General features: G+C 32.5%; 48 protein-coding genes and 1 tRNA gene (1 of these 49 cut by a window edge). 12 read left to right on the top strand and 37 right to left on the bottom strand.

Features of this window, described 5'->3' with window-relative positions; all coding sequences use genetic code 11:
* Window positions 1-507: the 5' portion of an agmatinase gene (gene speB, locus ACP15M_RS08655; protein ID WP_425076796.1), read on the bottom strand. The gene continues 435 nt to the left of window position 1, outside the view; 507 of the gene's 942 nt are visible here — the first part of the coding sequence; its start codon is at window positions 505-507; its stop codon lies beyond the left edge, outside the window.
* Window positions 508-515: 8 nt separating this feature from the next.
* Window positions 516-1,964, bottom strand: coding sequence for an arginine decarboxylase (locus ACP15M_RS08650; RefSeq protein ID WP_425076795.1), 1,449 nt, complete (start codon window positions 1,962-1,964; stop codon window positions 516-518).
* 553 nt (window positions 1,965-2,517) lie between these two features.
* Here ACP15M_RS08650 and ACP15M_RS08645 point away from each other — a divergent pair.
* Both ACP15M_RS08645 and ACP15M_RS08640 read left to right on the top strand, forming a co-directional pair.
* Entirely contained in the window at window positions 2,518-2,937 is a 420-nt protein-coding gene (locus ACP15M_RS08645; RefSeq protein ID WP_425076794.1) for a carboxypeptidase-like regulatory domain-containing protein, read from the top strand.
* Window positions 2,938-2,963: 26 nt separating this feature from the next.
* On the top strand, window positions 2,964-3,962 hold the full coding sequence (locus ACP15M_RS08640; RefSeq protein ID WP_425076793.1) for a transglutaminase domain-containing protein: 999 nt from the start codon (window positions 2,964-2,966) through the stop codon (window positions 3,960-3,962).
* A gap of 179 nt (window positions 3,963-4,141) precedes the next feature.
* Here the strand turns inward: ACP15M_RS08640 and ACP15M_RS08635 are convergent, their stop codons facing one another.
* The 10 genes from ACP15M_RS08635 to ACP15M_RS08590 are packed head-to-tail and all read right to left on the bottom strand — an operon-like array spanning window position 4,142 to window position 12,760.
* On the bottom strand, window positions 4,142-5,002 hold the full coding sequence (locus ACP15M_RS08635; protein ID WP_425076792.1) for a pseudouridine synthase: 861 nt from the start codon (window positions 5,000-5,002) through the stop codon (window positions 4,142-4,144).
* A gap of 36 nt (window positions 5,003-5,038) precedes the next feature.
* Window positions 5,039-5,992, bottom strand: a complete 954-nt coding sequence (locus ACP15M_RS08630) for a carbon-nitrogen hydrolase family protein (protein WP_425076791.1) — start codon at window positions 5,990-5,992, stop codon at window positions 5,039-5,041.
* The gene (locus ACP15M_RS08625) at window positions 5,992-6,894 is read right to left on the bottom strand and encodes a geranylgeranylglycerol-phosphate geranylgeranyltransferase (protein WP_425076790.1); all 903 of its coding nucleotides are present in this window, start codon (window positions 6,892-6,894) and stop codon (window positions 5,992-5,994) included. Before ACP15M_RS08625 ends, ACP15M_RS08630 begins: the two co-directional genes overlap by 1 nt.
* A gap of 54 nt (window positions 6,895-6,948) precedes the next feature.
* Window positions 6,949-7,878, bottom strand: a complete 930-nt coding sequence (locus tag ACP15M_RS08620) for a mevalonate kinase family protein (RefSeq protein WP_425076789.1) — start codon at window positions 7,876-7,878, stop codon at window positions 6,949-6,951.
* Between the two features lie 28 nt (window positions 7,879-7,906).
* Window positions 7,907-8,266: a four helix bundle protein gene (locus ACP15M_RS08615; protein ID WP_425076788.1), complete on the bottom strand. Its 360-nt coding sequence runs from the start codon at window positions 8,264-8,266 to the stop codon at window positions 7,907-7,909.
* A gap of 16 nt (window positions 8,267-8,282) precedes the next feature.
* Window positions 8,283-9,380, bottom strand: a complete 1,098-nt coding sequence (locus ACP15M_RS08610; protein WP_425076787.1) for a diphosphomevalonate/mevalonate 3,5-bisphosphate decarboxylase family protein — start codon at window positions 9,378-9,380, stop codon at window positions 8,283-8,285.
* Window positions 9,381-9,423: 43 nt separating this feature from the next.
* Window positions 9,424-9,960, bottom strand: coding sequence for a DUF1697 domain-containing protein (locus ACP15M_RS08605; RefSeq protein WP_425076786.1), 537 nt, complete (start codon window positions 9,958-9,960; stop codon window positions 9,424-9,426).
* 12 nt (window positions 9,961-9,972) lie between these two features.
* Window positions 9,973-11,208 carry an NAD(P)/FAD-dependent oxidoreductase gene (locus ACP15M_RS08600; protein WP_425076785.1) on the bottom strand — a complete coding sequence of 412 codons (1,236 nt, stop codon included), beginning with the start codon at window positions 11,206-11,208 and terminating at the stop codon, window positions 9,973-9,975.
* Between the two features lie 2 nt (window positions 11,209-11,210).
* Window positions 11,211-11,900 carry a glycerophosphodiester phosphodiesterase gene (locus ACP15M_RS08595; protein WP_425076784.1) on the bottom strand — a complete coding sequence of 230 codons (690 nt, stop codon included), beginning with the start codon at window positions 11,898-11,900 and terminating at the stop codon, window positions 11,211-11,213.
* Window positions 11,900-12,760 carry an acyl-CoA thioesterase gene (locus ACP15M_RS08590; protein WP_425076783.1) on the bottom strand — a complete coding sequence of 287 codons (861 nt, stop codon included), beginning with the start codon at window positions 12,758-12,760 and terminating at the stop codon, window positions 11,900-11,902. Before ACP15M_RS08590 ends, ACP15M_RS08595 begins: the two co-directional genes overlap by 1 nt.
* Window positions 12,761-13,053: 293 nt before the next feature.
* On the opposite strand from ACP15M_RS08590, the gene ACP15M_RS08585 reads away from it, so the two are divergent.
* Window positions 13,054-13,863 (top strand): hypothetical protein, encoded by an 810-nt coding sequence (locus ACP15M_RS08585; protein WP_425076782.1) that lies wholly within the window; start codon window positions 13,054-13,056, stop codon window positions 13,861-13,863.
* A gap of 6 nt (window positions 13,864-13,869) precedes the next feature.
* Here the strand turns inward: ACP15M_RS08585 and ACP15M_RS08580 are convergent, their stop codons facing one another.
* From ACP15M_RS08580 to ACP15M_RS08565, 4 genes are all read right to left on the bottom strand, one after another.
* A complete protein-coding gene (locus ACP15M_RS08580) occupies window positions 13,870-17,556 on the bottom strand; it encodes a metallophosphoesterase (RefSeq protein WP_425076781.1) in 3,687 nt (1,228 codons plus the stop codon).
* An 80-nt stretch (window positions 17,557-17,636) separates the two neighbouring features.
* Window positions 17,637-19,199, bottom strand: coding sequence for a protein adenylyltransferase SelO (locus ACP15M_RS08575; protein WP_425076780.1), 1,563 nt, complete (start codon window positions 19,197-19,199; stop codon window positions 17,637-17,639).
* A complete protein-coding gene (locus ACP15M_RS08570; protein WP_425076779.1) occupies window positions 19,196-19,432 on the bottom strand; it encodes a glutaredoxin family protein in 237 nt (78 codons plus the stop codon). Before ACP15M_RS08570 ends, ACP15M_RS08575 begins: the two co-directional genes overlap by 4 nt.
* Window positions 19,433-19,456: 24 nt before the next feature.
* The gene (locus ACP15M_RS08565) at window positions 19,457-20,446 is read right to left on the bottom strand and encodes a bifunctional methionine sulfoxide reductase B/A protein (RefSeq protein ID WP_425076778.1); all 990 of its coding nucleotides are present in this window, start codon (window positions 20,444-20,446) and stop codon (window positions 19,457-19,459) included.
* A 187-nt stretch (window positions 20,447-20,633) separates the two neighbouring features.
* Between ACP15M_RS08565 and ACP15M_RS08560 the strand changes: the two genes are divergently transcribed.
* Window positions 20,634-21,833, top strand: coding sequence for a Pycsar system effector family protein (locus tag ACP15M_RS08560; RefSeq protein WP_425076777.1), 1,200 nt, complete (start codon window positions 20,634-20,636; stop codon window positions 21,831-21,833).
* Between the two features lie 4 nt (window positions 21,834-21,837).
* On the opposite strand, the gene ACP15M_RS08555 is transcribed toward ACP15M_RS08560, so the two are convergent.
* Together ACP15M_RS08555 and ACP15M_RS08550 are read right to left on the bottom strand one after the other, a co-directional pair.
* A complete protein-coding gene (locus ACP15M_RS08555) occupies window positions 21,838-24,213 on the bottom strand; it encodes a GAF domain-containing protein (RefSeq protein ID WP_425076776.1) in 2,376 nt (791 codons plus the stop codon).
* A 396-nt stretch (window positions 24,214-24,609) separates the two neighbouring features.
* Window positions 24,610-24,691: transfer RNA gene (locus ACP15M_RS08550), tRNA-Leu, on the bottom strand.
* Between the two features lie 119 nt (window positions 24,692-24,810).
* On the opposite strand from ACP15M_RS08550, the gene ACP15M_RS08545 reads away from it, so the two are divergent.
* Entirely contained in the window at window positions 24,811-26,199 is a 1,389-nt protein-coding gene (locus ACP15M_RS08545; RefSeq protein ID WP_425076775.1) for a dipeptidase, read from the top strand.
* Window positions 26,200-26,205: 6 nt separating this feature from the next.
* Here ACP15M_RS08545 and ACP15M_RS08540 read toward each other — a convergent pair whose 3' ends face one another.
* Window positions 26,206-27,603 carry a M28 family peptidase gene (locus ACP15M_RS08540; RefSeq protein WP_425076774.1) on the bottom strand — a complete coding sequence of 466 codons (1,398 nt, stop codon included), beginning with the start codon at window positions 27,601-27,603 and terminating at the stop codon, window positions 26,206-26,208.
* Between the two features lie 124 nt (window positions 27,604-27,727).
* On the opposite strand from ACP15M_RS08540, the gene ACP15M_RS08535 reads away from it, so the two are divergent.
* The 3 genes from ACP15M_RS08535 to ACP15M_RS08525 all read left to right on the top strand — a co-directional run bounded on the left by ACP15M_RS08535 (window position 27,728) and on the right by ACP15M_RS08525 (window position 31,513).
* Complete coding sequence (locus ACP15M_RS08535; RefSeq protein ID WP_425076773.1) at window positions 27,728-28,093, top strand: BlaI/MecI/CopY family transcriptional regulator; 366 nt, start codon at window positions 27,728-27,730, stop codon at window positions 28,091-28,093.
* A gap of 2 nt (window positions 28,094-28,095) precedes the next feature.
* Complete coding sequence (locus ACP15M_RS08530) at window positions 28,096-30,246, top strand: M56 family metallopeptidase (protein ID WP_425076772.1); 2,151 nt, start codon at window positions 28,096-28,098, stop codon at window positions 30,244-30,246.
* Between the two features lie 166 nt (window positions 30,247-30,412).
* Complete coding sequence (locus tag ACP15M_RS08525) at window positions 30,413-31,513, top strand: DUF4407 domain-containing protein (protein WP_425076771.1); 1,101 nt, start codon at window positions 30,413-30,415, stop codon at window positions 31,511-31,513.
* A gap of 4 nt (window positions 31,514-31,517) precedes the next feature.
* On the opposite strand, the gene ACP15M_RS08520 is transcribed toward ACP15M_RS08525, so the two are convergent.
* From ACP15M_RS08520 to ACP15M_RS08490, 7 genes are all read right to left on the bottom strand, one after another.
* Complete coding sequence (locus ACP15M_RS08520) at window positions 31,518-31,808, bottom strand: STAS domain-containing protein (RefSeq protein ID WP_425076770.1); 291 nt, start codon at window positions 31,806-31,808, stop codon at window positions 31,518-31,520.
* A 186-nt stretch (window positions 31,809-31,994) separates the two neighbouring features.
* Window positions 31,995-33,728, bottom strand: coding sequence for a DUF885 domain-containing protein (locus ACP15M_RS08515; RefSeq protein ID WP_425076769.1), 1,734 nt, complete (start codon window positions 33,726-33,728; stop codon window positions 31,995-31,997).
* A 4-nt stretch (window positions 33,729-33,732) separates the two neighbouring features.
* Complete coding sequence (locus ACP15M_RS08510; protein ID WP_425076768.1) at window positions 33,733-33,999, bottom strand: DUF1272 domain-containing protein; 267 nt, start codon at window positions 33,997-33,999, stop codon at window positions 33,733-33,735.
* Window positions 34,000-34,001: 2 nt separating this feature from the next.
* On the bottom strand, window positions 34,002-34,580 hold the full coding sequence (locus ACP15M_RS08505) for a PhnA domain-containing protein (protein ID WP_425076767.1): 579 nt from the start codon (window positions 34,578-34,580) through the stop codon (window positions 34,002-34,004).
* Window positions 34,581-34,663: 83 nt separating this feature from the next.
* On the bottom strand, window positions 34,664-35,644 hold the full coding sequence (locus tag ACP15M_RS08500; RefSeq protein WP_425076766.1) for a type I phosphomannose isomerase catalytic subunit: 981 nt from the start codon (window positions 35,642-35,644) through the stop codon (window positions 34,664-34,666).
* Window positions 35,645-35,666: 22 nt separating this feature from the next.
* A complete protein-coding gene (locus ACP15M_RS08495) occupies window positions 35,667-36,116 on the bottom strand; it encodes a glycosyltransferase (protein ID WP_425076765.1) in 450 nt (149 codons plus the stop codon).
* 6 nt (window positions 36,117-36,122) lie between these two features.
* Window positions 36,123-37,316, bottom strand: a complete 1,194-nt coding sequence (locus ACP15M_RS08490) for a response regulator (RefSeq protein WP_425076764.1) — start codon at window positions 37,314-37,316, stop codon at window positions 36,123-36,125.
* 175 nt (window positions 37,317-37,491) lie between these two features.
* Between ACP15M_RS08490 and ACP15M_RS08485 the strand changes: the two genes are divergently transcribed.
* Genes ACP15M_RS08485 through ACP15M_RS08475 form a run of 3 tightly spaced genes read left to right on the top strand, consistent with a single transcriptional unit; the run spans window position 37,492 to window position 43,309 of the window.
* Entirely contained in the window at window positions 37,492-40,581 is a 3,090-nt protein-coding gene (locus ACP15M_RS08485; RefSeq protein WP_425076763.1) for a hypothetical protein, read from the top strand.
* Window positions 40,581-41,798: a hypothetical protein gene (locus ACP15M_RS08480; protein ID WP_425076762.1), complete on the top strand. Its 1,218-nt coding sequence runs from the start codon at window positions 40,581-40,583 to the stop codon at window positions 41,796-41,798. Before ACP15M_RS08485 ends, ACP15M_RS08480 begins: the two co-directional genes overlap by 1 nt.
* 17 nt (window positions 41,799-41,815) lie before the next feature.
* Complete coding sequence (locus ACP15M_RS08475; protein ID WP_425076761.1) at window positions 41,816-43,309, top strand: DUF4434 domain-containing protein; 1,494 nt, start codon at window positions 41,816-41,818, stop codon at window positions 43,307-43,309.
* On the opposite strand, the gene ACP15M_RS08470 is transcribed toward ACP15M_RS08475, so the two are convergent.
* The 3 genes from ACP15M_RS08470 to ACP15M_RS08460 all read right to left on the bottom strand — a co-directional run bounded on the left by ACP15M_RS08470 (window position 43,299) and on the right by ACP15M_RS08460 (window position 46,172).
* Window positions 43,299-44,519: a glycosyltransferase gene (locus ACP15M_RS08470; RefSeq protein ID WP_425076760.1), complete on the bottom strand. Its 1,221-nt coding sequence runs from the start codon at window positions 44,517-44,519 to the stop codon at window positions 43,299-43,301. The genes ACP15M_RS08475 and ACP15M_RS08470 overlap by 11 nt on opposite strands.
* Window positions 44,520-44,626: 107 nt before the next feature.
* A complete protein-coding gene (locus ACP15M_RS08465; RefSeq protein WP_425076759.1) occupies window positions 44,627-45,883 on the bottom strand; it encodes an oligosaccharide flippase family protein in 1,257 nt (418 codons plus the stop codon).
* Between the two features lie 10 nt (window positions 45,884-45,893).
* Entirely contained in the window at window positions 45,894-46,172 is a 279-nt protein-coding gene (locus tag ACP15M_RS08460; protein WP_425076758.1) for an STAS domain-containing protein, read from the bottom strand.
* Between the two features lie 154 nt (window positions 46,173-46,326).
* On the opposite strand from ACP15M_RS08460, the gene ACP15M_RS08455 reads away from it, so the two are divergent.
* Complete coding sequence (locus ACP15M_RS08455) at window positions 46,327-48,390, top strand: tetratricopeptide repeat protein (RefSeq protein WP_425076757.1); 2,064 nt, start codon at window positions 46,327-46,329, stop codon at window positions 48,388-48,390.
* A 689-nt stretch (window positions 48,391-49,079) separates the two neighbouring features.
* On the opposite strand, the gene ACP15M_RS08450 is transcribed toward ACP15M_RS08455, so the two are convergent.
* The 8 genes from ACP15M_RS08450 to ACP15M_RS08415 form a co-directional block, all read right to left on the bottom strand.
* Window positions 49,080-51,677, bottom strand: coding sequence for a DUF6923 family protein (locus ACP15M_RS08450; protein WP_425076756.1), 2,598 nt, complete (start codon window positions 51,675-51,677; stop codon window positions 49,080-49,082).
* Between the two features lie 116 nt (window positions 51,678-51,793).
* A complete protein-coding gene (locus ACP15M_RS08445; RefSeq protein WP_425076755.1) occupies window positions 51,794-52,501 on the bottom strand; it encodes a LytR/AlgR family response regulator transcription factor in 708 nt (235 codons plus the stop codon).
* 9 nt (window positions 52,502-52,510) lie between these two features.
* Window positions 52,511-52,828, bottom strand: a complete 318-nt coding sequence (locus tag ACP15M_RS08440; RefSeq protein ID WP_425076754.1) for an Hpt domain-containing protein — start codon at window positions 52,826-52,828, stop codon at window positions 52,511-52,513.
* A complete protein-coding gene (locus ACP15M_RS08435) occupies window positions 52,815-53,876 on the bottom strand; it encodes a sensor histidine kinase (protein ID WP_425076753.1) in 1,062 nt (353 codons plus the stop codon). The genes ACP15M_RS08440 and ACP15M_RS08435 overlap by 14 nt, the downstream gene beginning before the upstream one ends.
* Window positions 53,877-55,010, bottom strand: coding sequence for an FIST signal transduction protein (locus tag ACP15M_RS08430; RefSeq protein WP_425076752.1), 1,134 nt, complete (start codon window positions 55,008-55,010; stop codon window positions 53,877-53,879). It abuts the gene before it with no gap.
* Window position 55,011: 1 nt separating this feature from the next.
* Window positions 55,012-56,601 (bottom strand): PAS domain-containing sensor histidine kinase, encoded by a 1,590-nt coding sequence (locus ACP15M_RS08425; RefSeq protein ID WP_425076751.1) that lies wholly within the window; start codon window positions 56,599-56,601, stop codon window positions 55,012-55,014.
* 1 nt (window position 56,602) lies between these two features.
* Window positions 56,603-57,142 (bottom strand): heme NO-binding domain-containing protein, encoded by a 540-nt coding sequence (locus ACP15M_RS08420; RefSeq protein ID WP_425076750.1) that lies wholly within the window; start codon window positions 57,140-57,142, stop codon window positions 56,603-56,605.
* A gap of 93 nt (window positions 57,143-57,235) precedes the next feature.
* Window positions 57,236-57,646, bottom strand: a complete 411-nt coding sequence (locus tag ACP15M_RS08415; RefSeq protein WP_425076749.1) for a response regulator — start codon at window positions 57,644-57,646, stop codon at window positions 57,236-57,238.
* Window positions 57,647-57,671: the final 25 nt, after the last annotated feature.

Raw genomic sequence — 57,671 nt, 5'->3', positions numbered from 1 at the left:
ATCCATACTACGAATACCAACTTGAATTAAGTTAGTCGTCTGACTAGCTTCGTACAAAGCACATGCGTGATTACATTTACTACCTTGGTACGATTTACGTAAATCGGCATGAGCATCTAATTGTAGTACAGTAATGTTATCGAAACATTCATTGAAGGCTCTTATCGTTCCTATTGAAATGGAATGTTCTCCTCCAAAAGTAGTAACAAACTTGTTCTTTTTAATATAGCCTTTCACAGCCTGATGAACTGCTTCTACCATAGCTTCTGGTGAAGTGTTTTCGGTTACAGCATCTGCTAAAAACACACCTTGTTTATACACTTCAGTTTGTGTTTCAATATCATACAGTTCCATATTTTCAGAAGCTTCTAAAAACGCTTTAGGCCCTTTGTCTGCTCCTTTTTGCCAAGTACTTGTACCATCATAAGGCACTGGAATTAGCACAATTTTTGCATTGTCTAATTTAGAATATTGGTCTTCTATTCCTGCGTAAGTTTTTTTATTCATTGTGTTAATTATTGTAAGGATACTTCTAACTGTTCTGTTTTATTATTTAAATCTTGAATCGTTTTAGAGTAACCTAAAATATGAAGTAAGTCTTCACTTTTTTGTTGTTCACTAAATAGTTTTGTGGTGATATTTCCATTAGCATCCTTATCAATTAAAACATGTTTTGGTGAAGGAATCAAACAATGCTGCAAACCTCCAAATCCACCAATAGTTTCTTGATATGCTCCTGTATTGAAAAACCCTATATACAATGGCTTTTCTTTATTATACTTTGGAAGGTAAATAGCATTCATGTGTTGCTCACTGTTGTAATAATCATCGCTATCACAAGTTAAACCACCTAGAAGCACGCGTTCATAACTGTCATACCATCTATTAATTGGAAGCATAATAAAACGTTTATTAATTGCCCAAGTATCAGGAAGCGTTGTAATGAAAGAAGAGTTAATCATATTCCATTTTTCACGATCGTTTTGTTGCTTTTGGTATAATATTTCATAGATAGCTCCTCCACTTTCGCCAACTGTAAAACTGCCAAATTCTGTAAATATATTTGGCACATCAACACCTTCTTCCTCACAAACCAATTTTATCTGATTTACAATTTCATCTACCATATAAGCATAATCAAAATCGAATGCTAATGAGTTTTTAATTGGAAATCCGCCTCCAATATTCAAACTGTCTAATGAAGGACAAATCTTTTTTAAACTGGTATAAACTTTTAAACATTTAGTAAGTTCGTTCCAGTAATAAGCGTTATCACGAATTCCTGTATTGATAAAAAAGTGAAGCATTTTTAGGGCTACTTTTTCATTGTTTTGGATTTGATTTTTGTAAAACGGAACAATATTTTTATAACCTATTCCTAATCTTGAGGTATAGAATTCAAATTTTGGTTCTTCTTCAGACGCAATCCGAATTCCAACATTAAACTTTCTATTAATTTCTGCTGACAACAACTCTATTTCCTCGTAATTATCAATAATTGGAATTGCATTTTTATGTCCATCATTAATTAATCTAGCTATATTAGTAACATATTGCGCACGTTTAAATCCGTTACTAATTACGAACGTTTCATTTGTAATTTTTCCATCAGCTTTTAAAGCTTCAACAATATCGATATCAAAGGCTGATGATGTTTCAATATGAATATCGTTCTTTAATGCTTCATCTAAAACATGTTTAAAGTGAGCGCTCTTCGTACAATAACAATAATTGTATTTGCCTTTGTAATTGTGCTTTTCTATGGCATTTGCAAACCAATGCTTTGCACGATTGATGTTATTAGAAATTTGCGGTAAATATGTAAACTTCAATGGTGCTCCATATTGTTCAACCAATTGCATAAGGTTGACATCATGAAACTCTAAAGTTTTATTTTTAAGTTTAAACTCAGGTTGTGGAAAATCAAATGTTTGATTAACCAAATCAATATATTTTGTATTCATTATTATGTTTAAAAAGTTAAATGTAATTGGTGAAGGTTAACAGGTGGTTAAGCCAACAAAAACAAATATCAAAGCTTGTAAAAATTCGATATTAAAAACCTAATAAAACACAATACTTCAAACCTGCATTTGAGGTTGAGTGGTCGGAATAAAGCCAAATAAATGTTGGCTCATAAAAATGTAGTAAGCGGAAGTTAGCTCTAAAATTCGGTTACTTAATCTATAAGCAGCTTTTGAATATGACTTCCTAATGTTCAAAAACCCGAACGTAAAAACACGTTTCAATTTGTTCAGCTAAATGCTATGCTCTGTGAAATTATATTTTCAAAAAGCAATGCAAATGTAATTTATTTTTTGACACACAAAACTTTTTTGATTTTTTTTGAAATTTATTTTTAACTATTATTTTGAGTGTATTTATGAGATAATCTTTAATTTTATATTTAACTCATTGAAACTGCCTGTTTACACATGTTTTTATTTGTGTTACTCAATAGTACTTTTACTCCTCAAAAAGAGTTTTTAGATTTGATGAAAACAAAATCTTAGAATTATGAAAACATTTAAAATGAAAACAATCGTAAAAAATATTGGTTTGATTGCTATTATTATGGTAGGCGGACTTTTTTCTAACACGATACATGCTCAAAACAACACTTCAAAAACTGTGGTAAACGAACAACTAACTGTAAAAGGCATTGTTAGTGACGACAAAGGTGTTTTGCCTGGTGTTAACATTGTACTTAAAGGAGATCGTGTTGGAACAATCACAGATAAAAATGGAGCTTTTACATTTCCTAAAACACTAAGTTCTGGTGATGTTTTGGTCTTTAGTTTTTTAGGATATGAAAAACAAGAAATAAAAATTAATGCGCAAACTACGTTTATCAATTTGATGATGTCATCTGACCTTGTTGAAATTATGGGAGCACCAAACTCTAATACACCATACAAATCTAAACGCTCTAAATAAGCTTTAATGATTTTTATTTAAGAAATATGAGATACTTATTGCTGTTCTTAATTGCATACCAATCTCATGCTCAAATATCTGATTTTAGACATATAGATTTTAAAAAAGCCGATAGCATTGCTGTTGCTTGCAAAAAAGAAAGTCTTGAAAATTTACCTCAATTAGCTTATAAGCTTACTTCAAACCTGTCTACAGACATCGAACAATTTAGAGCAATTTACAAATGGGTTTGTCTTAATATAGCTAATGATTATACCTTATATTTTAAGAATAACAGAAAAAGAAAAAAGTTTAAAAATGATAGTCTAAAGTTAGAAGCTTGGAACAATCGATTTAAAAAAGAAATTTTCATAAAGCTCCTTAAAAGAAAAAAAACGATTTGTACAGGTTATGCATACATCGTACAAGAACTGTCAAAATTAGCTAATTTAGATTGTAAAATTATTCATGGATTTGGGAGAACAAGTACCATACCTATTGAAACATTAGATTTACCAAATCATTCGTGGAATGCAGTAAAATTAAACAATAAATGGTATTTATGTGATCCTACCTGGGCAAGTGGTGTTCCAAATCCTAGCACTAATGCGTTTTCGTTTGAATATAACGATGGTTATTTTCTAACTCATCCAAAACTCTTTGCTGTGAATCATTTTCCGTTAGAAAAAAAATGGTCACTCATAAAAGATGCTCCTTCTTTTGATGCGTTTTTAGAAAACCCAATTCTTTACGGAAAGGCTTACAACTATTTAAAGCGTCATGATCAACCAAAACAAATGCACCATTTAATTCAGAAAAACGAAACTTTAACTTTTGAATACAAGCTTCAAAAATTAGTTCATATTGATGATATTAAATTTTTAATCGATAATGGAAATCAAACAAAAAAGGTACAACCAACTTCGGTTCAAATTGAACACCAAACGCTAATTATAAATCAGCAATTTACCTTAAAAGGATTTTATGATGTACATCTTTACTTTGGAGACGATTTAATTTCTACTTATACAGTAAGAGTAAAATAATTCCGTTGTGCATTATGAATCCATAATTCCTTAAAACGTTTGTTCGAGTAATTTTGAGTAGTTGCTGAGCATTTCGACAAGCTCAATATAATACTGTCAAAGTACAAATTTCACTCATTTTTAATCGTAAAATCCACTCGAATTGACGAATTTAATCGCATTGTTCAACGGGTTAAAAACTATAACATCTTCAATGTGTTAAGTTCTTGCATCGACAAGTGCTTCCAGTGACCACGTGGCAAATCTTTTTTAGTCAAATGACCAATAGCTACACAATCTACTCGTACAATATCATATTTTAAATGGTCAAAAATTGTATGTAAAATGGTATTTCCTGTATTCTTAATTTTTAGTCCGATTTTAGATTTTGGAGCATCTTCAATGTAACTAACTTCTTCAACAGTGACTAATTTTCCTTGTATTTTTATGCCTTGTTCAATCTTTTTTAAATCGTCGTATTTTAAATTCTTATCCAATTCAATTTCAAACAAACGTTCAACACCATTTTTAGAATTGGTGAATTTTTTCACTATAACATCGTCATTTGTAAATAATAACAAACCCGTTGAGTTACGACCTAAACGACCAATTGGTTTTATACGAGCATTAGTAGCATTAGCAACCAAATCCATAACGGTTTTACCTTTACTTTCACTTGTAGTTGTTGCAAACCCTTTAGGTTTATTTAATAAGACATAGGTTTTCTTTTCAGGATTGATACGTGCTCCATCAAATTTCACTTCATCATCTAGCTTTACTTTGTAACCCATTTCTGTTACAACTTTTCCGTTTACAGTAACACTTCCAATAGAAATATGCATATCTGCATCACGTCTTGAACAAATTCCTGAATTTGAAATGTATTTGTTCAAACGCATCTCATCAGGATTTGATGACTTAGAAGCTGGCTGTTTCTTTTTTATAGGAGCATTACCTCTAGAGTAACTTTTGCTCTTAGCATTGTCACGTCCTCTACTCGATTTTTTATTGGTAGGTTTACTTGGTTTTCCTTTTCCGCTTCTGCCTTGATTTCTGCTCATGGTTACTAATTTTGCGCAAAGGTAGTATATTAGTTATTACGAATCGAAATATTCTGTAGTAGATTGACGTTCACGATTTACAGAGAGCTTTGTAACATCTGGTCTTGAGTAATGACCAACAGGATCAAAATTTTGTCGTTCTTCAAGCACACGATTAAAATCTAAACTGGTATAAATAATACCTTCTTTGTGTAAAACTGGTTCTACTAACCATTCGCCATCTGGACTAGCAACACAACTTCCTCCATTAGCAAGAACATCTGGTGATTTATCTAAAATTTGATTAACATAAGGTGTTTCCTTTGGAAAGTCATCCTTAGTCATTAAACTCGAAACCGAAATCACATACGAACGTGATTCTCTGGCTATAAATCTCGTAATATCTTTTGTATTATGGTCACTTCCTGGCCAGACAGCTATATGCACATTTTCACCAAGACCATATAATGCAGCTCGTGGTAAAGGCATCCAATTTTCCCAACAATTTAATCCACCAAGTGTAAAATCTTTAAGCGCATGAACTTTTAAACCATTTCCATCACCTGGAGACCAAGTTAATCGTTCGTCATAAGTTGGCTGTAATTTTCTATGTACTGATTGAATTGTTCCTTTATTATCAATATACACTAAAGATGCATATATACTATGACCTCCACGATCTAAAGGTCGTTCTATAATTCCTAAATACACAGCAATATCATGTTGTTTTGCTAAATCACAAATCACATCTAAATCACCTTTTTCAATAGTAATAGAATTCTTTACATAATGTGCATGAAGGGTTTTATTTACATCTGTATTCCATTCAGCTCCTCCTGTTAATGCTAACCAAAATGGATAACCAGGAATAAGTCCCTCGCCAAAAACAATAAGTTCTGCTTTCTCTTTTGAAGCCTCAACGATAGACTGTTCTACTTTTTTTAGTGTTTTAGATTTATTCAACCAAACTGGAGAAATTTGTGCCAATGCAACTTTAAGGATGTGATTCATTAGATTTGATTTAAAACAACATTTACATTAATGAGAACGATACAAAACACACCTGCTAAAATGATGAATTTTAAAATATTATGCAGAATTAGATAATGTGTTTTAGTGTTAGATTTCCAGAGCAATAACAAAAAAATGAGTAGTAATATTACAGAGAGGTAGAAAAAAAGGTACATATGACCAACATCGTACCGATTTAAAAGCAAATACACAGGAATACTTGTAAGCAATATTAATATGGTAAGCATTAATTTTGAAGCTTTTTCTCCATAAACTACTGGAATGGTTTTATAACCTAATAAAAGATCGCCTTTCATATTTTCTAGATCTTTTGTGAGTTCTCGCATTGATATAATTAAGAACAAGAAAATAGCATGAACAAAGATGACTGTTTCAAAGTTTTTGTAATACAGAAAAATAGCAAAGAATGGTGTAATTGTAAGAATTGCAGAAGTTAAGTTCCCTACAAATGGGAGTTTCTTCAGTTTATGTGAGTAAAACCAAATGCCAAAAATATAAGCCGAGAAAAATAATACTGCATTAAACGACACGTAACTTGCCATAATTACAGCGGAAAAATTTAATACGAAATAAAAAGAAAGTTTTGTATTCTGACTTACCAATCGGTCTAATTTTGATTTATTAGGACGATTAATCAAGTCTTTTTCTGAGTCGTAAAAATTATTGATAATATAACCTGCTGCAATTGTAGCAGCAGATGCCAAAACCAACATTAAAAGGTTGATGTCTAGGAGAACTTCTTTTAAAGATTTGTCATGTGCCAGAATATAAATGGATGCCAAATATTGAGCAATAACAATTATTAGAATGTTATAACCACGAACCACAGAAAACATACTGAAGAATTTCAGTAAAATGTGTTTTTGCTTTCTAGTCAACATATATTTATGAATAAAGAAGACTCTTCGACTATACTCAGAGTGACAAAATGTAGTTTAGAAATTGTAAACCACTTCTAATTTATAATCTTTAAGTGATTGTTTAGCTCTATCAATATCTTCGGTAAAACCTAAAATATAACCTCCTCCTCCAGAGCCACATAACTTTAAATAGTACTCATTAGTTTCAATGCCTTTTTTCCAAAGCTCGTGAAACTGCTTTGGTATCATAGGTTTAAAATGGCTCAATACCACTTTAGACAACTGTTTAGTATTTTGAAATAATGATTTTACATCTCCATTTAAGAAGTCTTCAACACAAGCATCAGTATGTTTGATAAACTGATTTTTTAGCATGCTTCTAAAGCCTTCTTGCTTCATATTTTCCATAAAAATACGAACCATAGGAGCTGTTTCTCCAATAATACCAGAATCTAATAAAAATACAGCACCTTTACCTTCAGACTGCTGAGCTGGAATGCCTGTAGCTTCAATATTATCTTTTGAATTGATTAAAATTGGAATACTTAAATAACTATTTAAGGGATCTAATCCTGAAGATCTTCCATGGAAAAACGATTCCATTTCAGAAAAAATAGCTTTCAGTTTTAATAACTTTTCTCGAGTTAAATTTTCTAAAACAGTAATTTTATCCTGAGCATATTTATCATAAATAGCAGCCACTAAAGCTCCACTACTTCCTACACCATAACCTTGAGGAATTGATGAATCAAAATACATACCTGATTCAACATCGGTTGCTAATGTTTCAATATCGAAAGTCACTAAATCGGCATCAATAGCTTTCAAATAAGATACAAATCCTTTTAAACTTTCGTTAGACTTTAAAGCATCTTGAGACGGATTTTCATCTGTTTTTAACGCGCCTTTATAAAAGTTATAAGGAATAGATAACCCTTTAGAATCTTTGATGATTCCATATTCTCCAAAGAGCAAAATTTTTGAATAAAAAAGTGGTCCTTTCATAAGTCAATTGGCAATTGATAATGCAAAATTAACAATTATTATTTTTTGAACTTTTAATGATGCTAATTAATATTTTTAATAGTTCTTTAATATCATTCTTAAGAGCAAGATAATCAGAATTTTCTAAATACTCGGTTTGTTTTAACAAATCTAACCAATATTCAGTTTCATTAGCTTCTTTAAGTGCAATAGAAAGTTTGTGAATAAAATCGGCTTTGCTTTCTGCATGCTCTGATTCTCTTACATTTGCGCCAATTGATGTTCCTGATTTCAATAACTGTTTTGACATCACAAATTCACGCTTTGAAACTGTTAAAATTTTATACAACTCAACAATTTTAATTGCAAACTGGAAACTTTTAGTCTTAATGACATTCTCTTTTTTCATTTTCAATTATCAATTACTAATTGTCAATTTTTGTTGCACCAAAACCAATTTGATCGCAAATATAATGTCCGTTTTGACAAAAGTCAACCAATTCATTTTTAATGAATTGTAGCACAGCTTGTTTTTCATTTTCAGGATATAACACATGAACATTGGCTCCAGCATCAAGCGTAAAACAAACTTTTGAATTTGTTTGCTTCCTAAAATCCCAAATTTTATTAATAATTTCTAAGGTATTTGGTTTCATTAATATAAAATAAGGCATGCTCGTCATCATCATAGCATGAAGGGTTAAAGCTTCACTTTCTACAAGTTTTATAAACTCTTCCAAATTACCCGATTCAAATATTGGCTTTAATGCAGATAAGTTTTCATGCGCTTGCTTAAATCGACGTTCTGCATAAGGATGACCATGCATTAAGTTATGACCAACAGTACTACTCACTTGTTTTTCGCCTTTATCTACCAATAAAATCGTGTCTTGATAATTTTTGAAATTTTGATGTACAGCATAAGGATACTTTACACCAAACAAATCTGAACTTCCTTCAATCTTATCATGTGTTCCCCAAACAATTAGGTCACCTTCTAGACTTCGGCAAGCGCTTCCTGAGCCTAGTCTTGCGAGAAAAGATGCTTTTCTGTAGAAGAAAGACCTCTCGACTGCGCTCGAGGTGACAACAACTAATTCGCTTTCAATACTCATCAAACACAAAGCTAAAGCACTCATTCCTGAAGCTGAAGATGCAATTCCAGAGCTATGCGGAAAAGTGTTTTTGGTTTCAATTTTAAAATGGTAATCTTTTAAAAATGGAAGATATGCTTCAATGCGTTTAAAGAAGGTTTCAATTTTGGGTTTAAAACTGTCTTTTTTTTCACCATCTAAAAACACGTCAAATGAAAATTCAGTAGCATCATCTTTCTTAGAATAACTTACTGAAGTTATTGTTTTACAATGATTCAACGTAAAACTAATAGATGGATTTTCAGGAATTTGGCTTTCCTTTTTTCCCCAATATTTCACTAATGCAATATTACTTGGTGATGACCAAGCAACGTTTCCTTTATCTATAGTTTTTGGATAAGATTTAGGAATAAATTCTTGTTCTAACATAAACTAAATTCTTTTGCAAAAATAAGAAATATCTACTGTAATTTTATGAATCTTCAGACATTGCTAAAAGCTTAACCATCGTTTTATAATTTCTAGTGGTCGCTTTTACATTTAATGTTTTTTCAAACCAATTCATATTGAATTTTGATTTCCCGTAACCTGCTGAAGAATGAAAGTACAAACCATCATTGATAATTTTAAATTCTTCATTTTCAAATGTCTTTTCTGAAGCTTTAACAATTAATTCTTGTTTAGGAATGCCACTTAAAATCACAAAATAGCTTTGTTCTTTTTTAGTATCCATAAACGGACAATCTTCAAATATTCTTAATAATTCTAACCTCGTTTTAGCAATTACAGGAACTTCAAATCCGAAATGATTTTGGATAGATTTCTGAATTGTTAGCTCAATATCATCTTTATTTGTGAGTGATGATTTTAAAATCACATTTCCACTTTGAATGTAGGTTTGAACTTCACTAAATCCAGAATTTGAAAGTAATTCTCTGAGGTCAGCCATTGGCACTTTTTTATGTCCGCCAACATTGATTCCTCTTAAAAGTACGATGTGCGTTTTCATGTTTAAACTTCCTTAAAATTCTTTCGTAATATATTTAGCAGCAATATAAGCACCTGTCCACGCATTTTGAAAATTAAAACCTCCAGTAATGGCATCAACATTTAAAATTTCGCCAGCAAAAAACAGATTTTTATGCAATTTACTTTCAAAGGTTTTAAAATTAACTTCTTTGAGGTTAACTCCTCCTGCTGTTACAAATTCTTCCTTAAAGGTGCTTTTACCTGTGACTTTAAATTTTGCTTTGGTTAGTTGGGTAGATAAATGCTCTAGTTGCATTTTGTTTAAATCTGCCCAACGGGTTTCGTTAGTCATGTTTGAAGCTAAAACTAATTTATGCCACAAACGTTTTGGCAAGTCAAACTGAGTGGATTTAAATACTGTTTTCTTTGCTAACTCTTGTTTGAGTGTTTTTAAATGCTCTAAACAATCCTCAAAATTTTGCCTAATAAAGTTGATTTCAATTTCAAAATTATAATTGCGTTTTGCTAATTCTAAAGCTCCAAAAGCTGACAACTTTAAAATAGCAGGCGCACTCATGCCAACATGAGTAATTAGCAAAGGTCCTTCGCTAAACAAATCTGAATCGACCACTTTAACCTCAACATCTTTAGCAACCACACCAGGAATATCTTTGATACGTTCATCTTTAATGTCGAAAGTAAATAAGGAAGGAACAGGTTGCGAAATGGTATGACCTAATTGCTCTAACAACGTCCAAATTTTAGGATTGCTTCCTGTAGCTAGCAAGAGTTTTTCTGAAGCAAATTCACCTTGATTGGTTTCAATTTGAAAATTAAGACCTCTCGACTGCGCTTGAGGTAACATATTTATATGCTTTACTGAATGATTATACAACACTTCAACATTATGCGTTTTGGCTTCGTTTAAAAAACAATCAATGATGGTTTGAGATGAATTTGATACTGGAAATAGTCGACCGTCATCTTCAATTTTTAGAGCAACACCTCGTTGTTCAAACCATTCAATGGTATCACCTGTCATAAATTGATGGAATGGTCCTAACAATTCTTTTTCACCTCTTGGGTAATTCCGAATCAATTCCGAAGGTATAAATTCGGCATGAGTGACATTACATCGTCCACCTCCAGAAATCTTTACTTTTTGAAGTCCTTCTTTGCCACGTTCGAGAATAGCTACTTTTAAACTAGGATTTTGTTCGGCAATATTAATTGCAGCAAAAAAACCTGCAGCTCCTCCTCCAACAATAATGACATCGTAAGTTTTCATATTCATAATAATTCAGGATTATCAGAAATAATTCCGTTTACACCATAAGTTTTCACACGTTGTATCGTTACTTCATCATTAACAGTCCAAGTAATGACCTTATAACCTTTATCTTGAGCTAATTTCACATTATCTTTGGTAAGCAAAGCTACATTAGGATGAATGGCATAAGCATTAATAATGTTTGCATTTTTAATAGCTTCAGAAACGCTAGCTTTTGTTAAAACACCTAGTCGTAATTTAGAATTTAAATTAAACACTGTTTTTAATTCTTCCAGCTGAAAACTCGATATCAAAAAATCAGCTAATTGCCATCGTCTTGTTTCGATATACTCTGAAATAATCTCACAAGCAACTGAAGCTGTATCCTTTCCTTTGAGTTCAATGTTAAGCACACACTTTCTATCAATAGCATCAAGAACCTCTTCTAAAGTAGGAATTTCAAATTCACCTAAAACCCTGAGTTGTTTAAGTTGCTCTAAGCTATGCTTTGCGACTTCACCAGAACCATTAGTCATTCGATCTAAAGTAAAATCATGAAAGACTACCAATTCACCAGAGGCACATTTATGCACATCGATCTCAATAGCATCAACACCAATATTTAAGGCTTTATTTATTGAAGCTATCGTATTTTCAGCAACATGAGCTTTTGCGCCTCGATGACCTATTTTTAATAGTGAATTAGACATTATTTTGGTCGCATTAATCCTTCTTGAGCTACAGATGCAATCAACACACCATCTCTAGTAAACAAGTTGCCTTTAGCAAAACCTCTAGCGTTAGACGTGTTCGGAGATTCTATAGAATACAGCAACCAATCGCTATAATCAAAATCTCTAAAAAACCACATCGAATGGTCTAAACTTGCGGTTTGCGTGTTATTCCAATTGGCTTTACTTGCATGTCTGTTGATTGCAGAAGTAAGAATATTATAATCTGAAATATAGGTTAAAATTTGTTGTTTTTCACCTCTGCTTAAACTTGAAACATCGCCTTTAAGTTTTACCCAAACGTCTGTAAAAGGTGGCAAATCCTTTTTTTCTAACGGATTTGCAATTTGAACAGGTTTAAATTCTATTGGACGCTCAATTTCAAAAAAGCCTCTTACTCTACTCGGAAGCACCTCACGATAGGTTTCCAACAAATCTGTCCAACTCAATAAGTCTTCAGGGAATTTGATGTTAGATTTCATATCGATTTGATGCTCGTAACCTGTTTCTTCTCTTTGAAAAGAAGCCGATAAAATAAATATTGTTTTTCCATTTTGTGCAGCAGTAACACGTCGAACAGAAAAACTTCCACCATCTCTAACAATGCTCACATTGTAAACAATTGGCAACTCTAAATGTCCTGGTTCTAAAAAATACGAATGTAATGAATGTAAAATTCTTCCATTTGTAATGGTTCGCGTTGCTGCATTTATGGCTTGAGCCAATACTTGGCCACCAAATACATTCGGACTTCCTACAGTTTTGCTAAACCCTTCAAAATTATAGTCGTCGATTTGGTTGAGATGAATTAAATTTAATAACTCTTGAGTTGAATTCATTTGATATTACTTATTTTTTCAAAGCTAAAAAAATGCTTGCTCTAATAAACCCAAAAATCAAACTTTATCATTAGTTTAATATTTAAAATTACCCGTTGTGCATTTTGAATTCAATTTAACACCAAACGTCTGTTCGAGTGATTTTGAGGGACGAAAAATCGTATCGAGAATTATTTTTTAAGATCAATTCTTTTTCTCGATACAAATTTTACTAATTTCAATCGTAAAATTCACTCGAAATGACGAATTTTATCAAAAATGCAAAACGGGTTTAAAATTTTATATTTATTTATATGAAATTGTACATCAAACTTTTACTAATAGGCTTTTTTTTAATCTCTTGTAAAACTGGACATTTAGATGTTGTTGCAGAGCTTCCAACCAGTTTAAAAGAAATATCTGCTATTGAAATCATTAATGGTTCAAACATGGTTTGGGTTATAGAAGATGCTGGAAACAGCAATCATTTATATGGATTAAACGCTAAGGGAAAAATTGTAAAAGACATTACTATTAAAAATGCCGAAAACATCGATTGGGAAGATTTGACTTCAGATTCTGAAGGAAATATGTATATAGGTGATTTTGGAAACAACAATAAAAAGAGAACAACATTCACCATTTATAAAGTAGCTAATGTTGAAAATGTTAAAACTTCAACAGATGCAGATTTAATTCATTTTACGCTTCCAAAAGGCATGAATTCAGTAGATTTTGAATCCTTCTTTTTATATAAGAATTTCTTTTATGTGTTTAGTAAAAGTACTAAAACATGTCACCTTATAAAGGTACCAAATACTGTTGGACATCATGAAGCAACTTATGTTTCTAATGTTAAATTAAAAGGCAAGCATCATAAAGTAACTTCGGCAGATATTAGTGACGACGGAAAAACTGTTGTACTATTAAATCACGACAAACTATGGGAATTAACTGGATACTTAAATGATGATTTTTTTAGCGGAAACATAAAAGCCTTGAAGTTTGAGCATAAATCTCAAAAAGAAGGTGTAACGTTTATAAATGACAATCAAATATTTATCTCAGATGAACGCACAAAACATGATGGTGGATATATGTACAGTTTCAATTTAAAGCCATAGAACTAACTAAAATTGAAATCCGAAACCAAAGCTAAATCGCATACTATCTTCTGAAGTAAATATTCCAGCATTTAGTGAGAGCATATCAACCATATTCACAAACAATCCTCCTCCAACAGATGTGTTTAAAGCCTCATCGTTATAATCTGAATTCGCAACATACTTATCGTTAACCCAAACACGACCATAATCGAAACCACCAAAAACGCCATATTCTAATGGAATTATCGAAGTTTTAACGCGTTTTAAGTTATACCTCAAATCTGTGCTATGAAAAAACGAGCGTTTTCCAGAAAAGCGTTCATTTCTATAACCTCTCAAACCATTATTTGCACCTAAAGTAGCTGCTTGATAAAATTCAAATTCATTACCAAAATTTAATTGACCTTTTACTCTCGATGCTAAAACCAACTGTCCACTCGGAATTAATTTATGCACAACTCCTAAGGTTGGAATGACATAGCTATAATCGTTTGAGTTTGTAAGGTTATTTGTATATCCTAGAATCACATTAAAATCGAATCCTAGAGTTGGAAACCCTTTTTTATCAACATTAGTAAATTGATATGATACTTCTGTATTGAAGAAATGATCTCTATCAGGATTTACATTTGAAGCGTATAAGGTATTTATAAATCTTCCGTTGGTATTTTCAATTTCAATAGATTCAAAATTAAGTCCAAATGACCATTTGCTTCCATATTCGCCTCGTTTAATTAAAGACGTTCCAACAGCATATGTAGATTGTCGTACTCTATTAAAATTAAGATCTTCTTCTTTACCATTAGGATTATCTGTGCTTAAATTTGGTGTAGAATTTCCGAAGCCAAAAAAGTTAACTGCAAAATTTGGACTAGCAAATCTAGCTTTTACGCCAAGATTGACATCGTTAAATAATTCGGCAAACTCACCATTATAATTAATATCAAAACCACTTGTCGCAAAAAACATTTGAGCGTTTATGCTATGCTTTGAAGAAAACGTTTCATTATCAAAACCATTTCTAATAAATGTTCCTCCAACACCTAACTTAAATCCATCGTCTGGATTAAAACCAAATGCAGGCAAAATCATTTTCGAATTGTATTTTATTTTTTTGTAATCGTAAAGATTGGTGTAATAATTATCTTTAAGATGATGATGTCCTTTAGTGGTAATAAATTCGCTTGCTTTCGATTTATAATCGTAAATATGTACTTGTTTTCCGTTAACTATATTGTATCTATCTTTATTTTGACCACCAACTATTCGCAATTTTATTTTTGCTTTCCCATTGCCTTTAACTTCAAAATAATCGTCGTCATCTAAACCAAACACCCAAATTTCTTTGTTTTCTTCAGGATGATATAAACGCTCGTGAAACAAATCCCTTTTTTTTCCTTTTTTTATGCGATACACTTTTATAGAAACAACACCATCAGCCATGCGTTCAATTTCAAACCAATCGTCTTTATCTGTTCCTCTTACAGTAGCATATTTATTTACAATCTTAAAATAGTCGTCTGAAATTGTTTTAAGATTCTCTCTGCGTTGAATTAATTTTTCTTTAATAATCTGAATGGTTTCATCTCTAACCTCTTCTGGAAAATTCAGAAAAGCACGATCGATCACAGCTTCAGTTAAGTTATTCTGAATATTAGTTACTTGAGCATTCCAATCTACTTTACTGGATTTAGTAAGTAATGCAACATCTAATGGAAATGGCTCAACATTAAACCATTTAGGATCTTTTAATTCACTTTCAAAAGAACGTAACAATCGTGTTGAAGGCACAAAAAATGTGGCAGTTTTCATAATATAACCATCGTCCATAATTGAAAAGGCTTGGTCTCTATCTCTTGGAACAGGTCTATAAATGGTTTTACCTTCCTCTTTAAAAACAGCCCAACGCCATTGATCGTGATGTCTATCCCAATCGCCAATAACCATATCAAACAATCTGGCTCTTATGTATGCTGCTTCATCAACCCTATGATCTTCATTTTTTCTAAGTGCTTCAAGCATGTCGTAAGTACTAACCAAGGTATTAGAATAGCCAAAACCTACTTTATCACCATGACCATCTGCAGCGCGTTCTTCAATCATATAAATTTCATCACCAAACTCATCGTTAAACTTTCCAATAGCTTTTTGTTTAGGCACATAAAATAATTTAGGTTCAGTATAAAACACACCAACTGCTTTAGACATTTCGGCAATGGTAAAAGGTGCATAAGGATGAGATCCTGTAAATCCATCAGACAATAAAGCTTCGGTTTTTGTCCCAACTAATTCTGGAGCGATATATTGTTCTCTAAAAAGCACAGATTGTAAATACTGTATGGCATTTTTTCTTAAAGCTCGCATGACATATTCACGACCTTGAGCGTCACGCATTCGCAACGATTTAGATTGATGTCCACCACCTTTTCTCACAGGAGTTAAGCCACCATAAAGCGTATCTAAATTAACGGTTGGCAATTCAACTTCTGTACTAAAGTACTTTCGATAACGTTTTCCCCAAGCTTTTTGATAGCCTTTGCTTTTGTTGGTTTCCTCTTTAGAATAAATAGAAGCTTTTACCATTTTAGGCATCTCATTTGTATAATTATCAGCCTCACTTTCATTAGCATTAAACACTTGAGTTTCAAAAACAGGTTCTTCCTTTCCAACAGCATAAAAACGCACATAAGATGATCCGTCTTTAAACACATCTAATCTTGCATAACCTTGTTGACTATAAGAAAACAATCCTCCACCTACATTTCTAGTTGCAGTAGTTTTTGAACCAGAACCACTTACAATTTGTGGCAAATTATGTTCTATGATGTATTGCAAACTATGTTCATGACCAGATACAAAAAGAGCTTTATCATTTTCTTGAGCTATGGTAACCAATAGTTTTTTTAACTCTAAATAGCGTTTATTATTTAAATCGGCATTTGAAACTCCACCTGTTTTTCGAGCAATATTTTTTATGGTTCCCAATACAGGTATTGGTGTTAAATGTGAGCCAAAACTAAACTGACCACCATGAGGTCCATTCGTAAACATAGGATGATGAATGGCTACAATTGTAGTCTTTCCTCTAGCCTTTTTAATTTCGCCTTCAAATTCGTCAATAAAACGCGATCTCGTTTTAAATTCACACTTATCATTTATTTTAGGATGCTTATCCCAATCTGTAACATACCAATGAGAATCTACAATAATTAGCACAATGTCATCAGAAATATTAATGCGTTCAATCGGACAACCATTTTCTGGTAAAAATGTGTTTTTTCCTAGTTCTTTTTCTACAAATTTTTCTTGATCTTTTAGTGCATCTAATCCGCTATACCAATCGTGATTTCCAGGAATAAATATCGTTTCTCCTTTAAAATTTTTAGTTGCATCAATTTGCACTTGAAGTCTGTGTTCAGATAGTTCTGCATCCTCTGAAGACAGCCCCTTAGGATAAATATTATCACCTAAAAAAATGGCTGTACTATGTTCAGGAGCATTATTAAGCGCATTTTGAAATGCTTGAACCCCTTCAGCCACTTGTCCTAATTCCGAATATCCTCCATCTCCTAATAAATAAAACGAATGTTTTAATTCTTTATTAGGAAAAACCGATGATGTAGTCGTTTTATATTGAAGCTCATACGTAGCACATGCATTACAAAGCAACATAAAAAAGCATATTGCTATTATTCGTAGTTGGTGTTTCATTCGCATTTTGGTCTTAATCTATTTGTAAAGATAAAAATAGTACTCATATAGTTCTAGCCTTCGATATCGAAATCAAAAAATCATGAACTACAAGACAGCATTGAGCAACCTACTTTATGCCTTGCCCAATCTGGACGTTTGGCAAACCATTTTTCAGATTTAGGCTGTTCCTCATAAGGATGTTTTAAAAGCTGAAATAATTCATCTATTAATTTAAAATCGCCTTTATTAGCATCATCAATAGCTAATTGTGCCATATAATTTCTAAGCACGTATTTAGGATTTACCGCATTCATTTTCAACTGTCTATCAGCATCAGACATCGTTTCTTTATCTAATCTGAAACCATAGCGTTCAAACCAATCTTTCCATTGTTGTGCAATACTATCTGAAACTTCAGTTGGCACATAAAATGCATCTTTTACGATTTGCAATCCTTTTGAAGCATTACCTTTTTTAAAACTAGAGAGGTTTCTAAAAAATATGGTCATATCTGTTTCAGTTAGCAAAAGGCAGTTTTCTAATTCTTGAATTAAAAGCGCATCCTTTTCATCATAATCATATAATCCTAATTTAGATTTCATCATCGCTAATGATGTTGTTTCAAAATCGGTTTTATACTGCTCTAATATCGCTTCAAGTGGTTCGGCTTCTTCAATTAAAGGATACAAGGCATTTGCTAGTTGATACAAATTCCAAAGTCCAATATTAGGCTGATTTCCATACCGATAACGTTTGTGCTGACTATCGGTTGTATTAGGCGTCCAACCATAATCAAACCCTTCTAACCAACCATAAGGTCCATAATCTATAGTTAATCCTAAAACAGACATATTATCGGTATTCATCACACCATGAACAAAGCCAACACGTTGCCAATGAATAATCATATTTAAAGTGCGTTTAGCGACTTCAGCAAAAAATGAAATGTATGTTGTTTTTGAAGGTTTCCCTAGATTTGGAAAATGATGCTTTATTGTAAAATCTACAAGCGTTTTTAACGTTTTATGGTCTTGCCTAGCAGCAAAAATTTCATAATTCCCAAAACGCAAAAACGAAGGTGCAACACGAGATACAATGGCTCCTTTTTCGTAAGCTGAATTTCCATCATATAGCATGTCTCTCAAAACTTCATCTCCTGTTAAAGCCAAAGACAATGCTCTTGTTGTTGGCACACCAAGATGATACATGGCTTCACTACACAGATATTCTCTAATCGAAGAACGCAATACAGCTAATCCGTCTGCTGTTCGAGAGTAAGGTGTTTTTCCTGCACCTTTTAGTTGGATTGTCCATTGTTTATTTTGGTGTTCAACCTCCAATAGATTAATGGCTCTTCCGTCTCCAAGTTGTCCTGCCCAATGCCCAAATTGATGTCCACCATAACACATCGCATAAGGCTTAGCATTTGGCAAAATCTCGTTTCCGGAAAACACTTTTAGAAACAAATCACTAGTATAGTCCTTTTGAGAAATCCCTAAATTTGAAGCCATATCTTCTGAAACATGTATCAGTTTAGGTGCTTTGGTTTGTATTGGATTTACAAAAGAATAACACGCTTCTTTAACCTGTCTTGTATAGTTATCTAAAACTGAATCTGCTGGTAATTCGTTAGTAAAAGTATGTTTAATATTCAGTTTCATAAGTATTTATTAAGCCACTTAAGCAACTCTTTTTCTGATGGATTTCTTAATTTCTTCGTTCCAATTACAATGGTAGGAAAATTAAGCTTTCTATTGCTGTATAAGTTACGTAATTCTTCTTCAAATTTTGAATATTTTTCCACATCCAGAAACATATATTCTAAATTTAAATTTTCAAAAAACGATATATAATATTGAGTTTTATATGATTTTTCTTGTGCTAGATTTGACATGATTTATGTCTCCTTTCTTTTTAATTATTTTAATTTACTTGAATGCATTTTTCGAAGTTTTGCCAATTTAGGTGTAATTACAAAATTGCAATAACCACTGTCTTGATTACTTCTGTAATAATTTTGGTGATCTTTAGTCGCTTCATAAAAAACATCAAACCTTGTAATTTCAGTAACAATCGGATTGTCGTAATAGTGTTGTAATTCTTTAATAATAGTTTCGGAAACTTCCTTTTGTTTTGAATCGTGATAAAAAATCACCGAACGATATTGAGTTCCTGTATCTGCGCCTTGTCTATTTAAGGTTGTAGGATCATGAGTGGTCATAAAGATGATTGCTAAATCTTCAAATGAAACGATATTAGCATCAAAAGTAACTTGAACCACTTCGGCATGACCTGTTAACCCAGAACATATTTCACGATACGTTGGATGACCAGGAACTGTTCCTCCTGAATAACCAGACACAACTTTTTCAACACCTTTCACTTCTTGAAACACAGCTTCTGTGCACCAAAAACAGCCACCTCCAAAAGTAGCGACTTGAATATTTTTAGTTGTCATAGTCACCTCCTTTTCGAGTTGCATAGATTCAGAATTAATGCAATAACGCAATCCACTAGGTTCTGGACCATCAGGAAATACATGACCTAAATGTGCATCACAAGTATTGCACATGACTTCTACGCGAACCATTCCAAAAGACACATCTTTTTCATATTTAATTGCGTTTTCTTTAATAGGTTGTGTAAAACTAGGCCAACCAGTACCAGAACTAAACTTAATTGTAGAATCAAACAAAGGCGTATTACAGCAAATGCAATTGTATTGTCCTTGGTCATAAATACTACATAAAGCTCCACTATGTGGTCGTTCTGTACCTTTTAGTCTTGTAATTCGAAATTGCTCAGGAGTAAGTAGCGCTTGCCATTCGGCTTCAGACTTTTCTACTCGTTGATTTGGAGTAGGATTTCCGTTAACGGAAAAGTTGATTACATCTTTCCAAGTAAGCATAACATTGTTCCTTTCTGTTTTAAATTAATATATGCTTTTTCAACCAAAATATAGTCGAAATAAAACTCAAATACTTACATCTTTCATCTTTATAAGCTTTTGAAAGCATTTTATAAATTTACGACAAATAAAAGTGTCTATTTTACATTAATTAAAGTTTAGTATTTTTACTTAAAATGAAATCAATATGAGTGCTCTTATAACCAAAGCCGAACAATTTGTAACCCATTATCTCAATGAGAATTTAGACACCACATTTGTATATCACAATATTGCTCATACACAAAGAGTTGTAGAAAACTTACAAGAACTTATTGAAGAAAGTGCATTAAGCGATACTGAAAAAGAGCAATTAATATTAGCTGCTTGGTTTCATGATACAGGATTTACAAAAACCATTGAAGGTCATGAACAGGAAAGTGCAAATATAGCTTCGACATTTTTAAAATCTGAAAACGCTTCTGAAGATACTATACAAAAGGTTTCTGAAATTATATTAGCGACTCAAAAACAATGCAAGCCTAAAACCATTTTAGAAGGTCTTATTAGAGATGCAGATTGCGCACATATTTCTAGTAAAAACTATGAAAGTTATGCTTCGCTATTACGTAAAGAATGGGAATTAACTTTAGGGAAAAAAGTTTCAAAATCTCAATGGTTAGAAGAAAATATTGCCTTTTTTACGCATCATACATTCTATTCAGATCAAGCTGCTTCAAAGTGGGAAAAGCGAAAAGGAAAAAACTTAGCAACCCTATTACAAAACCAGAATAAAATTGTAGAAAACTCAAAAAAGCTAAAACAAAAAAAAGCGGAGTTGCAGTTTAAAAAAGATAAATTAGAATTACCAGAACGTGGTATAGAAACGATGTTTAGAGTTGCGTTAAGAAATCATATTACGTTAAGTGATATTGCCGATACTAAAGCTAATATCTTATTATCTGTAAATGCCATTATTATTTCATTAGTACTATCAAATCTCGTTTCAAAATTAGACAACCCTTCAAATTACTATTTAATTTGGCCAACAGCCATTTTTGCATTGTTTACTGTAGTTTCTATTGTTTTATCTGTACTTGCAACACGACCAAACGTGACACAAGGGAAGTTTACTAAAGAAGATGTTGCCAATAAAAAAGTGAATCTTTTATTTTTTGGAAATTTTCACAAAATGAAACTCGATGAATTTGAATGGGCAATGCACGAAATGATGCAAGATAGAGATTACCTTTACACGTCTCTTACCAAAGATTTATATTTTTTAGGTTTAGTTCTCAATAGGAAGTATAGTTTATTAAGAACGACTTACACTGTATTTATGATTGGCATCGTAATTAGCGTAATAGCTTTTGCTATAGCTTTTCAGTTTTCAGGAGCAAATGTATAAACCCTTAAACATTAAGTTCTTTCATTAAATCGTCATAGGTATAAAACTCCTTATCATTATTTTTTTTATGATACAACACGCTTACTCTAATAGCTTTTAAACCTGTTACAGCTTGAAGATCTTGCAGCTCTACAATTTCTACATCGTTATCTAAATACTTTTTAGATTGTAAAAATTTAATGTAACGTAAATATTCCTTTTCGTCTTCTTTTTGAGAATACACAATACTTATTTTCCCTTTTTGAGTGACGCGTTCTGTTGTTCCTTTAATATAAGCTTTATCTACGCGCTTTTTAACAATTTCATATCTAGCATTATAAGTACCATCAACATCAAATTGTTTTTCGTCCATTCTAAAACTTATAGATAGAGGCTGATTAAAGACTAATAACATTGAAGCCACATCTAATTTTACTGGAAACTCCGATTGCATTAAATAGAAAGCGTTTTCCATTTCAATCATGACCTGAAGCTGCCATAACCTAAGGTTGTATAAATAGATTGGGTTAAAACTATCTTCCTTAGTAATCGATTCACCTATATACATGTTGTGTTCAACGCCGTCGGTTTTAAACCGTTCAAAATAATGAGGATACATAGCTTGAGCGTCGACTTGCTTTTTATCTAAAAGTGCAGCCATTTCTTTATTCACTAAAGCGATTGTGTCGTCGTAATCTTTTCTGTGATGGTATAAAACTTCCACTTTTTTGTCGATACTCTCAAAATAAGATTGCACTTCATCTTGCAAAATATCTGTCGATTTTAAATGTTCTAAAACTGGATCGATATCTTGTTTGATAAATGTCGAAATTTGTTGTTCGCTATCTACTTGAAAATTCGTTTTTAATCTTTCTAAATAGGTGTTTATTTGAAATAAAAACTGCTCATAAATTGGAAGATTCTCTATTTGAAAAGCCTGTTCAACAATAGATTTTATTGCATTTAACTGAAGTGTCAAATCTTTTCTTGTTGCTGAGTTTCGAGCTTCAGAAGATCCTTTAATATCAATTTGACCATATAAGGGATAAATATTCTCAAACGCTATTTTGTTAAAACTCGAATCTTTGCCATTAAGTTGATCTTTGATAAAATGCCTTGCTTCTTTAACAAATCTCCAATACACACTAGGATGAATTGATGTACACTCTTTTTGAATAATTGATTCAATTATAGTTTCTTCTTCGCTTTTAGAACGCTCTACAGCCGAAACAAGAAATGGCATAACATCTTCTAACTTGTTAGCATTAATACTATTAAGCACTTTTGGTTTTTCTGATACAATTTCTAAAATTCCCATTAAGCCTTCATCATTAGCAATAGGAGCAAAAATGGCACTTTTAATCCCTTGAGCACTTAAAGTTTCTATATGTGGCGCTTTGCATTCAGCTTTTTTTAGCATTTGGTCGACATCAGAAACCGAAAAATATTTTTTCTCATGTAATAATCTATTATATGACCACTCACATAATGCATCAACACAATTGGCTGTTTCTTTATCGTTCAATAAAAAACTATGCATACCAACACCATAAACTCGCTCAAAAATACCATCTTCTTTATTATAAATGGAAAACCCGACTTTAATATCTTTTAAACCGAGAAGCGATTGAAAGATAGCATGAAAATTTTCCATAAAACCTTCATTTTTTCTTTTATCTTCTCCAATTAAAGTCGTTTTAATATTTGAAATGGATTGGTCATCGGTCACATTAAAAATATTTGAGATTACAAATCCTTTAAAGAGATAGCTATCTTTTGGAAACTTAGTTTTCCACAAATCAATATTTTCAAAATTATCTAAAAGTTCATCAACATCATCTTGAGTAATTTTAGGTGCATCTTTTGTTGGAACAATTTCGGTAAAATCGGCATTATACAATATTTTATAATACTGCATTATACCATTTGCATTGGGAATTTCGTAATAAAATGGACGTTTAAAATTTATATTATATCCATAACAAAATGCCAAAATTATAGTACACGCAATAATATATTTATCATCTTCGGGCATGTTTTTGATCTTCAATTCAAAATCATCACCAGCTTCTTGTAAAATAGTTTTAAAACGTTCGGAAGAATTAAAGATTAGATTATGAAATGGTACAGAAGCAGTTTTAATTTCATTTTTAGTCAACACAGGACTAAAAGAATCTTGAAGAATAATTCCAATCTCTTTTTTGCGTTCTTCTAAAATTGAAACCTCGCTAAACCCTTCTCTTAATATCGGATAAGCAGATGCTGTTTTTAAAACGCGTTTGGCTTTAGCTGCTTGAAATTCGTCATCACTTTTAGCTAAATCTTCATAATGATTTAAGAGTTTATTAAAACTCACTAGGAGTTTAAAAGGAGATTCAAGATTATCGTTTAAATCATTCATGGTTGATGTACTGAACTTATAAAGTTACAAAATTAAAAAATTAGTCGCTATAACTTAGACTAACTTACAGCAAAAATGTTACGAAAATGAGAATAAACACTTAGTCTTTAAGATCTAAAACAGACACTTTAAATTTTAAACACTTTAAACCATTTTTTACTCAACACAACAAGCAATACAAACTTTATATTTATTAATTCAATAAATAGCAACTATGCAAAAATCATTATAGAGTAATACATAAAAAAGCTCTTATTGTTTTTTATGAGTTTTTTTATGCGAACGGCAAGACTCCCTACGACTACTTAAAATAGACTTCTCATCTCACAAAAAATCTAAGTACTATATTCAAACAAAAAAAAGCCAACTCAAAAGAGTCAGCTTTTAAATTTTTCGTGCGGGCGGCGAGACTCGAACTCGCACACCTCGCGGCACTAGATCCTAAGTCTAGCGTGTCTACCAATTCCACCACGCCCGCAACTTTCCAATTATTATTGGGATGCAAATATAAACAATAGTTTCAATATTCAAATAACTTTAATTACTAAAAAAACGATATCAATTTTTGTACTTTTGAAATAATCAAAAAACATACTCATGCAAAATATTCAATCCTATATCAACGATCATAAAGATCAATTTTTAAATGAACTGTTAGACCTTCTTAAAATTCCTTCGGTTAGTGCTGATCCTGCCTTTAAAGATCATGTTTTTAAAACTTCTGAAGTAATTAAACAACGTTTATTAGAAGCAGGATGTGATCATGCTGAAATTTGTGAAACTGATGGATTTCCTATTGTATATGGCGAAAAAATTATTGATGAATCTCTTCCAACAGTTTTGGTTTATGGTCATTATGATGTGCAACCAGCCGATCCGTTAGAGTTATGGCATTCGCCTCCTTATGAACCTGTTATCAAAAAAACAGACATTCATCCTGAAGGTGCCATTTTTGCTCGTGGTGCTTGCGATGATAAAGGTCAAATGTATATGCACGTGAAAGCTATGGAATTTATGACTAAAACAGACCAACTCCCTTGTAATGTAAAATTTATGATTGAAGGCGAAGAGGAAGTTGGCAGTGTTAATCTTTCAACATTTGTAAAAAACAATCAGGAAAAACTCAAAAATGATGTGATATTGATTTCAGATACAGGAATGATTGCAAAAGATGTTCCTTCAATTACTACAGGATTAAGAGGTTTAAGCTATGTTGAAGTTGAAGTCACAGGCCCTAACAGAGATTTACATTCTGGATTGTATGGAGGCGCAGTTGCCAACCCAATTAACATTTTAACAAAGATGATTGCTTCCCTTCATGATGACAATAATCACATTACAATTCCTGGGTTTTACGATAACGTTGAAAACCTTTCTGATGAAGAAAGAGCCGAAATGGCAAAAGCACCATTTTCTCTTGATGAATATAAAAAAGCATTAGATATTGATGCTGTATATGGCGAAAAAGGTTATACTACAAACGAAAGAAATTCGATAAGACCTACTCTCGATGTCAACGGAATTTGGGGTGGATACATTGGCGAAGGTGCTAAAACAGTCATTGCTAGTAAAGCCTATGCAAAAATTTCTATGCGATTGGTTCCTAATCAAGATTGGGAGAACATAACTGAATTATTTAAAACACATTTTGAAAACATTGCTCCTGCTGGTGTCAAAGTAAAAGTTACTCCTCATCATGGTGGACAAGGCTATGTAACTCCAATCGACAGTATTGGATATCAAGCTGCTTCAAAAGCGTATCAGGATACTTTTGGAAAAACTCCTATACCTCAAAGAAGTGGAGGAAGTATTCCTATTGTCTCTCTTTTTGAAGAAGAATTAAAAAGCAAAACAATCTTAATGGGATTTGGATTGAATAGCGATGCTATTCATTCACCTAACGAACATTTTGGTGTTTGGAATTATTTTAAAGGTATTGAAACCATTCCTCTATTTTATAAATATTTTACAGAGTTGAGTAAATAAAGAATACTATTCTTTTACAATTTTATACGCTCCAGATTTTTCTGAAGAGGATACTTTTAAGAAATAAATACCTGAAGACATGTTTTTCATTTGTAAAAACATGTTTTCTTTGTTTGTAATACGTTTTTGCGAAATTAATTTTCCTGAGACGTCAAATAAATCTAAAGCAATTGCTTCTGTATTATTGCTTATTGCAACATTGAGATTTGTCTTTACAGGATTCGGAAATACACTTACTTCAGAAGCTAAAAACGCGTCCAAACCTAATGTACTAAACTCAATACATTGACTTAACTCAGTGCATGATCCTGAAGTGATTTCTACAGCATAACTACCATTAACTGTTGGAATGTATGATTGTGATGTTGCTCCAGATATTGGTAAATCTGTATCGCAATTAATCCATTGATATGACGCTGAAGCTTGATTAGCAGTTAAAGTTGTTACGGTTTGTGTGATACCATTATCAACATCAATTAAGCCTCCAACAGTTGCCATATATGCAGTTACTAATTTGGTCAACTCATGAAAATAAGGCAAGTCTAAAGTACTATAACGATCTCCCGAAGAATGATAAAAAGGTGTCTGATCGTTAGTTTCCCAAGATTCACCAAGCAAGACCGCAGAGTAAGCATCATTAGGAAAATTACCTACAAACCAAAAACTAGCATGATCACTATTGGTCGTTCCTGGATTGACTTCAATTGCGCTTAAATCAAATGTATACGAATTTAAAACGTTTATGATATCATCTTTCATTCCAGAAGAATTAGCGACATTTATATAATCTATATCAAACTCATTATCGCCAGATTGACCTTGAGGATCACTATCATAACCAATCATGTCTAAATTTAAAACACCAAGTATATTATCACCATTATTAAACGCTTGATTGGCATAAAACGACGATCCGTTCAACCCTATTTCTTCTTCATCCCAAAGCGCATACACAATTGTATTATCTAAGCATTGTGTAGAAAGTATTCGAGCAGCTTCTAATACTGCTGCTGTGCCTGTTGCATTATCATCGGCACAGTAATCTGCAACCGAATCATAATGTGCGCAAATGATATAAATATTATTTGGATTGGTTTTTCCTAATTGTGTTGCTATAATGTTTCTACCATTACTATTAAATGCTTGATCTGTAATGGTTATATTATCTAGACTTTCGAACTTTTGTACTAAATAATCGGCAGCTAAATCATTATTAGATTGTTGTCTATTAATTATGGTAACAGTATTTCCGTCAACTACTGTGCTAATATCTCCAGAAAACTCTCTAACAATTAGATTCAATGTATCAACATTAACTTCATCAATTATATCTTGAACAGATTGTGCATACGAGGAATATACGCAAGCAAACAGACATAAAATGGTAGTTTTAAAGGTTTTCATTGTGGGCAAATTTTCTCTTAATTTCATCAAATATAATGGATTTTAAGAACATTGCTAATTGAAGAATTTGTAAATTCAATTTTTTATTCTACATTTGTAGAGTACACTCTAAATATGTAGAAATATGCAACTCTCAAAAACCGAAGAACAACTCATGCAACATTTATGGAAACTTGAAAAAGCTTTCATGAAAGATTTACTTGAAGCATATCCAGAACCCAAACCAGCTACAACTACTGTTGCAACACTTTTAAAACGAATGATAGATAAAGGATTTGTAACTTATAAACTCTACGGAAAATCAAGAGAATACAAACCACTGGTAAAGAAAAAGGATTATTTTTCTAAACATGTCAACTCACTAATTAAGACATTTTTTGATGACAGTGCCAGTCAGTTTGCCTCTTTTTTTACTAAAGAAACCAATTTAACTAAAGAAGAATTGGAAGATTTAAAAGCCTTGATTGACAACGAAATAAAAAACAAGTAGTTATGTTAATTTATATATTAAAATCTAGCGTTTGTCTTGCCATTTTTATGTTGTTCTATAAATTGGTTTTAGAAAGAACAAGCATTCATAAGCTTAAACGTTTTTACTTATTAGCCACATTTGGTCTTGCATTCATAATCCCTTTAATCACATTTACAGAATATATTGAGCCAACATTTACGGAGCATCAAACAATACCTACGACAAATCATATCATTACCAATGATGTAGTTTCTATTGAGGAAAAAGCTAACTATTTCCCTTTAGTTTTTGCAATTATATATAGTTTAGGTACTTTCTTCTTTTTTGTGAAGTTTAGCTTAAATCTTAAACGAATTTTTTCTAGAATACATCAAAATCCTATACAAAAAAATGGTAGATTCATTAATGTTTTAATCGAGAATCTATCGGTTCCACATACATTTTTACACTATCTATTTTTTAATAAATCAAAGTTTGAAAATAATGAGATTCCTAAAGAAGTTATTCTTCATGAACAAACGCATGCTAAGCAAAAGCACAGTTTAGATATTATTTTTATTGAATTACTACAAATCTTATTTTGGTTTAACCCTTTAATTTATTTGATAAAAAAAGACATCAAGCTTAATCACGAATTTCTAGCAGATTCTGAAGTTTTAAAACAAGGCATTCTAGCTTCAAAGTACCAAAACACAATACTAGCTTTCTCATCAAAAGCTAACAACAATCAATTGGCAAATGCCATCAATTATTCATCCATCAAAAAACGTTTTACAGTTATGAAAACACAAACATCAAAAACATCTATTTGGTTAAAAAGTTTGCTTTTATTTCCATTAATTGCCTTTACGTTGTATAGCTTTAGCGAAAAAATACAGGTAGAAAAAGAAGTCAATAAATCTACATTACAAGGTGAAGCATCTCAGCAAAATTCATCTTTAAATGACAATAGCAAAAGTCGCACATCCATACAAAATGCTGAAATTGATTTGTATTTAAATGAAAAAGGAGATTTACTCTATGATGATAAAATCATTACGATTCAAGACCTCTCATCGTTGTATCCTATAGAAAATGACATGAATGTCTCTATCACAACATCACTCAATACCGAAAAAACACTTATAACTTCAATAAGTAAGCGTATTCAAGGGTTCTTACGAGAACAAGGTTTAAAGACATTTTCAGTTTGTGTCATTTCTAAAAAAAATAAAACACAAGAAGGTGCAACACAAGAACAAGTCACTGAATATAATATTTGGGCAAAAAAAATCAATATGGCAATGAAAAAAGCTAAAGCTACAAATGACTTTAGTACTTATCCGATTATCAAAAAGAAAGATATTGACCATTTTGAACATATCTATCACAATTTAATGTCTGTGATACAACGGAACAATGCCGAGCCATGGCCTAATTTCCCACCTCCTCCTCCACCTCCTCCAATACCAAAAAATGCCACGTCTGAACAACGTAAAAAAATGCAAGCTGTAATTGATGATTATGAAAAACAGCATAATCAGAAAATTCATACTGTAAAAAAAGACAATCTTGTAAAAACAGGTTTTATAAAAATTAATGGAATACCTCATTATTTTGTAAAAACGAATAATGAAATAAAGTATTACAATAGAAAAGGTTATGAAGTTTCAAAGACCGGAAAAGTATTAAGCAATTCACAAGTAAATGCATCTGATGTTATACCAGGACAGTACATTACTAAAGTCTATTCAGATGGTAAAGTTGTCGCACAATTTAAAAATAACAAACCAAATTTAAATGGTCAAGTGAATATACCTGCACCTTCAAAGGCACCAAAACCGGTTAAAATTGAAGTAAAACAAAAAAAGACAAAATCCCCTAAAACAACTAAAAACAAAACTCTTAAAGAAGTCTCTAAAGTTAAATCGAAAGAAAATCAATTAACTAAATCGAAAGAAATTAAAACCAAATTAGATGAGTCTAAGTCTAAACTAGGTTTTATCACAGAAATGACTAAAGACATGTCTTTAAGGTTTTGTTATAACGGAAAAACCATTACGCGAAACAGAGCCATTCGCATTGCTAAAAACAATCCAAAGATTCATATTAGATTAGGTATAGAACATAATACTAAACAAAACATTATATACTTGTCTAAAAGGAAACCTCTTATTGGTTATAAAGGCTAGGCAAATAGGCATTCCCTTAACAATAGAATTTACCGAAGACTCGTGATACTAAGTTAAGTATCACGAGTCTTTTTCATTAAATAATGTAACAAAACTAGTTTTCTAACGTTCTAATAGACAACCTGTGCTAAACACAGTCGAAGTATCAATCAAAATCAAATCAATCATGTTAAAAAAATTCTTCATCATCTGTTCGGGTTCAGACACAGATATTCTAGCCAACTGTTCTATTCGCGAACAAAACAAATTTGCTGGTATTGGAGCAACTGTATTTTTCACTGCTGTAATGGCATTTATCGCTTGCAGCTATGCGCTTTATACAGTTTTTGACAACCTGTTTGCTGCTGTCGCTTTCGGTTTTGTTTGGGGATTACTCATTTTTAATTTAGACCGATTTATTGTATCTACAATTAAAAAACGTGATAGTATTATTGACGAAATTATTCAAGCCTCTCCTCGATTACTACTTGCAGTAATTATTGCTGTAGTCATTTCTAAACCTTTAGAATTAAAGATTTTTGAAAAGGAAATCAATCAAGTCCTACTTGAGCAAAAGAACGATCTTACCTTAGCAAACAAAACGCAAATTGCACAACAGTTTACTCCAAATGTAGAAGCCTTAGAAAATGACATTATACGTTTACAATCTCAAATTGACACTAAAGCAACTGAAGTAAATGCACTTTATGACACTTACATTTCTGAAGCTGAAGGTACTGCTGGAACAAAGCTTTTAGGTAAAGGTCCTGTTTACAAAGAAAAAAGAGAAAAGCATGATGCTGCTTTAACCGAATTACAACAACTTAAAACAGATAATAAAGCTAAAATTGCATCGATTGAAAATCAGATTGCTCAATTAAAAAGCGATTATGATGCTCAAGTTGACACTTCTCAACCAATTATAGATGGATTTGATGGGTTAATGGCTCGTGTTAATGCTTTAGGTGAATTACCTTGGCTGCCTTCATTATTCATTTTATTGTTGTTTTTAGCTATTGAAACGTCTCCAATATTTGCGAAACTCTTATCGCCTAAAGGTGAATACGATTACAAATTAGAAGATGCAGAAACTGCTGTAAAAACTTGGGTTGAACAAAAAGTAAACGAACGCAAAATATTGTTAAAGACAGACCAAATACTTAACAACAAAATCTATAGTGATATTGCTGAAGAAAATGAACTTTATACTTATAAGCGTAAAAAAGCAAGAGAGCTAATGCAACTTCAAGCTGATGCCTTTTTTAAGCATCAAAAAAATGCATTGTAATAGCTTAAGCTGCTGTAGATTGCTGCTCTTTAGTTTTGAAATGGTTAAACAATTCTTGACATCCTAAACCAATAATTGATAAACGTTTTTGTTTTATTATAGATTCGTTATGTAGTTGAGCAATTGCAGTAACACCATACCTATCAATACTTTTTAAATCTTCAATACTAATTGTAATAGCATTAGATTTTTCAAAAATGTTTCTGAATTGTGTTTTAAACACATGAATATTATGTCTATCTAAAGATCCTTTTACTTTAAAAAAGTTGTTTGAGTGTGTAATTTCTAATTCCATAATAACAGCATAATTAAGGTTAATCTCAGTTAATTTTGGCGCTATAAATCAATGATTTATAAGCTAAATATCTAAAATTATATAATGACTATGCTATTTTTTCGACCAAATGTATCATTGGTTAGATTTCTATTATGAATGACATTTTTTATCCGATAAAATACACACTAACAAGAACTTAAAACATCATTCTTCTTTTGTTTTAGTAATGTAATTATCAATTCTATTTTCAAGAATAGAAAGTGTTACAGTGCCTTGATTTAAAATCACATCATGAAATGCTCTAATGTCAAACTTTGAACCTAAAGTCGTTTCAGCTCTTTTCCGAAGTTCTCTAATTTTTAATTCTCCTATTTTATACGATAATGCTTGTCCAGGCCAAGAAATATAACGATCGGTTTCGGTATTTATCTCATGAAGCGATAACGCTGTATTAGAAGTCATATAATCTACAACTTGCTCACGTGTCCAGCCTTTAGCATGGATTCCAGTATCTACAACCAATCGACATGCTCGCCACATTTCGTAAGTTAATTTTCCAAACTGCTCATAAGGTGTGGTATACATTCCCATTTCTTCGGCAAGAAACTCACTATACAAACCCCAACCTTCACCATAAGCCGATAAATACAGATTTTTTCTAAAATTCGGAATACTATCTCCAAGCTCGTTATTTAAACTCCCTTGCAAATGATGACCAGGAACTGCCTCATGAACTGTTAACGCTGGCATTGTATATAATGTTCTACTAGGCAAATCATAAGTATTTACCCAATAATAACCAGGATCTGTACTTTCCTTTGTTGTGCCAATATAACGACCTGTTGTGTACTTTGGAGCAATAGCATCTGGAACTGGAGCAACACCATAAGGCTTTCTTGGTAAGGTTTTAAAGAATCTTGGCAGTTGAGCATCTGCGCGTTTTGCCATATCACGAGCAATCATTAATAACTCTTCAGGAGTTTCGGCATAAAACTGTTTATCTGTTCTTAGAAAATGAAAAAAATCTTCAAAGCTTCCTTTAAAATTTAAATCCTTAATTATGGTTTTCATTTCTGCCTTAATTCTTGCCACTTCACTTAAACCAATTTGATGAATATCGTCGGCTGTATATTGCGTACTTGTGGTGTAAAAATTAATTCTATTTTGATAGTACGCAGCTCCATTTGGTGTTTCAGACACGCCTAAAGTGGTTCTTGTCTTCGGAAAATATTCGGTTTCAAAGAATGTTTTAATGCGTTTAAATTGTGGTATAACATTAGTTTCAATAGCTATTTTTGCAGCAGTTAAAACGGAATCTTTTTGAGTTTCACTTAAATCACTTGGAAGATTTTTAAATGGCGAGTAGTAATAACTGTCTTCAACATTTTCGACAATATGTGTATCGTAAGTTGATTCGTAACCCTTAAAAATAATTTTGGGTTGAGAAACTCCTTTGTCAAGTCCTGCTCTTAAATGCACCAAATTTTGATTGACAAATTCTGGTATGGCATTTAGTTTTTTTAAATATTCTCGTGTTTGCCAATAATTAGTTAATGGTCTAACCTCATAAGTTAAATTGGTATGAAATCCAGTATCAGATAACAATGGATTTAAGTAGCCTTCAAATTCATAAAAATCGATTTGATCTTGTAGTACAAATTTTAAAAGTGTAAATGAAATGTGTTCGGTTTCTGTTAAAGTTTCAGTATTAATAGTTGAAAGTTCTTCTAAAGTACTTTGAGCAAATTCGGCTTCAGATTTGTAATAGGTTTCCGAGTAATCGCCTAAAGGATAGTCGTTTTTATCATAACCTTCATGCTCTTGATAATTTGTAATGATGGTTTGTAATGCTTCAGAAGCAGAAATCTCTTTCACTTCCTCTTGACAAGAGAAAAATCCGAATATCACAACAACTACTAGATATTTAAAGTATGACATGAACTTAATTTTTATTTAAACGTTCTTGATGTTTTTTAAGGTCAACAGGTTTATGAATTATAGTGTTTGAAACAGGATATTTTTTCAACAACTGCTTGGGTCTAATTGGTCGTTTTTCAAAACCACCTCCACAATTTGGGCAAACTTGATTTAGAAGATTATCAACACAATCTTTACAAAACGTACATTCAAAAGTGCAGATCATGGCATCTTCAGCATCAAATGGTAAGGCTTTGTTACAATGCTCACACGTTGGTCGTATCTGTAACATTGTTATAGTTTCTTTACGTACTTAGTAATGATTACAATTTGTTGTGCACCTACTTTACCTTCAATGTATTCAGCATTATCACGATCTAATCTAATATTTCTAACAGCTGTACCTTGTTTAGCAACCATACTAGAGCCTTTTACTTTTAAATCTTTCACCAACACCACAGCATCTCCAGATTGTAAAATCACACCATTTACATCGCGATGAATAATTTTATTCGCTTCATCTTCATGCTCACCAGTGGCTCTAGCTAAAGCTAAAGCATCATCATCTAAATACATCATGTCTAATAAATCTTTTGGCCAACCTTCGTTTCTAAGACGTTGTAGCATTCGCCAAGCCATAATTTGAACAGCCACATGTTCACTCCACATACTATCATTTAAACATCTCCAATGATTAGGATTCATATCTACATTGCCTTCAATTTGATCTTTGCAAGTTTTGCATACTAATACATCGTTAGCAACATTTTCGTTTAAAGAAGGTGGAATAGTATATTGAGATAAATCGTTAGTTGCTCCGCATAATTCACAGCTATTATTGCTTCGTTCTATTAAGGTTTGTAAAACACTCATAAAGTTGTAATTTATAATAGCACAAATATAGGAATTGCGTTGTATACTTATAGCATAAAACCTTAGAGGTTACTACTATATTTTTAGTTATGATCCAGATATACTTCTAAAACTTTAGACCCTCCTCCTTTAAGTATAACCTCCTTGGCTTGAGCAGGAATTAAAGCCGTTTCACCTATTTTTAATACTTCCGAAACTTGGTCTCCAACCTGAATCTCAACAGCACCTTCAACACACATATAAATCACAAAAGAATCAAGTGCACAATAATTCATTGTTTTTACTTCTGAAACAGCTACAATATTGGTTACAAAAAACTCTGAAGCAACAAGGTTAGCTTTATCATTCGCCTCAAGATTAAAACTTGAGTTGATTAGATTTTCTGACGGCTTTATAGCCTTCACTGCCAAATCAGTATGCAACTCTCTGGTATTTCCATTTGCATCAATTCTATCCCAATCATAAACTCTGTATGTCACATCAGAAGTTTGCTGAATCTCTGCAGCTAAAACTCCAGCTCCTATGGCATGCACTTTACCTGCAGGAATGAAATAACTTTCACCTTTAGCAACAGGTCTTTTATTAAAAACAGAAGCAACATTATCTGCATTAACATGGTGTAAAACATCTGGTTGAAGCTGATACGTTTCATTCATACCTAGTACAATCTCAGAATCTTTATCAGCATCCATAATGTACCACATCTCAGTTTTGCCAAACGAATCATGATAGTGTTTCGCCATTTTATCATCTGGATGTACTTGAACCGATAAATTAGTTTGCGCATCTAAGTATTTAATCAATAAAGGAAACTCATTCCCAAATCGTTTATAAGTATGCATGCCAACAAAATCGTGTTTATAATGCTCAAGCAACTCTTGTAAAGATTTTCCTTTGTACACACCGTTACTCACAGAGGACACATTCCCTTTCACACCCGAAATTTCCCAACTCTCACCTATATGATTAGACTTGGTTACTTTTCCTAGTTTGTGTTTTAACTTTTGACCTCCCCAGACTTTTTCTTTTAATATAGGGTTAAACTTTAGTGGATAAATATTCATTTGTTTTAAGTTTTTAGTGATATTAAACAGCTTCTAGTCGATGCAACTCGTCAATTATTGAAAACAACTGATTTCGAATGTTTGTATTATTTGGTTTTAATAACGGTAGTCTAGACTTGAATAATTGCTCTCGATAAGAAATTACATCTTCAAATAAATGTGCAAGTCCAAAATCGACTGGAATTAGATTGGTATTGATATACCCAAGAGTTTTTAATTTTCTTGCACTCAATAGATATCTTGCTCCTGCACGAATTGCCGATAAGTCTGATTTAAATTTTTTAATGTTTACAACCGAAACATTAGGACAATGGTCTCTAATATCTTTTACGATATCGTAGGTGTTGTCTTTACTTTCATTGTTTACCAAGCAAATGGGTATAGTATCCAATTGTTGAATCTGTTCAATTAGTACTTTAGGTTCCAATTCGTTTTCGTAATTATGAAATAAAATAATGACTCCTGTTTTCATGCAATTTTAGTAGGTTTTAACAAGACTAGCCACAGGCTCTACCATGTCATTATTTATTGTCTTTTTGTTTCGATACACCCAAGCAATTTCCCCAAGTTGCATAATAATCTTTATAGAATCCTTCATAGACAGTTTAGAACCATCGGCATGAATCCAACGTTTTAAAGGTTGCTCGCAAAGCATGGCTTTAGCTTGTTTTAAGCCGTACTTTTTTGTCACGCGTTTAAAGATTTCTACATCAAAAATCCATTGGGTAACAAATGCTTCATTAAAAGCCACAGGAATGATGTCTTTATGAAAAATCTTAGCACCACACTGCGTGTCTTTGAAATCCATTGATAAAATCTTACGGATGATAAAATTGATGCTTAAGCTTATGAGCTTTCTAGCAGACTCTTTAGTGATATTGGCTCCCATTCGAGAAATTCTTGAACCACTTACGATCTTAAATTCCGAATTTTCAATTGTTGTTACTAAATCATCAAAATCAGCTAAATCTGTTGAAAGATCAGCATCTAAAAATCCAATATAGTCGAGATCTTGTTTTTTGGCCATGTGTAGCATACCACGTCTTACAGCTTCAGCTTTACCTCCATTTTTCTCACAGTTATACACTGTAATGTAATCTGTTCTTCCTTTCTGAAGTTCATACAAGACATTTAAAGTATTGTCTTTGCTTCCATCATTTACAAAACACAAATGATACCCTGAATGTTTTTCAACAAAATCCAAAAATGCTTTACTTTTTAAACGTTCTTCTTCATTATAACAAGGGATTACTACTCCAACACAACGTTGTTGAATCATAACATCTGTAGCCTGAACCTCATTAGCCTGAGCAGGAGAACCAATAAGTTTTTTAACACGTGTACATATTTCATTTAAACTTAATGGTTTTTTCATGTATTCGTCTACACCTAGCTCAAAACCTTTAGAAATAGTAACATCTTGAGTGTTTCCTGATAAAACCATTACTGGAATATGTTTAGTTTCAATAGCTCTTATATGCTTCACAATATCCAATCCAGAAATCACTGGCATATTAATATCTACGATGACCAAATCAGGATTAAAATTTGAAACAAGCTCCATTCCTCTGGCTGCATCAGTTTCAATTCTAACTTCATATCCTAATTCTGTTAATCGTTTTTTTAGTGGTAATAAAACTAACTGCTGGTCGTCTATTGCTAAGATTTTCATGACTTAAATTTTTAATTTTGATACCTCAAAAGTAGTGGGCTTAACCTTCAAAAAATCCAATTTTAGTTGACTTCTCCATTCGTGTAGACGAATGGTTGTTTGCTGTAGACGAATGATAATTGCCTGACTTTTGATATTCTATATCTTTACAACATCTAATAATAACCGATTATAAATGAAAGAAACCACGAACAAATATTTAATAGCAGCCTTACTTTTAGGGTTGGCATTTCATGGTAGTTCTATCTTCTTTACACTTGAAACCACTTATGATGCCTTAATACATTTGTTTTTTGCAGAGCACTATGCTTCTAGTTGGTTTGAACCTTGGAGCTTTAAATGGTATACTGGATTTACAGTAATGAGCTATCCTCCTTTAGTGCACCAATCTATTGCATTACTGTCATTGGTTGGTGGATTAAAATTTGGATTATTCACAGTTGCCTTAATTGCTATTGTATTATTTATAACAGGTGTTTATCGCTTTTCATTATTAATTAGTGGCAATCGAAATGTCGCTGGATATGCAGCAATATTATGTGTATTTTCTTCATCTTTTGTAGAAACCTTACATATTTTTGGTCAACTACCTAGCATTGTAGGTATTTCTGTATTAATGCATGCCTTACCTGAAATATACCTTTGGTTACGAACTGGAAAACTTTGGTACTTATGTACTTCGTTATCACTTGTTGCTGTAACTGTAACCTCACATCATGTTACACCAATATTTGGAATGGTGTTTTTTATCTTTCCGTTAATTGGTATGGCAATAATGGATCATGCTAAAGCAGCGACAAACAGTTACAAAGCCATAACTTTTAAACTGTTTTTTGCGAGTTTCCTAAATCTATTTAAACGTATTGTTGTTTTTGGTGTTCTAGCCTTAATCATCATTATTACTTGTATTCTTCCGTATTGGATTAATTCAAAAAATAATCCGATAACACAAGTACCTATTCCTCATGGCTCTCGCGATAGTTTTATTGACGTTACCTCATCCGGATTGGTATTCTTTTTAGTCCCTTGGGGAATTTTACTATTTATACTTCCGTATATTTTTTACAGATACTACAGTAAACGTTACTTGTTTTTTGGTCTATCGATCTCAGCTTTGAGTATTTTAGGTACAGGTGGCACAACAGTCATTCCTAAAATGGTATTAGGTGAAACAGCTTTTAATATTTTAACTCTAGATCGGTTTACACTTTGGGCATCAATTATGTCGCTTCCTATTTTTGGAGAGTTTGTGTATCGCTTTGTTGAAAAAGACATAAAACTCAAAATTCAAACCTCTTTTGGTGCAATTTACCATAGACTACTTGGAGGTTTCTTAGCAGCACTTTTCGTGTTTATGGCAATTTTTACCATAAGCCTTGGTTATTTTAGGCCATCGCAGCCAGATCAAATCAAAATGCTACCCATTGTAAACTTTTTAAATCAAGACGATCACGACAAATGGCGTTTTTTAACCTTAGGCTTTGGCGATCAAATGGCTTGGTTAAGTGCGCAAACAAATGCTATGAGTGTAGATGGAAATTATCATTCTGCGCGTCGTTTACCTGAACTTACTACAAGACCAATTGAACGATTAGAAAACTCAAAATTTAAAGGTGTTGCTGGTATTGGATCACTACAACAATTTTTAACCACACCAGAGAAGTATAACTTAAAATACATTTTTTCTAACGATAAATTCTATGATCCAATATTGTATTTCTGTGGATGGCAACGTTTAAGACAACTTGAAAATGGTATTATGGTTTGGGAACGATTAAATGTTCCTCCAATTCCTTCTATCCTACCCAAAAACAATGTTGATACTTGGCAAAAAGTACTTTGGGGAACTATACCAATTCTTACTCTATTGATTGCCTTTATTCTGAATATACAAATGATTTTAGTACATGCGCTCAAAACTAAAAAACAATCACAAAAAGTATTTTTGAATTACAAATCTGAATACTCCAAAATCTCAGGAAAGCTCATCAATTTCAATCAACTTTGGGGTGTTACTTTAGTGATTATTATTAGTGTCTCTATCTATAATTTATACTTAAAAAAACTTAGTCAAAGTCAGCCAGAAGATGTCGTTTTAGCATATTATGATGCCTTAGATTTTAAGAAATTTGAAACTGCATTCGAATTGATTAATCCAAAAACAAAGTTAACCTTAGAAGACTACATGCTTCAAGTTTCAGTAACTGATGGTTTACTGAGCAGCTATGCAAAACTTGATGCGATTAGCACACAAATTCTTAAACAATCTACCGAGGAAACCACAATTGAAGTTAAAACAAAATGGATTACACCATTAGAAAAGATTCATAAAAAAGAATTAAAATCATTATCAAAAGTTAATGGACATTGGTATTTAAACCCTGAAGACATCAATAATGACCTTCCTCCAGATCAACTTTACACTCAAAACACCACGCGTTTTTTCAATCAAGGTCGAAGACGAATTACCACAGAGCAAACCTATCACGAAGACATTCTTAAACAACCTGTTTTAGAAGTACTTCATGCCAAACTTGTTAAACATAAGAATCAATATGCTATTATTGGTGAAGTACAGAACATTGACAACGTTCCCGCTGATGTGGTTTTAAAAGGCACGCTTTACAATGACGACAACAAAGAATTGGCAACCTACAACGCAAAATATCACATGAAACACAAATTAATGCCTAAAGAAGTTACAGCGTTTCGTATTAATTTTGAAGGCATAGCATGGACTAAAATACAAGATTCTATTCCTAAAAGTTTTAATCCCGATGAGTTTACGCCTATAGAACTTAACGAGCAACCAACTAAGTTTAATCTGCAAGCTGCTGGAAATGTTTCTGGATCTGGATTATATAAAAACGTTTCAATAAGTCAGCTTCAACTGCATGCCACAGGTCTTTCTGGAGAATTATTCAATTCGGGAACTGAAGAAGTTACCATTCCGCAGCTTTTATTCTCCTATTACGATGAAAACAAATCATTGGTCTGGGTAGATCATCTTTTTTTAAAGGAAGGTATTCGTCAACAACGAAAACAAAATTTTGATTATATTCTTTTAAAATCTAATACCGTTGAAGTCATAAATGACGACCTAGCTAACGTGTTTGTAAATGGGCTACCGAATGATGCTATTTCAAACAAAATTATTCCGAAACGAAAAGAAAACCATAGCACATCAGAATTACAAGTGCTGTCAAATTCGGAGTTTAGTTATATTAAAATAGAGTCAAATGCCTATATTGGAAATCCGAACTAATGAAGTTATACCTAAACTACATACTTGTCCTTTTTACGTGCTTGTTCTTTCAAACTAATGAAAAAACGTCTAGTCCAAATAATATCCAAATAGCATTGCTAACCAGCAATAAAGTGTATACTGCGGGAGATCATATAACGTTAGAATTCGCTTCAGCATCTATTTCTAAACCCTTATTGTTTTGTTCTGGAAGTTATGGTAGCACCATCCTAGAACCCGAACTTAATAATAAAATCTTAAAATACACACTCCCAGATGTGCTTTCTAAGAAAGCAGGTAATATCAATTGGATATTAACATTAGAAGACTTCAGTTTAAAAGGAAACTTGAAGATTAACCCCATTAAGAAAGCCGCAAAAATTGAAAATTATTTGGGACCACCAAGCGTTGTAGCAGGTGGAACAGATTTTTCGATGTTAGTCTCAATTCCAACAGACCTATATGACAATCCCTTAGACGAACAAACGCCAGTTACTACCAAACAACAATTTCTAGAAACAATCCAAACTGATAGTCTTTTGGTTAGACACCAAATTGCATATCAAAATATCTATTCGCTACCTAAAAGCGGAAAAATCTTAGTGGCTTCAGAATGTTTTGGACTGAACTCTAAGGAATATACCATTGTTGTACAACCAGCAATTCCAACAAATTTTCGCCTTAAAGCTCAGCGTATTCATCACTATGCAGATGGCAATCAAATAACAACCTTTACTACCTCTATTATTACAGACAAACACGATAATGTGGTAAGTGATGGAACCTTTGTTCAGTTTTATATTAAAACCGGACAGACGCAAATTTTACAAACATCTGGACTTACGATTAATGGTGTTGCTCAGGCACAAATGATTCATCCCGAATTTGAATCAAATTGGAAAGTCAAAGCCTATGTGGAGGGAATTTCAGAAAGCAATAGTATACAGTTAACCTTTAAACAAGCTGTAGAAGATTTTGATGTGACGTTTTCAGAAACCTCAAGACTAGTAACTGTTGGACCTCTTAAAAGTTTTATGAATCAAATGATTCCTGATGGCATGAAGGTACAGCTAAAGGTGTTTGACCAAACCGACAAACTTTTTAAAAGCTTTAAAACCACAGTTGATGGTATAGTAACGTTTAATCTTAAGGATGCTGAGATTCCTAAAGGTCAGTACAATTTTGAAATCGAATCTGCCGGAATTATAAAATCCTTTAAAGATGTTTCTGTATGGTAAATCTTAATAAAAATATTTTGCGTAGTATCTTAATCACCTCTTATATCCTTATTATTGGCTTCATTGTTTATGGCATTAGCGCAATTTTTGGCTACCTCAATACAGGAGCAGATCGCAGCAGTATGCTACACACAGAAATCAACAAAACAGTACACTATACTCCAAATCTTATTTGGAATGTGAACTCAAATGAAGGAAGACCAATTGATGCAACCAATCTTGAAGCTATAGAAAATGATTATCTTGACGCTTGGTATGTTGTACATGTAGCCAATAAGACCAACACTACTGAAGGTCTTGAGGATTATTACACTGAAAGTGCACGAAAGCCTATTACTGAACTCATTAAATTTAATCTTTCTCAACATATTCATATTGAGTCTACAACGCTTGAGCATCATCCTAAACTGGAATTCTTTAGTGAAGACGGACAACTCGCAGTACTCACAGATCATAACGTTGTCGAATACCAGCGAATTTTTAAGGAAAATCAACTTATAAATGAAGTGAGAGAGTTATCTACTTATAAAATTATTTTATTACTTGAAGATGGGTTTTGGCGTATTAGGCATAAAACGAAAATTGAAAGTAAAATGTTAGATTACTCTACGCATTCTGTAACCTTACCAAAAGACAGACTTGTTGGTATTAATTACTACCCAAAAGATTCACCTTGGGACATGTTTGGCGATAAATTTTCTGAAGTTATACTCTCCAAAGATTTTGAATTATTGCACAATGCAGGTATCAACACCCTTCGTATTTTCGTTCAATATGACGATTTTGGTGGTGCTCATGTCTCTAGTGACAAAATAGACAAATTAAAGAAAACCCTTGATATTGCTGAACAGTTTGATTTGAAGGTAATGGTTACGCTTTTCGATTTTTACGGCAATTATGAAGTTTTAGATTGGACCTTAAATATGAAACATGCCGAACAGATTGTTAAGGCTTTAAAAGCGCACAACGCACTATTAGGTTGGGATATTAAAAATGAGCCTAATCTCGATTTTAAAAATAGAGGACGCTCCAACGTATTGTCATGGCTTGAAAACATGATAAATCATGTAAAATTCTTAGACCCAAAACATCCTGTGACTATTGGCTGGTCTAATATAGAAAGTGCAAAACTTCTTAAAAACAAAGTTGACTTAGTCACTTTTCATTACTATGATGCATTATCTGACTTAGAAATGAAGCTAAATTCTTTAAAAGATGAAGTGCAAGACAAACCGATTCTTTTAGGTGAATTTGGGATGTCATCTTATAGTGGGTTTTGGAAACCTTTTGGAAATTCTGATGACGAGCAAGCCAATTATCATAAAACTGCTCAAGAATTAATTAAAGTTCACAATTTACATGCAATGTCTTGGACGCTCTACGATTTTGACTCTATACCTAAAGAAGTGGTTGGATCGCTTCCTTGGAGAAAAAGCATTCAAAAACACTTTGGGTTTATTGATAATGAAGGAAATCCTAAACTCGCATTTCCATATATTGCTACTGAATAGAATTGAATATAAAATCTGTTACTTTATTCGACTTGGAAGCTTCAATAGCTTGAAATGTGTCAATATAGCGTTGCGTAATTTTATCCATTGGAAAGGCATTAGCAGCCTCAAAATTTGCAACACCTAATTGTTTCATGTAAGCTGTATTCGTCACAATTGCTTCAATTGCATCTGCAAGACTTTCAACAGATTGCGGTTCAAAAAACTCACCTTGATAACCTTCATCTTTAACCAGTAATGCTAAATCCCCTAAGTTAGGCATCACCACTGCTTTACCATAACTACCTGCTTGGTGTAACACACCCGAACTTCCTGTGGTTGATGTATAAGGAAATACGACAACTGCACTTTCTTTAAACAGTTTTGGCACATCACTCTCTTCAACATAACCTGTAAATCTCAATTGATCAATATGCTTGTAAGTGGTTTTAACTTGGTCTAAATAACCTGGCACATTAGGATTATCGGTTCCTGCAACCACAACCTCCAAATCTAATCCTGTTCGTTGCCTTACTAACTGAACCGCTTCAATCATGTGCTCTACCTTTTTGTAAGTTCCAAACTTTCCAAAAGTCATGATTTGCATTGGACCATCAGGAAGCTCATAATTTGGTTGCTCTGTAGCTGTTTCAAAAGTTCCATGTGGAATAAGCATCACATTTTTAGTTTTATACTTTCGTTCTAACACATCTACATATTTTTGCATTGTAACAGCTACAACATCTGCTTGAAGAATAAGCCTAGTTATACTTGAACCTATAAATCCGTAAATTTTGCGCATAAACTTGTTTGACGTAAAACCTGCAGAATTCAAATCGACTTCCTCCAAAATATTATGCAATAACACAATATTAGTAATACCTTTTAACTTGCATACAAGTGGCAACATTAAGCCTAGTGCTGCAGCCACTTTTTTGTCGCCAAACTTCATAAATTGAAGATTGAATAGAACCGCATCAGGTTGTGTTGAATTGATTGCCTTAGTAACAGAAAAAAGATTTTCGTAACTATTAAACGACCAACACTCTCTTACTGTTATTTTACATCCTTGTCCTTCAAATGAAAGTTCTTTATCTGCTTCCGTTTTATCTGTAAGTAATATGATTTCGGAAACTTCATTCTTTTGTCTAAAATGTTTTACCAAATGAAAAGCATATTCATTTAAAGTGACTTTACTTGGCGGATAAGAGGTTACGATTGCTAGTTTCATTTTTTATAAATTTTCGTTTAATTTCAATACAAAATTGCAGCTTATTAGTATGATTTTTGGACTATTATAGTTAAGATGCAATTTGGTGTAGATGAATGGTTATTTTGTTACGATATTGTTTTTTGTATTACTTTTTCCGAAGCGATAAAATAGCACAACTGAACACAGAGTAATATGCTCATAGCGACAATCTGCATCTCAACTACCTGTTCTAAGTTAGCATGAAACCAAACGACTAAAGCGATTTGAAGCATTCCGAAAAATCCAGAAAGAATTACCGGAACATAACGATCTAAAGACAAATAGTAATAAGCAAACAAATTTGAAATAGCAAATACACCTGTAGCCAAAGCGTATTTCCACAATAATGGAGACATTGCCAAATACTGATCGCCAAAAAGAAGTTGAATCGCTAATTCTGGAATAAAAGCGCACACCAAAACGATACTCACGGCAATCACCGAAATATAGAAGACATATTTAAACAGAATTGTAGTCGTTTTTTTGCCTTCTTTACGCAATTGGATTACGGTAGGAAGTAGTATCATTACAAACATCCAAGCAATGAAATACACAATACGTCCTATCAATGCTAATGAAGCATATAAACCAGCTTCATAAGATTCAAAATAGTGCTTAACAAGTAGAATATCACTATTGTTTATGGTTATTTGTGTCAATTCATAAAATGCGGTAATTATAAAGAATTTTTTAAGCATTTTTGATTGCTGTTTAGGCAGAACAAACTTTTCTTTTAATCGTCGAAAATTTAAACGGAAAGGGAAAAGTCCGAAAACAAAAGAGCAAAGTATTCCAACAGCTATTAAGATGGAAGACTGAGCATTAAAAAGATTGATTAATGCTAAAGTAATAAGCAGACGACTTATCATTTCAAGCTGATAGGTAAATGATAGAGGTCTAAAGGCCTTTAAGCCTTGAAACACGCCACGATTTACACTCATAATGAAATACAAAGGCACACCAAAACCAAACATCATAAACATGTTGGCATTTGCCGAGTGAAACAAATTTTGAAGTGTATTAGCATTTAAAATGATTAATAATCCAAGACCAACGCCAAACCATAAAGCATGTTTTAACATTTTTACGTTAAACCCTTTGGCCATTGCTCCTTCAAATTCTGCCGAAAATTTTGCGGTCACCAATTGAAAAGTCATAGCCACAAACGACAGCACCAAAAGAAATGTGATGAGTATGGCTGCATCTGCAAATTGTTCAGGTCCTAATAACCTTCCTAAAATGAGATTGTATAAGTAGTTTCCACCATTTACCAACAGCACACTTAACATGAACCATTGTTCTGGAGCGATTGTATATTGTTTAATTCGGGTAATTGCTTGCATGATGGTAGTATTAAGCAGCTAACGTTGTTTTAAACTCTTCGTAGATATCTTTGCAACCATCTCCAACAATAGAAAAACAATTATGATTCATTTGTCCCTTATACAGCAATTGCTTTAAAACCTCAACTCCAGATTTATCAATAAAGTTGAGTTCATCAATATTAATGATTAGATTTTTGGTTGTTTGAAGAATTAAATCAAAATGCTGTTTAAAAAGTTTAGTTGTAGTCGTATTTAATGTTCCATGTAATTCAAAAACGCCTTGATTTTCTATAATTTTAAGTGCCATAATTGTAAAATTTTAATTGTTTTTTTGTTTAAATCTGACGCTAATATCATTACAAAATCCGTGTATACCCTTTTGATTTCGACGGATGGTAGATTGCTGTAGATGAATGAAGCGTTATTCGTCCGTAACTTGCATTTACAGAAACAAACCTATTATGAAGACTATAAAAACAGTATCTATTTACCTAATTCTAGTGTTAACTTATTCCGTTTATGCACAAGACATGAATGAAGGTTTTCAGTATTTAGAAAATGGCAATTACCAAAAAGCGACTGTGTTTTTTAAGAACATATTACAAGAACATCCTGAAAACAAGACTGCTCAAATTTGTTATGGTAGAGCTATAGGCTTAAATGATAAGCCTGCTGAGGCTTTAGAGTTGTTTTCTGAATTATTAAATACGTATCCTAATGATTTTGAAGTAAAATTAAATTATGCTGAAGCCTTGCTTTGGAATTCAAAATTTAAGGACGCAAAAACCTTCTACCATAGTTTGGTAAGCGAAAATGCCAACAATTTCTCAGCCTTATTAGGTTACGCCAATACGCTTTCAAATTTAAAAGAATATGAACAGGCTTTAGTTTATGTAGATCGTGCCTTAGTGGTTTCTCCTAATAATCCAGGTGCAATGGTTTCAAAAAAATACATTTATTTAGGACATGCATATCAGGAACAGCAATTACAGAACTATAAAATTTCAGAAGTTTTACTACAAACCAACCTAGAATTATTTCCTAAGGATAAAACCATTTTGCTCAACCTTGCCAACCTTTATTTTATTTGGGATAAGATTGATAAGGCCGAAGTTGTACTTCATGTTTTGGGAGAAAATCCAGATCATACCTTAGAATCTTTAAATGGTTTGGCTTTAGCTTCGCATTTAAAAGGTAATGATAAAGAAGCCTTACAATTAAGCACAGAGTCTTTTAAAACTTTATCTAATCAAACAGAAACACAACTCCGAAACCATACTACAGAACGTCATATTCAAGCTTTGATTTGGAATGGTAAATATAAAAACGCTGAAATATTAATTAATGATCTTCTTGAAACTCACCAAAACGAGAACTGGGTTTTGGCCTTACGAGCTACTTTACATGTGTATAAAAGTCAGTTTAAAAAGAGTCTTTTAGATTACAATACTATTCTAGAAAATGACAGCACATCTTTTGATGGAAACCTTGGAAAAGCTAATAACTTAAAAGCCTTAGGACGTTTTAATGAAGCTTATGAAGCAGCCGAAAAAACACTTCAAATCTACAATAATCAAAAAGATGCCTTAGCCTTTATAAATCAGCTCAATGCAACTTTTACACCTTCGATTGAAACAAGAGCTGCATACACCTTCGACAATGGAGACAATAGTGCTTACTATGTTAATACAACGATTAACGTCCCGTTTTCAACCAACTTACAGGTATTTGGAAATTACAATTTCAGAAGTACAGAAAATTCGGTTACAAATAATAGCGCAAGCTCCAATGATTTTTCTTTAGGTGTGTCCTATCAATTGATTCCACAAATTATTTTTAAAGGTTCTGCTGGACTTACCGATGCGCAAACACAAGAAAATAATTATACGCAATTCTTAACCAAATTATCGTTGCAGTTTAAACCATTTCGTTTACAATCTACAGAATTAGGTTACCATCGCGAAATCCAAACTTTTAATGCCGATTTATTGGAGCGTGAAATTTTACAGAATCATTTTTATTTGAATCATAACCTAAGTACAAATTTTAATTTAGGATGGTTTACACAGTTGATGTACACGACGCAAAATGATGGAAACCAACGCACATTATTGTTTACCTCATTATACTACAATCTTCTTAAAAAACCTGCGCTTAAAGTAGGGTTTAATTATCAGCACATCGGGTTTAAAGATCAATTACCTGCGATTTATTTTAGTCCGAAACACTTCAATGCAGGAGAAATCTTTGTTAATCTTATCAAAGATGAAAACACAAGTAAACCAAAATCTTGGTTTTATGAGCTAACTGCTGCTACAGGAAAACAATTTATTAATAGCTATACTGGGCAAACCACATACAGATTTCAAGGTAAATTAGGTTATAAACTATCACAGCGAAGCCTAATTAATGTATACGGACTTCATAGCAATATTGCTTCTGCCACAGCAGCTGGATTTACTTTTACTGAAGTTGGAATTCGATTTAAATGGCTGGTATTTGAAAAGCCATTATTTAAAAACTAAGCCTTTTTATTTGCTTATGAATGTTCGACCTTGGCACTTTTAATACTGAAATGGTATATGCTTTTTAGTAATCTTTCAATCCATAATACGAATGACTTTTCGTTATGATTTTGAAGTGAGAAACCAGTTTTTACAAACAATTCAACCCTTATTATATCTTTTAATAAGGGCTTTAAGTTAACAGATTACAAGTAAGTTGTAAGCTTTTTAAATTTTATTTGCTGCAGGTCAATAGTTCTATCCTTTAAGGTAAGACAACTTTACAAGCAATACTACTTTCAATTAGTATTTATTTGGTACATACACTGTTGAATTTGTAAAACACAAAAGGATTATTTAAACATTCTTCTAAAATTTTCACAACAAAAACACAATGTTTGAATGTCCATTCATTCTCCTAATAATAATTAATTATTTTAAGAACAAACTTACTGATGTTGTTCACGATTTTAATTTTACAATGCGTCTTTTATGCAGTAAAGCGAAATTAAAAAAGAAGAATAGTATATATCAAGAAAAGAAATATCTCTACCTCCTCTATTTAAGATAATCTTTATATATACTAAATAAGTCTATTAATTTTCGATAAAAAAAGGCAAAAGTTTTCACTTTTGCCTTTACTTAAAACCTCTCTTTTATGAGTTTTACCTACAAGAGACGAATTAAGTCATTAATCAGCTATATAGGGATTATCTAGCTAATATCTTTAGGGATTTATAAAGGTTATGCTGACTTACAATTTGCAACACGTAGATTCCTGAACTTAAATTGAGCTCTAATGGTAATTTATTTGAGCCTGCATTAATATAAGCACTCGATTGATATACTGGACTTCCTAATTGATTGTAAACCACAAGTTGAACTGTTTCATTATATTTTGCAGTTACATGTAGATGTGTTTGACTTGTTATTGGATTTGGAATGGCTACTAGAGATAATCTTGAAGCATCTTCTTCTTCAATTGATAAAACTTCATCTTCTGAAAATCTCAATTGTTTTATTTCTAGGCTTTTTGTCTCCACCATACCAGAATCTGAAACGAGTGTAAACACGATTGTTACAATATCATCAAGTGGAGCTGTATATCCAGAAAGATTTTGAAAACTTGAAATAGGAATAACAACATCTTCTAACGTATTGCTTAAATTAACATAAGCCTTCATTTGATTTTCCCAGTTGGTAACACTCTCTTTCACTAAAGTTATCTCTAAGGTTCCTGTACCTTCTGTTTGAAATTTCAAACTATTGAAACTACTCAAATTAACAGCCTTAAATCTTGGTGTTAATGCTCTGTAAGCCGCTAAATATGTACTTGTGGTTCCAGTGAGACTTAAATTTCTTTCAATTGGAAATTCGCTCAAGTCAAATTCTGAAGTGTTTTCAGTAATACTATAAGTCGTTACCATAGAGTTTTGCTGAGAATCGTCAATTCCCCAAGGTCCATCAGACATAAACAAATCATCTGGAGTGGCTATTCCGTCACCTATTCTAAATCCAATATCAAATAAATTACCTGTATCTACTTGAAGGTTGGTAATGTATTGTCCGTTCAAATCTATACTAGAGCTTGTGTTACTAAAGGCACTCGTTTCAGTAGCCCTAAATCCTGCATCAAAGGTGACACTTTCAGTAGCATTTGTATTTACAATCTGTAAGTCTAAAGCGCCATTGGTATACTTTCCTTTTCTCACGAAGACTGTAGGAGGCGTAGAATTGTTGTAAGAAACAATTGGTTTTTCAACATCAAGCAATTGCAATACTTCTTGACCAAGCTGAAATAAATCATCTACAGAATTGGTCCAAATTTGAAAGTTATAATAAGTTGCATTTGGCTCATACTGATCTAAATTCCAATGGCTATCAATTGCAAAATGTTCATCATTGTTTTCTGGTTTTGCTGAAAAACTTAATACATACTCAAAACTTCCGTCTACATTTTTAATAATCGCTTTAATAAACTGTTGGTCATTAATTGCAATCGTTGAAACCGAAATCAATTCTGCACCAAGTAAACGATCACAGATATACTTAGTATGTTCGTACACGCCATTTTCGGTTTTTAGTGCTAAGATTGAAGCCACTGGTGTACCTTCCTTAAGATAGTCTACTGCATAAATTTCAGACGCATTGGTGATGTTAATTAAATCTTCTGGAGTTGATTCGATCACCTCATCTTCATTTAAAACATCAAGAGGAATAAAATCTTCTAAACCAAAAGTATTACTTGCATTTCGAAACAAATAACTATCGGTTCTTTGAATACGTCTCGCCATTTGCATATCAAACTTATAACCAGACTTTACCCGATTAAAATTACGTTTATTGATTTGTTCAGAAAGTCGGTTATTACTTTCTAATCCACCAGCATTTCCACCAGAAGTTGGTGCTTCAATAACAGCACATTCGCCAAAACCTGAACATGAAGGATCTTCACAATCAATCAAACCATCTCCATCATCATCAATGCCATTGTCACAAATTTCTTGAGGCACAGGAGCTGTTGGACAACGTGCACCATCGTTACTCGCGCTTGAAGGTCCGAAAGCAAACAAATTAGAATCTATTGAAGTACTTTCAGTCAAATTCTGAACATTTTGAATTACATAAATAGTTCCTGTTTGATTAGCTGAAACATAAAATCTACCATCTGCATCAAAGTAAACTGCGCCATAGGTATAATTTAAACCTGAAAGAATTGGCACTTCACCAATGGCTTGTACCATTCCATTTGACGGATTGATACGATATAAAATATTGGAGTTTTTTTCAACAGTATATAATTGACTATCGACAGCATTAAAAGCCCAATCGTGAATGTTTATGTTTTGCGATAAGGTTTCGGTAGCTTCATGCAACGTGTAATTGGCTGAATCTGGATTTAGATCAATTTTATAATATGTAGTTCCACCACCTTTTAAGAAGTAAATTCCATTATCATTAATATCACCAACATAACGATTATTTGATGGCAATTCATCTACATAAAATGTGGTAGTGGTAAAGTTTTTACCAATTCTAACAATCGACTTTGCAGGTGATGATAGAGAACCCCAAATAAAACCATCTGCTGGATTATAAGCTGCTGCGTTAATATTACCAGGTGTTATATCTTGAGCCACTTGATAAGAATTCCCAGAAGCCAAATCGATGGCATATACATCGTTGTATTGAAACAAATAAGCATTGTAGTCGCAGTTAAAAGGAATATCTTGTGCCTGAGCGATTACTGTTGTGAGAACTGCTACTATTAAAAGTAGTTTCATTTTAATATTACCGAGTAGATTCATCTTTTTTTAATTTAAATTCAATGACAAATCTATAGCTAACTAAGCCGAAAACCTGGAATATTCGTTAGGCTAAAATCCTTCAGCGATGGATGGTAAAAAAGTGTAGATGAATGGTTTTAGAGCAAGTTAAGTCGCTTCATAAGTTCTGGTCGATTTGAACGACTTACAGGAATCACATCTTTTTTAATCAAGACACTATTATCCTCTATATCAATAATTTTATCGACATTAATAATGTACGATCGATGAACTTTTAAAAAAAGATCTTTAGGCAATTTTTCCTCTATTTTCTTAAGTGTTGAATGCACAGTGTAATTTTGTGTTTCGGTTTTTACATGTATGTAATCGCCTTTGGCTTCTACTAGATAAATACTTGGAATATCAATCTTAATAAGTCGTCTATCTATATTGACATAAAGGTCATTTCCCGAACTAGATTCTACCTTTTCAGATTGGGATGAGGGTTGAGAAACTGTTTTTGATTTAGCCTTTTTTATTGCCTTCTGAAAACGCTCTGGTGTAATAGGTTTCACGAGATAATCTACAATACAATCATATTCAAAAGCTTGAATGGCAAACTTTGAGTCTGATGTTGTTAAAATAATTTTTGGTGGATTTTTAATAGTTTCAATAAAATCGAAGCCTGTAAAATCTGGCATGTGAATGTCTAAAAAAATGAGATCGACCTCGTTTTGATTGAGATATTTTATAGCCTGAATTGCATTAGGAAATTCTTCAATTACGTGTAAGCCTTCTACGTTAGTACACAACTGCCCAATAATGGCTCTCGCAGCTGCTTCATCATCAATGATAATACAATTCATAAATATGTGCTATAACTGTTTTAAGTATTCAGTTATAATCTTAAGCACAGCCTCGAATTCTAAATGACCTACCTTAGTATTTTCAAGAAGATTTGTTTCGTAAGCCTGAGCAAGTTTATAACTTTTTTCAAGGCCTAAAATACTAATTTTATGTTTAAGTTTATGAACGCTTTCTGCTGTTGCTTTAAAATTCTCAGCTTCAAAATTTGTAAAGTACACCTGTTTTTCTGCAGGAAATTCGTTTTTAATAATATCGATAAGCTTTTGTTCAAAAGCCTTATCACCTCCAGACATGCTGTAAATGTAAGATAAGTTAGGCTGTTCCATTTTGCTGTTTTTTAAGGGTGAAATAAAAGGTCGTTCCTTCACCTGGTGTAGAAACTAACCAAATACTTCCACCGTAAACGTCTACAATTTTCTTCACAATAGACAAGCCAACACCTGTTGAGTCTTTTGTGTTTTCTAACTTTTCAAAAACTTTAAATATTTTATCGAAATATTTTTCGTCGATACCTTTCCCATTGTCTTTTACAAAGAACTCCCAATACTCTTGCTGCTCTTCAAAACCAATTGTAATCTTGCCTCTAGGTTTGTCATTATACTTTATCGCGTTACTGAGTAAGTTTTGAAATAATTGCTGCAAACGGTATTTATCACCTAATACTATGGGTAAATTAGAAATTGTAATATTAAAATGATTTGGAATATCAATCATTTTCAACACCTCTTGTATAAGCACATTTAAATCTACAGGATAAGCCTCATCTCGATCTTTACCAATGGTAGAGTAATCTAGAATACCACTTATTAGAGCATCCATTTTTTCTACATTGGTACGAATGAGATTTAACTGTGTGCTGCTATGCTCGTCAAGACGACCTTTGTTATCCTCAATTAACCAAGCTGCTAATGTATCAACACTTCGCAATGGTGATTTTAAATCGTGAGACACCATATGTGCATAATCACTAAGCTCTTGATTTTGATGTTCAAGCTCTTTCATCAACACCTCACGTTGTTTGTTTATTTTAATAATTTCGCTGGCCTGATCTTCAATAAAAGCAACAAGTTGAAGTTCATTAAGTTCTTGGTCTTCATCTGCTTTTGCATTGCTATTGAAAACCTTTAGTCGGTTAATGACACTTTTAAGCTTATCTATTAACTCTTTTTGTTCTTTAGCTTCTTGGTGTAGTTTCCTGTTGGCATCAAATAGCTCTTCAGAACTGATTTTCATAGCTCTCTGTGTCATTGCGAATTGCTCATCAAAATTGTTATACGACAAATCAACCGCTTCAAGAAATGCCTTCAAGTCTTTATTGTTTTTTAGTTCATCACTAAGAAACTTACGTATTTGTCTTTTAAGCAACGAATTCATTTATTCACTTATTAAGGTGATTGTCATGGTTTGATTGTGCAGTTGGCAGCTTACCTCACCATGAAAAGGCGCAATTTCACCATAAGAGTAAAACCCTGAAATAGTAGTATCATTTCCAAGAACTTCGATAACCTCTTCTATCTCTTCTTCAACACGTTGATCCAATACTAGTTTTCTTCCAATACAGCTTACTAACATAGCTAATTCTGGCTTTGTGGATCTTAAATCAAGTGCTTGTTGTGCAGCTCTCTCTGAAGCATTTGCAATATTATCTACATTAGTCATCATAAGTTGCACCTTTGCTTTTTCTGCAATATCACCAGCAAGAATTACCGCATTTTTCTCTTCATCAATATTCAAAATTGAACGTACAATAGACTGATTTTCATACTCAGAAGTAACGTTTAAAGGATACAATAAAGCTGCACCTGGAAGATCTTTAGCTTTATCACCTAAATACGATTTGTACAAATCTAGTGCTGGTTTTCCATCTAGTTCGTATAAGGTATTGCCTTCTGACTTAGTAACAATACGTTCTGGCCCAAAAGGTGTCCATCCTCCATAAATTGAAAACGAAATATCTAAGGTCTCACCATAAAATCCGATGGCAATGATTTCTCCTGGTTTTGGATTTTCATTATAACCTGCAAGAGTTTTTTCAAATCGTGCATCATCACCACACAAACCTCCAGTAATAATAATGTTATCATCTATAGCAGTATTCATTCCTTTGGTAAGTTGACTCCCATTTACAAAACTACCTTCTGAAACCACAAAAATATATTTTAACCCTTCTAAAGGGAATTGATTAATAAGTGTTTTACCTGTCTCGAGGCTATCCATTTCTTTAGATAAAATGTTACTCCGTTTTACTAGGAAGCTACTTTTCTCAAACTCAATAGCTGTAATTGTGATACTGTTTTCATTGACTGTATCAGAAGAAATTTCGGCACAAGCTGAACCAAAAACAATCTCGCCATTAGGAAACAAGGCTCGTACCTCTTCATAAAGTGATGATTCTTCTAATGCATATCTATTTCCGAATACTAAAACCAAAGGCTTTTTTAATTCTAATTTTGGTGACACATACTGCCAATCTTTATCATTTTGTTTTACTAATTGTACTGTTTTCATATCATTTTTTTAAGGTAAAAAAGAAAGTAGTACCTATTCCTGGTTCACTTTCTAGCCATATTTGACCTTCATGTAGGTTTACAATTTTTTTAACCAAAGACAGTCCAATACCTGTAGAATCTTTGCTTTTATTTAATGCATGAAAGATTTTAAAAATATTTTCATGAAATTGAGGTGCTATTCCAATGCCATTATCTTTGATTGAAAATTTAAAAGCTTCTGGTTGTTCTTCAACATCAATTTCAATGAGACCTTTGCTCTTATCATTAAATTTAACCGCATTACCTATTAGGTTCTGAAATACTTGTTGAAGCTTTGTTTTATCTCCACATAACACAGGTAATTGCCTCATACATTTAACTTTTATATGACCTGGTATATAAAGGATTTTTAACAAATCGTCTAACAATAATTGTGTGTCGACGGACTGTTTTTCGCTGTTATCTGAAGACACACTAGAGTAATTGAGAACGTCTGAAATAAGCTGTTCCATTTTTTCTAATGTGGTTTGGATAAGATCAAAATTTTGAAGACTTGCCTCGTCTAATTTATCTTTATTATCTTCTTTTAACCAACTGACCAAGGCATCTATACTTCGTAAAGGCGATTTTAAATCGTGAGAAACAATGTGTGCATATTCTTGCAACTCATCGTTACTTTTCTCTAGTTTTTGAAGCAATTTTTCTTTTTGGAACTCTAAATTTTTAAGCTCTGTGATATCTAAATGAATTCCGATGGAACCGATAACATTTCCTTGTAAATCGTAGTTAGGTGCACCACTAATTAACCAATAGCGAACTTCACCTGCCTTATTTTTCACTTTTAATTCGTAAGAATTAGATTCGCCACGTTTTCGTTTCTCATTTTCTGTTTTGATGATATTCTTATCCTGGTCTACTTGAAAAACCGCTCCACCTTTTTTTCCAATAAGTTCAGATTCTGAATAACCCGATATTTTTTCAAAACTTTGGTTAACCATCAAAATCTCATCATCATTGTTAACCTCTACTAGACCAAGATTCATATTGGCTATTATATTGCTGTATTTCTGCTTCTCAGATTCTAGAGCTTGTTGATACCTATTCTCTAATGTTATGTCTCTTACAATACCTTGTGCAGCCACTGCTATACCATCTTCATAAATGGTACTCGCATTAATATGTACGTATTTATTAGATTTATTTTTGGTTAAAATATTAATCTTGAAATTTGTAATAGATCCATCTACCAAAAGCCCTTTGAAAGAAGGCACTATACGTTTTACTTCTTCAGGAGCAACGAGATTCATTAAATTAACATCTTCAGAAATTGAATCGAATTCAAGGAGTTCAACTGCAGCCTGATTCATTTTAAGGACATTTCCAAAAAGGTCGATTATTACATAGGCATCTACAATATTTTCAAAAACTCCTTGTAGTTGAGAATTGGTTTTAGAATATAAGGTTTCGAGTTCTTTATGCGAAGCTTCTAACTTTTGATTGAGTTCGAATAGTTCAGCAGATTTGGCTTCAAGAATTTCTTCGGCAGCCTTTCTGGAAGCACGTTCTCGAGCAATTGCCCTTTTGAGAATTTCTACGTCTTCGTGACTCATGCTAAGCTTTGTTAATGAAAAATCTCACTTCTGTTCCTTTCTCATTTAGTTTTTTCATTTCAATATTGACAGGCACTTTAAAAAGCTTGAAGGTTTCTAACATTAAGCCCTTACCTAGCATATACAAGGCTTTATCTGACTTGTATACCATTACCATTTTGTCGTCTGTTTTTTGTTCTAGTTCAAAAGTTGGTAATTGGGCATCTGGATATATTTTTTGAACCTCAACATGAATATGATTTTCTATGGAGGATAGCAAATTCATAGGATCCTTGTAGTGTTCTACCAAATTAGGATGTGTTTTTATAAGCGCTTTAAAGAGATGTTCGGAGTATACCATAAGCAAATCGTCTACAGCAATATCTGTGTTTTCACTAAGATGAGAAATAAGTTGCAGCATTTCTGAAAATTCGTAAGTACCAACAGCTGTATAAATGCCTTCAGATTCTAAATTAGATTGGGTTATGATTTTATCGACCATTGCCAAGCCAAATTTTTCTTCTACAAGTTCTAAAAATTCGGTAAATATGATCCCTTTCATAGGTGTATTTATTTTAACTTATTATCAATTTTCCTAGTGATATAGGATTCATATTGTGTTAAAAAACACTGTATGAGCATCTTAAAAAATCACTTAGGCTGTAATTAATTCGTTGATGCTCCAATATCCTAATAATTTTTCAATTTTAGAAACATAGTCTTCATATTTAAGTGGTTTTAACACATAACCTGCAATTCCAATTTTATAGCATTCTAAGAGATCGCGTTGGTTATTAGACGTGGTTAAAATAATTGTGGGAATGTATTTTAGCCGATCGTCTGCTTTTAAAATTTTCAAGAACTCTATCCCGTTAATTTTAGGCATATTCAAATCTAACAGAATGATATCTGGTAGTTTATCTTTTTGCTCTAACAAAGTTAAAGCTTCTTCACCATTATTGGCTTCTATAATATTGTGCTTGAGTTGTAATGATGAAGTTGCTCTGCTCAGTTTCATTACTTCAATCATGTCATCTTCGATGAGTAGTACGTTGAGGGTTTTCATTTTGACTAGGATTAGATTAGCCAAT

This window comes from Psychroserpens sp. S379A (genome assembly GCF_049800755.1).
GTDB lineage: Bacteria > Bacteroidota > Bacteroidia > Flavobacteriales > Flavobacteriaceae > Psychroserpens.
The sequence above is the reverse complement of the archived record's forward strand: the minus strand, read 5'-3'. Positions and strand labels throughout refer to the sequence as shown.

Bases quoted from the DNA above. Each gene is read 5' to 3' on its own strand.
- ACP15M_RS08650 (WP_425076795.1), bottom strand. From the start codon at position 1,964: ATGAATACAAAATATATTGATTTGGTTAATCAAACATTTGATTTTCCA.
- ACP15M_RS08645 (WP_425076794.1), top strand. From the start codon at position 2,518: ATGAAAACATTTAAAATGAAAACAATCGTAAAAAATATTGGTTTGATT.
- ACP15M_RS08640 (WP_425076793.1), top strand. From the start codon at position 2,964: ATGAGATACTTATTGCTGTTCTTAATTGCATACCAATCTCATGCTCAA.
- ACP15M_RS08635 (WP_425076792.1), bottom strand. From the start codon at position 5,002: ATGAGCAGAAATCAAGGCAGAAGCGGAAAAGGAAAACCAAGTAAACCT.
- ACP15M_RS08630 (WP_425076791.1), bottom strand. From the start codon at position 5,992: ATGAATCACATCCTTAAAGTTGCATTGGCACAAATTTCTCCAGTTTGG.
- ACP15M_RS08625 (WP_425076790.1), bottom strand. From the start codon at position 6,894: ATGTTGACTAGAAAGCAAAAACACATTTTACTGAAATTCTTCAGTATG.
- ACP15M_RS08620 (WP_425076789.1), bottom strand. From the start codon at position 7,878: ATGAAAGGACCACTTTTTTATTCAAAAATTTTGCTCTTTGGAGAATAT.
- ACP15M_RS08615 (WP_425076788.1), bottom strand. From the start codon at position 8,266: ATGAAAAAAGAGAATGTCATTAAGACTAAAAGTTTCCAGTTTGCAATT.
- ACP15M_RS08610 (WP_425076787.1), bottom strand. From the start codon at position 9,380: ATGTTAGAACAAGAATTTATTCCTAAATCTTATCCAAAAACTATAGAT.
- ACP15M_RS08605 (WP_425076786.1), bottom strand. From the start codon at position 9,960: ATGAAAACGCACATCGTACTTTTAAGAGGAATCAATGTTGGCGGACAT.
- ACP15M_RS08600 (WP_425076785.1), bottom strand. From the start codon at position 11,208: ATGAAAACTTACGATGTCATTATTGTTGGAGGAGGAGCTGCAGGTTTT.
- ACP15M_RS08595 (WP_425076784.1), bottom strand. From the start codon at position 11,900: ATGTCTAATTCACTATTAAAAATAGGTCATCGAGGCGCAAAAGCTCAT.
- ACP15M_RS08590 (WP_425076783.1), bottom strand. From the start codon at position 12,760: ATGAATTCAACTCAAGAGTTATTAAATTTAATTCATCTCAACCAAATC.
- ACP15M_RS08585 (WP_425076782.1), top strand. From the start codon at position 13,054: ATGAAATTGTACATCAAACTTTTACTAATAGGCTTTTTTTTAATCTCT.
- ACP15M_RS08580 (WP_425076781.1), bottom strand. From the start codon at position 17,556: ATGAAACACCAACTACGAATAATAGCAATATGCTTTTTTATGTTGCTT.
- ACP15M_RS08575 (WP_425076780.1), bottom strand. From the start codon at position 19,199: ATGAAACTGAATATTAAACATACTTTTACTAACGAATTACCAGCAGAT.
- ACP15M_RS08570 (WP_425076779.1), bottom strand. From the start codon at position 19,432: ATGTCAAATCTAGCACAAGAAAAATCATATAAAACTCAATATTATATA.
- ACP15M_RS08565 (WP_425076778.1), bottom strand. From the start codon at position 20,446: ATGCTTACTTGGAAAGATGTAATCAACTTTTCCGTTAACGGAAATCCT.
- ACP15M_RS08560 (WP_425076777.1), top strand. From the start codon at position 20,634: ATGAGTGCTCTTATAACCAAAGCCGAACAATTTGTAACCCATTATCTC.
- ACP15M_RS08555 (WP_425076776.1), bottom strand. From the start codon at position 24,213: ATGAATGATTTAAACGATAATCTTGAATCTCCTTTTAAACTCCTAGTG.
- ACP15M_RS08545 (WP_425076775.1), top strand. From the start codon at position 24,811: ATGCAAAATATTCAATCCTATATCAACGATCATAAAGATCAATTTTTA.
- ACP15M_RS08540 (WP_425076774.1), bottom strand. From the start codon at position 27,603: ATGAAAACCTTTAAAACTACCATTTTATGTCTGTTTGCTTGCGTATAT.
- ACP15M_RS08535 (WP_425076773.1), top strand. From the start codon at position 27,728: ATGCAACTCTCAAAAACCGAAGAACAACTCATGCAACATTTATGGAAA.
- ACP15M_RS08530 (WP_425076772.1), top strand. From the start codon at position 28,096: ATGTTAATTTATATATTAAAATCTAGCGTTTGTCTTGCCATTTTTATG.
- ACP15M_RS08525 (WP_425076771.1), top strand. From the start codon at position 30,413: ATGTTAAAAAAATTCTTCATCATCTGTTCGGGTTCAGACACAGATATT.
- ACP15M_RS08520 (WP_425076770.1), bottom strand. From the start codon at position 31,808: ATGGAATTAGAAATTACACACTCAAACAACTTTTTTAAAGTAAAAGGA.
- ACP15M_RS08515 (WP_425076769.1), bottom strand. From the start codon at position 33,728: ATGTCATACTTTAAATATCTAGTAGTTGTTGTGATATTCGGATTTTTC.
- ACP15M_RS08510 (WP_425076768.1), bottom strand. From the start codon at position 33,999: ATGTTACAGATACGACCAACGTGTGAGCATTGTAACAAAGCCTTACCA.
- ACP15M_RS08505 (WP_425076767.1), bottom strand. From the start codon at position 34,580: ATGAGTGTTTTACAAACCTTAATAGAACGAAGCAATAATAGCTGTGAA.
- ACP15M_RS08500 (WP_425076766.1), bottom strand. From the start codon at position 35,644: ATGAATATTTATCCACTAAAGTTTAACCCTATATTAAAAGAAAAAGTC.
- ACP15M_RS08495 (WP_425076765.1), bottom strand. From the start codon at position 36,116: ATGAAAACAGGAGTCATTATTTTATTTCATAATTACGAAAACGAATTG.
- ACP15M_RS08490 (WP_425076764.1), bottom strand. From the start codon at position 37,316: ATGAAAATCTTAGCAATAGACGACCAGCAGTTAGTTTTATTACCACTA.
- ACP15M_RS08485 (WP_425076763.1), top strand. From the start codon at position 37,492: ATGAAAGAAACCACGAACAAATATTTAATAGCAGCCTTACTTTTAGGG.
- ACP15M_RS08480 (WP_425076762.1), top strand. From the start codon at position 40,581: ATGAAGTTATACCTAAACTACATACTTGTCCTTTTTACGTGCTTGTTC.
- ACP15M_RS08470 (WP_425076760.1), bottom strand. From the start codon at position 44,519: ATGAAACTAGCAATCGTAACCTCTTATCCGCCAAGTAAAGTCACTTTA.
- ACP15M_RS08465 (WP_425076759.1), bottom strand. From the start codon at position 45,883: ATGCAAGCAATTACCCGAATTAAACAATATACAATCGCTCCAGAACAA.
- ACP15M_RS08460 (WP_425076758.1), bottom strand. From the start codon at position 46,172: ATGGCACTTAAAATTATAGAAAATCAAGGCGTTTTTGAATTACATGGA.
- ACP15M_RS08455 (WP_425076757.1), top strand. From the start codon at position 46,327: ATGAAGACTATAAAAACAGTATCTATTTACCTAATTCTAGTGTTAACT.
- ACP15M_RS08450 (WP_425076756.1), bottom strand. From the start codon at position 51,677: ATGAATCTACTCGGTAATATTAAAATGAAACTACTTTTAATAGTAGCA.
- ACP15M_RS08445 (WP_425076755.1), bottom strand. From the start codon at position 52,501: ATGAATTGTATTATCATTGATGATGAAGCAGCTGCGAGAGCCATTATT.
- ACP15M_RS08440 (WP_425076754.1), bottom strand. From the start codon at position 52,828: ATGGAACAGCCTAACTTATCTTACATTTACAGCATGTCTGGAGGTGAT.
- ACP15M_RS08435 (WP_425076753.1), bottom strand. From the start codon at position 53,876: ATGAATTCGTTGCTTAAAAGACAAATACGTAAGTTTCTTAGTGATGAA.
- ACP15M_RS08430 (WP_425076752.1), bottom strand. From the start codon at position 55,010: ATGAAAACAGTACAATTAGTAAAACAAAATGATAAAGATTGGCAGTAT.
- ACP15M_RS08425 (WP_425076751.1), bottom strand. From the start codon at position 56,601: ATGAGTCACGAAGACGTAGAAATTCTCAAAAGGGCAATTGCTCGAGAA.
- ACP15M_RS08420 (WP_425076750.1), bottom strand. From the start codon at position 57,142: ATGAAAGGGATCATATTTACCGAATTTTTAGAACTTGTAGAAGAAAAA.
- ACP15M_RS08415 (WP_425076749.1), bottom strand. From the start codon at position 57,646: ATGAAAACCCTCAACGTACTACTCATCGAAGATGACATGATTGAAGTA.